The sequence below is a fragment of the Actinotignum sp. usb-actsch-rep-73 genome (assembly GCF_059082735.1).
Genome location: NZ_JBHNPV010000007.1, coordinates 1 through 50,247, shown reverse-complemented (window position 1 = coordinate 50,247; position 50,247 = coordinate 1). Strand labels below are relative to the sequence as shown.

Annotated in this window: 38 protein-coding genes; 7 read left to right on the top strand and 31 right to left on the bottom strand. The window is 55.9% G+C overall.

Going from position 1 to position 50,247, the window contains the following annotated elements; all coding sequences use genetic code 11:
- Positions 1–364: 364 nt before the first annotated feature.
- The 8 genes from tyrS to pheS form a co-directional block, all read right to left on the bottom strand.
- On the bottom strand, positions 365–1,630 hold the full coding sequence (gene tyrS, locus AC5RE1_RS00605; protein WP_179370409.1) for a tyrosine--tRNA ligase: 1,266 nt from the start codon (positions 1,628–1,630) through the stop codon (positions 365–367).
- A gap of 42 nt (positions 1,631–1,672) precedes the next feature.
- Positions 1,673–3,106, bottom strand: coding sequence for an argininosuccinate lyase (gene argH, locus AC5RE1_RS00600; RefSeq protein ID WP_179370410.1), 1,434 nt, complete (start codon positions 3,104–3,106; stop codon positions 1,673–1,675).
- Positions 3,103–4,488 carry an O-antigen ligase family protein gene (locus AC5RE1_RS00595; RefSeq protein ID WP_179370411.1) on the bottom strand — a complete coding sequence of 462 codons (1,386 nt, stop codon included), beginning with the start codon at positions 4,486–4,488 and terminating at the stop codon, positions 3,103–3,105. Before AC5RE1_RS00595 ends, argH begins: the two co-directional genes overlap by 4 nt.
- Before the next feature lie 140 nt (positions 4,489–4,628).
- Positions 4,629–5,852 (bottom strand): argininosuccinate synthase, encoded by a 1,224-nt coding sequence (locus AC5RE1_RS00590; protein ID WP_006681558.1) that lies wholly within the window; start codon positions 5,850–5,852, stop codon positions 4,629–4,631.
- A 57-nt stretch (positions 5,853–5,909) separates the two neighbouring features.
- Entirely contained in the window at positions 5,910–6,422 is a 513-nt protein-coding gene (locus tag AC5RE1_RS00585) for an arginine repressor (RefSeq protein ID WP_006681559.1), read from the bottom strand.
- 50 nt (positions 6,423–6,472) lie between these two features.
- Entirely contained in the window at positions 6,473–6,964 is a 492-nt protein-coding gene (locus tag AC5RE1_RS00580) for a flavodoxin domain-containing protein (RefSeq protein WP_179370412.1), read from the bottom strand.
- A 128-nt stretch (positions 6,965–7,092) separates the two neighbouring features.
- Positions 7,093–9,741 carry a phenylalanine--tRNA ligase subunit beta gene (gene pheT, locus AC5RE1_RS00575; protein WP_179370413.1) on the bottom strand — a complete coding sequence of 883 codons (2,649 nt, stop codon included), beginning with the start codon at positions 9,739–9,741 and terminating at the stop codon, positions 7,093–7,095.
- 1 nt (position 9,742) lies between these two features.
- Positions 9,743–10,828 carry a phenylalanine--tRNA ligase subunit alpha gene (gene pheS, locus AC5RE1_RS00570; protein ID WP_179370414.1) on the bottom strand — a complete coding sequence of 362 codons (1,086 nt, stop codon included), beginning with the start codon at positions 10,826–10,828 and terminating at the stop codon, positions 9,743–9,745.
- 205 nt (positions 10,829–11,033) lie between these two features.
- Between pheS and map the strand changes: the two genes are divergently transcribed.
- Positions 11,034–11,921 carry a type I methionyl aminopeptidase gene (gene map / locus AC5RE1_RS00565; protein ID WP_103633644.1) on the top strand — a complete coding sequence of 296 codons (888 nt, stop codon included), beginning with the start codon at positions 11,034–11,036 and terminating at the stop codon, positions 11,919–11,921.
- Between the two features lie 134 nt (positions 11,922–12,055).
- Positions 12,056–12,811 carry a polyphosphate--glucose phosphotransferase gene (ppgK, locus tag AC5RE1_RS00560; RefSeq protein WP_179370415.1) on the top strand — a complete coding sequence of 252 codons (756 nt, stop codon included), beginning with the start codon at positions 12,056–12,058 and terminating at the stop codon, positions 12,809–12,811.
- A gap of 79 nt (positions 12,812–12,890) precedes the next feature.
- On the opposite strand, the gene acnA is transcribed toward ppgK, so the two are convergent.
- The 6 genes from acnA to AC5RE1_RS00530 form a co-directional block, all read right to left on the bottom strand.
- Positions 12,891–15,581: an aconitate hydratase AcnA gene (acnA, locus tag AC5RE1_RS00555; protein WP_493938187.1), complete on the bottom strand. Its 2,691-nt coding sequence runs from the start codon at positions 15,579–15,581 to the stop codon at positions 12,891–12,893.
- 392 nt (positions 15,582–15,973) lie between these two features.
- A complete protein-coding gene (locus tag AC5RE1_RS00550) occupies positions 15,974–17,200 on the bottom strand; it encodes an MFS transporter (protein WP_493938186.1) in 1,227 nt (408 codons plus the stop codon).
- A 750-nt stretch (positions 17,201–17,950) separates the two neighbouring features.
- Positions 17,951–18,430: an ABC transporter permease gene (locus AC5RE1_RS00545; protein ID WP_101627215.1), complete on the bottom strand. Its 480-nt coding sequence runs from the start codon at positions 18,428–18,430 to the stop codon at positions 17,951–17,953.
- Between the two features lie 33 nt (positions 18,431–18,463).
- Positions 18,464–19,402, bottom strand: coding sequence for an alpha/beta hydrolase (locus tag AC5RE1_RS00540; RefSeq protein ID WP_493938185.1), 939 nt, complete (start codon positions 19,400–19,402; stop codon positions 18,464–18,466).
- A 158-nt stretch (positions 19,403–19,560) separates the two neighbouring features.
- A complete protein-coding gene (locus tag AC5RE1_RS00535) occupies positions 19,561–20,874 on the bottom strand; it encodes a class I SAM-dependent RNA methyltransferase (protein WP_493938184.1) in 1,314 nt (437 codons plus the stop codon).
- 69 nt (positions 20,875–20,943) lie between these two features.
- The gene (locus AC5RE1_RS00530; RefSeq protein ID WP_373273799.1) at positions 20,944–22,944 is read right to left on the bottom strand and encodes an amino acid permease; all 2,001 of its coding nucleotides are present in this window, start codon (positions 22,942–22,944) and stop codon (positions 20,944–20,946) included.
- Between the two features lie 199 nt (positions 22,945–23,143).
- Between AC5RE1_RS00530 and AC5RE1_RS00525 the strand changes: the two genes are divergently transcribed.
- Both AC5RE1_RS00525 and AC5RE1_RS00520 read left to right on the top strand, forming a co-directional pair.
- Positions 23,144–23,794 (top strand): potassium channel family protein, encoded by a 651-nt coding sequence (locus AC5RE1_RS00525; RefSeq protein WP_006681571.1) that lies wholly within the window; start codon positions 23,144–23,146, stop codon positions 23,792–23,794.
- A gap of 5 nt (positions 23,795–23,799) precedes the next feature.
- The gene (locus tag AC5RE1_RS00520; protein ID WP_179370421.1) at positions 23,800–24,504 is read left to right on the top strand and encodes a potassium channel family protein; all 705 of its coding nucleotides are present in this window, start codon (positions 23,800–23,802) and stop codon (positions 24,502–24,504) included.
- Between the two features lie 30 nt (positions 24,505–24,534).
- On the opposite strand, the gene AC5RE1_RS00515 is transcribed toward AC5RE1_RS00520, so the two are convergent.
- From AC5RE1_RS00515 to AC5RE1_RS00500, 4 genes are all read right to left on the bottom strand, one after another.
- A complete protein-coding gene (locus tag AC5RE1_RS00515; RefSeq protein ID WP_006681573.1) occupies positions 24,535–25,239 on the bottom strand; it encodes a DUF3159 domain-containing protein in 705 nt (234 codons plus the stop codon).
- Complete coding sequence (locus AC5RE1_RS00510) at positions 25,236–25,448, bottom strand: hypothetical protein (protein WP_493938183.1); 213 nt, start codon at positions 25,446–25,448, stop codon at positions 25,236–25,238. Before AC5RE1_RS00510 ends, AC5RE1_RS00515 begins: the two co-directional genes overlap by 4 nt.
- A 175-nt stretch (positions 25,449–25,623) precedes the next feature.
- Positions 25,624–26,265 carry a DUF3710 domain-containing protein gene (locus AC5RE1_RS00505; protein ID WP_179370423.1) on the bottom strand — a complete coding sequence of 214 codons (642 nt, stop codon included), beginning with the start codon at positions 26,263–26,265 and terminating at the stop codon, positions 25,624–25,626.
- 9 nt (positions 26,266–26,274) lie between these two features.
- Positions 26,275–26,577, bottom strand: a complete 303-nt coding sequence (locus AC5RE1_RS00500; protein WP_006681576.1) for a DUF4193 domain-containing protein — start codon at positions 26,575–26,577, stop codon at positions 26,275–26,277.
- A 173-nt stretch (positions 26,578–26,750) separates the two neighbouring features.
- Between AC5RE1_RS00500 and sepH the strand changes: the two genes are divergently transcribed.
- Positions 26,751–27,905 carry a septation protein SepH gene (sepH, locus tag AC5RE1_RS00495; RefSeq protein ID WP_006681577.1) on the top strand — a complete coding sequence of 385 codons (1,155 nt, stop codon included), beginning with the start codon at positions 26,751–26,753 and terminating at the stop codon, positions 27,903–27,905.
- Between the two features lie 70 nt (positions 27,906–27,975).
- Here sepH and AC5RE1_RS00490 read toward each other — a convergent pair whose 3' ends face one another.
- Together AC5RE1_RS00490 and AC5RE1_RS00485 are read right to left on the bottom strand one after the other, a co-directional pair.
- Positions 27,976–29,115, bottom strand: a complete 1,140-nt coding sequence (locus AC5RE1_RS00490) for an alkaline phosphatase family protein (RefSeq protein WP_179370424.1) — start codon at positions 29,113–29,115, stop codon at positions 27,976–27,978.
- Positions 29,116–29,120: 5 nt separating this feature from the next.
- Positions 29,121–29,654 (bottom strand): DUF5998 family protein, encoded by a 534-nt coding sequence (locus tag AC5RE1_RS00485; protein ID WP_179370425.1) that lies wholly within the window; start codon positions 29,652–29,654, stop codon positions 29,121–29,123.
- 68 nt (positions 29,655–29,722) lie between these two features.
- Here AC5RE1_RS00485 and AC5RE1_RS00480 point away from each other — a divergent pair, with 68 nt between their 5' ends.
- Positions 29,723–32,197 carry a DNA topoisomerase IV subunit A gene (locus AC5RE1_RS00480; protein ID WP_179370426.1) on the top strand — a complete coding sequence of 825 codons (2,475 nt, stop codon included), beginning with the start codon at positions 29,723–29,725 and terminating at the stop codon, positions 32,195–32,197.
- Between the two features lie 47 nt (positions 32,198–32,244).
- Here AC5RE1_RS00480 and AC5RE1_RS00475 read toward each other — a convergent pair whose 3' ends face one another.
- The 3 genes from AC5RE1_RS00475 to AC5RE1_RS00465 form a co-directional block, all read right to left on the bottom strand.
- Positions 32,245–33,285 (bottom strand): GNAT family N-acetyltransferase, encoded by a 1,041-nt coding sequence (locus AC5RE1_RS00475; protein WP_179370427.1) that lies wholly within the window; start codon positions 33,283–33,285, stop codon positions 32,245–32,247.
- A gap of 83 nt (positions 33,286–33,368) precedes the next feature.
- Complete coding sequence (locus AC5RE1_RS00470) at positions 33,369–34,307, bottom strand: GNAT family N-acetyltransferase (RefSeq protein ID WP_179370565.1); 939 nt, start codon at positions 34,305–34,307, stop codon at positions 33,369–33,371.
- Between the two features lie 217 nt (positions 34,308–34,524).
- The gene (locus tag AC5RE1_RS00465; RefSeq protein ID WP_006681583.1) at positions 34,525–36,627 is read right to left on the bottom strand and encodes a DNA gyrase/topoisomerase IV subunit B; all 2,103 of its coding nucleotides are present in this window, start codon (positions 36,625–36,627) and stop codon (positions 34,525–34,527) included.
- A 172-nt stretch (positions 36,628–36,799) separates the two neighbouring features.
- On the opposite strand from AC5RE1_RS00465, the gene AC5RE1_RS00460 reads away from it, so the two are divergent.
- Positions 36,800–37,021 (top strand): DUF7455 domain-containing protein, encoded by a 222-nt coding sequence (locus tag AC5RE1_RS00460; RefSeq protein ID WP_006681584.1) that lies wholly within the window; start codon positions 36,800–36,802, stop codon positions 37,019–37,021.
- Positions 37,022–37,165: 144 nt separating this feature from the next.
- Here AC5RE1_RS00460 and smc read toward each other — a convergent pair whose 3' ends face one another.
- The 8 genes from smc to AC5RE1_RS00420 form a co-directional block, all read right to left on the bottom strand.
- The gene (gene smc / locus AC5RE1_RS00455) at positions 37,166–40,681 is read right to left on the bottom strand and encodes a chromosome segregation protein SMC (RefSeq protein WP_179370428.1); all 3,516 of its coding nucleotides are present in this window, start codon (positions 40,679–40,681) and stop codon (positions 37,166–37,168) included.
- 123 nt (positions 40,682–40,804) lie between these two features.
- A complete protein-coding gene (gene ndk / locus AC5RE1_RS00450) occupies positions 40,805–41,257 on the bottom strand; it encodes a nucleoside-diphosphate kinase (RefSeq protein ID WP_006681586.1) in 453 nt (150 codons plus the stop codon).
- Between the two features lie 120 nt (positions 41,258–41,377).
- Positions 41,378–42,079, bottom strand: a complete 702-nt coding sequence (gene dhaM, locus AC5RE1_RS00445) for a dihydroxyacetone kinase phosphoryl donor subunit DhaM (RefSeq protein WP_285084473.1) — start codon at positions 42,077–42,079, stop codon at positions 41,378–41,380.
- Entirely contained in the window at positions 42,076–42,708 is a 633-nt protein-coding gene (dhaL, locus tag AC5RE1_RS00440; protein WP_103633609.1) for a dihydroxyacetone kinase subunit DhaL, read from the bottom strand. The genes dhaM and dhaL overlap by 4 nt, the downstream gene beginning before the upstream one ends.
- 8 nt (positions 42,709–42,716) lie before the next feature.
- A complete protein-coding gene (dhaK, locus tag AC5RE1_RS00435; RefSeq protein WP_179370431.1) occupies positions 42,717–43,709 on the bottom strand; it encodes a dihydroxyacetone kinase subunit DhaK in 993 nt (330 codons plus the stop codon).
- Between the two features lie 95 nt (positions 43,710–43,804).
- On the bottom strand, positions 43,805–45,472 hold the full coding sequence (locus tag AC5RE1_RS00430; protein WP_219585796.1) for a bifunctional folylpolyglutamate synthase/dihydrofolate synthase: 1,668 nt from the start codon (positions 45,470–45,472) through the stop codon (positions 43,805–43,807).
- 138 nt (positions 45,473–45,610) lie between these two features.
- Positions 45,611–48,889: an isoleucine--tRNA ligase gene (ileS, locus tag AC5RE1_RS00425; protein ID WP_493938182.1), complete on the bottom strand. Its 3,279-nt coding sequence runs from the start codon at positions 48,887–48,889 to the stop codon at positions 45,611–45,613.
- A gap of 346 nt (positions 48,890–49,235) precedes the next feature.
- Entirely contained in the window at positions 49,236–50,114 is an 879-nt protein-coding gene (locus tag AC5RE1_RS00420; RefSeq protein ID WP_493938181.1) for a DUF4349 domain-containing protein, read from the bottom strand.
- Positions 50,115–50,247: the final 133 nt, after the last annotated feature.

Here is a 50,247-nt window from a genome sequence, read left to right as displayed (position 1 = left end):
CAAGCTTCAATTCCTACCTCTTGCACACCAGCGGATTCGCAGTATTTCGCCGAAAAGTGGCTCTGAGCAGCAAGGAAACAGTAAAATTGTGATCTGTCAGCGTTTTGCAGACCACAAAACTAGACCGTGATTGCGACCCAGATCTCCGTAGCAAACGCCGACTGTTACACGGCGCCTACACGTCGCCACATACATGCGATTGCGTACGTACACGGCGACCAATACATCTAAGAACACCGCACAGCAAAGCACCAATATCGAGATGCAATGACCTGTTAGAAACGCACTGCGGGGCGGAAACGTAGTGTTTCCGCCCCGCAGGTGAGTCCAATCAGGAAATCACTGCGATTCCCATACGGACGCTTCAGTCGTCGAATTCGATGACAGCAAGGTTGCGACGCCCCTTACGGATCAGCAGTCGATGAGCAGCCAGAACGTCGTCAGCCGTGAACACAGCTTCCGCGTCCTCAAACTTGACGTTGTTCAGGTACGCACCACCGGAAGCAATCGTGCGACGTGCGGCGCCTCGCCCCTTTTCCAAACCGGTTTCAACCAACGCGTCAACCATCGTTGCCTCACCGAGCTTCACAGTTGCGCGAGGAAGATCCGACGTAGCAGAAGTCAAGGTATCCGCATCGATTGCGCGCAGATCTCCACCACCCCAAAGGGCGTTGGTTGCACCAAGAACACGCTCAAACTCTTCTTCACCGTGAACAAGCTTCGTCACCTCAGCCGCCAGGACCTTCTGGGCTGCGCGCGCATGAGGACGCTCTGCAACCTCAACCTCAAGCTCTTCTATGCGAGCACGGTCAAGGAAGGTGAAGATCTTCAGGAAGCGAACAACATCGGCGTCCTCAACCTGCAGCCAGAACTGGTAGAAGGCGTACGGGCTCATCATCGTCGGATCGAGCCAAATCGCACCGCCCTCGGACTTACCGAATTTCGTACCATCAGCCTTCGTAATAATCGGAGTCGTCAGCACGTGCGACACCTCGCCGTCAACCTTACGAATCAGATCAACGCCACCGATCATATTGCCCCACTGATCGTTACCGCCGGTCTCAAGAGTGGCACCGTAACGACGATGCAGTTCAAGGAAATCGTTCGCCTGCAGGATCTGATAGGAGAACTCCGTGTAGGAAATGCCCTCATCCGATGCCAGACGACGCGCAACAATGTCCTTACCGAGCATCGTGCCAACGCGGAAGTACTTACCGATACCGCGGAGCAGATCAATGGCGCTCAGTTCCTCAGTCCAGTCGAGGTTGTTCACCATCGTCGCCGCGGCCGGTCCTTCAAAATCGAGAAAACGCGAGATCTGGTTGCGCAGATTGTCTGCCCAACCGCGAACGACCTCGGTCGGCTGCAGCTGGCGCTCCCCCGATTGACGCGGATCGCCAATCTGACCGGTTGCCCCACCAACAAGTGCGAGTGGCTTATGACCAGCCAGCTGCAGGTGACGCATCAGAAGAATTTGAACAAGGTGTCCGTGGTGCAGAGAAGCTGCTGTCGGGTCGAAGCCACAATAAAAGGTGACCGGCCCGGCGTTCAGGTGCTCGCGAAGAGCATCAATGTCGGTGTGCTGGGCGATGAGACCCCTCCACTGGAGGTCATCCAGAATGTCGGTCACTTTAAATTCCTTCCATTTCGGCTCGAAGTAGCCGAGGCTATCTTAGCGGGTTGGGGTGGACGCCCACTCACGGCATCCAGCAATACGGACAGCAAGTGCTTGTCGTTGTTCCTCAACGCGAACAGGAGCAGTTCCCCCCTTCCCCAGTCGCGCGGATACAGATCCTGCGACGTTCAGGACTTCGCGGACATCCGGGGTCAGAAGCGACGAGGCCGAGGTCAATTCTTCATCGCTGAGATCAGCAAGCTCGACGCCACGTCGCTCTGCCATCTTGACGCAAGCTCCAGAGATTTCGTGCGCGCTACGGAAAGGTACTCCCCTACGCACAAGCCACTCTGCAATGTCCGTGGCAAGCGAGAATCCCTGAGGTGCGAGCTCCGCCATGCGCTCCAAGTGAAGGGTCATCGTTTCAACCATTCCCGAAACAGCAGGAAGCAAAACATCGAGCGTATCCAGCTGATCGAAGACAGGTTCTTTGTCTTCTTGAAGATCGCGATCGTATGCCAGCGGGATGCCCTTGAGCACCGTCAATAGGCTCATCAGATCACCGATCAGGCGACCGGCTTTACCGCGAGCGAGTTCAGCCACATCTGGATTCTTCTTCTGAGGCATGATCGATGATCCTGTTGAGAAGGAATCATCAAGAGTCACGTAGTCGAATTCCTTGGTGTTCCACATGATGATTTCTTCGCTGAGGCGAGAGATATCAACGCCGATCATCGCAAGGATAAAAGAGCACTCCGCAACGATGTCACGCGACGCGGTTCCATCGATCGAATTATCCACCGAATCATCAAAGCCGAGCTGACGAGCAACAGCCTGCGGATCCATGCCGAGAGTATTACCTGCCAGAGCGCCCGAACCATAGGGAGAAATCGCGGCACGCTTATCCCAATCGGCAAAACGTTCAACGTCGCGAATCAGAGGCCATGCGTGTGCCATCAGATGATGCGCCACCAAAACGGGTTGTGCGTGTTGCATATGAGTACGCCCCGGCATAACAGCGTCACCAGCACGTTCAGCCTGCGACAAAATCGCGTCCACAACATCCAGGACGCGGCTCGCAATATGGCGCGTCTCGTCACGCAGGTACATGCGAATCAGTGTTGCAATCTGATCATTACGCGAACGCCCCGCACGCAACTTTCCGCCAAGCTCACTCCCCGCGCGCTCAAGCAAACCACGCTCGAGTGCCGTATGGACATCCTCATCGTCCGGCGATGGAACAAACGCACCCGACGCAACATCGGCATCCAATTGCGCCAACGCGGCATGCATCGCATCGATTTCATCAGCGCTTAAGAGGCCAGCCTCGTACAGCGCGTCAGCGTGGGCATGAGAACCAGCAATGTCCACATGCGCCAGACGCCAATCGAAATGGGTAGAAACTGAAAGGGCTGCGAGCGCCTGCGCGGGACCACCGGAAAAACGGCCACCCCACAAAGCGGTCGGTGTTGTTGTCTCTTGCGAAGTCACGGGTTCATCATTCCTTGCCCTCGCGACAAACTCCAATTCGCGAGACGTTTAAACGGACCATATTTTGCAAACAGTGAAGCAAAAGGTTGTTTTTTCGCCACCCACGCTGCCAAGATGACAAAAAGAATCCAGTTGCCTTCAAACAAAAGACGGGATTCAACCGTCGACTGAATAATCAATGCTGAAGCAATCATTGCTGGCATTACAACCCTGCGGGATTCATCGATATGGCGCACAGCGTAAATGAACGTGCCGAAGAATACTGTCGCAACGGCGACGCTCAGAATTGAGACTCCGATAATGCCTGTCTGGAAAAGGGCCTCGATAAACGAGTTGTGAGCCTGAGTTGTCGGAGTTCCATCACCGCGACGAATGAAATTCGAAAAAACAGGCACATCACCTTGGTAGCCAATGGTGAAGCCCCATCCGAGAATCGGATGTTGGCTCCACATGGGGAGAAGCGCCTTCCAGATGTCACCACGACCTGAAAAATCCGGGGAACGACCAAGGAAATCAGTGATCGCCAAACGGTTAAACAGTGCGATCACCGCTCCTGTCAGAGTCAGCGAGGTGATCAAAGAAATCAGGGCGGGACGATGAGGACGCGTCACCGACTTCACCAAACCGAAGGACATTGCGATCGCCATACAGATGATGACCGCGACGGTGACCGTTCCTGAACGCGTCAGAGCAATTGTCACAATCGAAATGATCAGCCAGATAATCGTTGACGTCGTGTTTTTATACGTTGACATCCATTTGACAAGCAAACAGAGAATCAACAGCAACGCAATAAACGCAAGCGGATTCCGATTACCGGGGAAGCCTTGAATAGGGCCACCATTAAAAAGATCTCCATAAACCCAATAGGACATATCGGGCACGGATTCCCCAGCGCGGATCATTGGAATCGGAGCCAAGCGCTGTTTCCAGATAAGAGCGGTGAACAGCTCAAGAGCGTAGGAAACAATCAGAATGACCTTGAACGAAACGATGAGAAGATTCGCTGTTTCCGTAAACGTGTAACAGGCAGAAATCGCCAAACCTGTAAGAGTCACGCCGATTGTCACGACGGCAAACATCGCAGAATAATGCGGATATTGCGACCATGCGAACGATAAAGCGCACCACATGACGAACAGCAGTGTGGCAAGTGGATACGCAACCTGTGTGAAACGAATCTGATTGAGATGCATCAGATACGCCAAAGCAACAAATAATGCCACCATGACAACCGAAGACCCGTAGAAGCCAACGATATTACGTACGCCTTGGCCTGCGAAGCCTAGAAAGAAGATTGCAATGGTGACGATATCTAAGGCTCGACGCTCAGGCGTCGTCTTCGCCCCATACCTGCGTAGAAACTCAACCGATTCTTTCATCGTGACCACTCTAGCGAAAGAACGTGCCACGCCCCGGTGTCCATTGGGCACACTTAGATAAAAGAAAACACGTGTGCCCAAGGAAATCGGCCTTGGGCACACGTGCATATCAGTGTTTGTTTGACCAAACGAACATCTGCTCAGTATCCCTGCGAGTTACCCAGACGGACGTCACGAGCAGCCGCAAGCTTCGACTGCAGACCGTAGATATCAATGAATCCACGCGACGAGGACTGATCGAAGCTATCGCCAGTCTCGTAGGTTGCCAGGTTGAAGTCATACAGTGAAGCCTCGGAACTCCGTCCATTCACAGTTGCACGGCCACCGTGCAGGACCATACGAATATCACCGGTCACATACTGCTGAGTATCTTCAATGAACGCATCCATGGACTTCTTCAACGGTGAGTACCACTGGGCTTCATAGACCAATTCACCCCACATCTGCTCAAGACCACGCTTGTAGCGGCGCTGCATGCGTTCGAGGGTGATGGATTCCAGCCCCTGGTGTGCTTCGATCAAAGCGAGAGCACCGGGAGCCTCGTAAATCTCACGTGACTTGATGCCAACCAGACGATCTTCGACCATGTCAATACGACCGATGCCTTGAGCGCCTGCACGGCGGTTCAGCTCTTGGATTGCTTCAAGCGGGGTAACTGCGCGACCGTCAATGGCTACCGGGATGCCCTTTTCGAAGGAAATGACGACCTCATCCGGAAGCGGCGGGTAAGTCGGATCATCGGTGTAAACGTAGACGTCCTTGGTCGGCGCGTTCCACAGGTCTTCAAGGAAGCCAGTTTCGATTGCTCGACCCCACACGTTCTGGTCGATCGAGAACGGGTTATGCTTCGTCGTTTCGATCGGCAGGTGGTGCTTCTCGGCGTATTCGATAGCAACGTCACGCGTCAGCGCAAGGTCACGAACCGGCGAGATGCAGTCCATGTCGGGGGCCATCGACGTAATCGAAACCTCGAAACGTACCTGGTCGTTCCCCTTGCCGGTACAACCGTGAGCAACAGTGTGTGCGCCAAATTCGCGCGCAGCTTTCACCAGGTGCTTGGCGATCACGGGACGGGACAGAGCTGAAACCAGCGGGTACTTACCTTCATAGAGGGCATTCGCTTTCAGTGCCGGCATGCAGTATTCGTTGGCGAACTCGTCGCGAGCATCTGCAACGTAGGCTTCCACCGCACCGCAGTCGAGCGCGCGCTGGCGGATGACCTCGAGGTCTTCGCCGCCCTGCCCCACGTCAACTGCAACCGCAACGACCTCGCGACCGGTCTGTTCGCCGATCCAACCAATAGCAACGGAGGTGTCCAAACCACCCGAATATGCGAGGACAACGCGGTCCTTGTGCTCTGCCATGTTGTATTCCTTCTCCGATGAAAGTGTGAGAGTGGAGTGAATAAGAAAAGTGTGGGCTCAGTGAGCGGAAGATCCAGGCTCAGCAAGATCCATCAGATACGATTGGGTCTGCTGCGCATCTTCAGAAGATCGACAAATCACAAGGATTGTGTCATCGCCCGCGATTGTTCCCGCAACCGCATCAAGACGAACAGCATCGATAGCTGAGGCCAAGAGATTGGCTGCTCCAACCGTTGTCCTGAGCACCAGCTGATGGTCAACAAGGATTGAGGTAACGAGGATCGACTGGCACCATTTCTGCAAGCGTTCGTGTCCAGCTTCGCCTTCGTGGGTTGCTCCCCCGTCAATATCGGGAACGGAGTAAATGCGAGTGCCGTCAGCCACACGAATCTTTGTCGCACGCATATCGACAAGGTCACGCGACAGAGTTGCCTGAGTAACGTCAATACCTTGCTCACGCAACAGATCGCGAAGATCCTTTTGCGAACCGATTGATCCGCTAGCAAGAATTGAACGAATTGCTTCACGTCGCGCAGCGGGCGTTTGTGTGCTTCGATCTCCCATATGCATGATTATACATAACTATGTATAAATTGCACAATGGCGTGAGGCGCCCACAATCAGCGCTGTTCGAGATCCTTCAGAATCGAATCAGTCCACTCGTTGACCTCATTCCAGTCGCGGAAATCGCCTTCCACAACACCGGCAAGACGTGCAACTGAGCGTTCACGCAACGAAAGCAACGATGGGGTGTAGCGACCAGCAAAAGAATGAAGATCAATAGCACTGACGCGAGTCAGAAGCGGACCGATACGAGTCGGATCCTGAGGGGCATGCTTCGGAACACCATTCATACCAACCGAGAATGCCCACACGGGCTTGTTTTCAAGCTGGGCGCTAAAACGATCCATGAAATCGTGCGCTCCATCCATCCACTGCAGGATATAAACAGCCGAACCGCAAATCACAGCGTCATAAGCGTCAACAGAAGTAACATCTTCCGGCGCGATGCGATCAGCCGTGTGACCGGCATCTTCGAGTCGCCTCGCAATCGCGTCGGCAACTTCGTTCGTTGAACCATGCTTTGAAGAGGCAGTGACAAGGATATGCATAGCTATAAGTGTGACAGAAAGCCGGGCTGGAGTCGCGCTGACATCTCGTACTGAGTCAAGATACACAAGGCGCGGACTCCAGCCCGGCTGTTCTATCGGTCATCGTGCCCCGTCAGGAGCCTCGTTAACTAAGAGCGCAACTGTGCTCCCAGCACCTTGCCCGCCTTCGCGACGACACTTTCGCGAACCTCACGAACCTCGTCGGCACTCAGCGTGCGATCCGGCGCACGCAACTTCAGAGCGAACGCCAGCGAGCGAACGTCAGCACCAAGTGTTTCGGATTCGAAAATGTCGAACAGCGTTACTTCTTCAAGCAACGCTCCCCCGCCCTGGCGAACAACCTGCTCGACGCGAGCAACAGGGATCGACTTCGACACAACAAGAGCGATGTCTTCCTTCGCAATCGGGTAAGTCGAGACGGGCTTCACCTGCGTCGGCTCACCGCTCATCGCCTCAATCAGAGCAGACAGATCAATCTCTGCGGCGCACGAACGAGCCGGCAAGCCAAACGACTTGCACACGCCGGGGTGAAGTTCGCCAGCCATCGCGATATCAATCAAATCGCGACCACGGCGGACGAATACGCGAGCAACACGACCCGGATGCCACGGAGCAACATCAGCCGGATCCGATGCAGGTTCAGGCATCAGCGGACCGGGCACCTTCTTGTAGTCGGCATCCCACGCGCGAGTGACTTCAATGCGAACACCCAGAAGAGACGCAATATTCTCAACCGTCTCAAGAGCATCCGACCATGCAAACATGCGAGCAGGCTCGACAACCGGCGAAGCCGAGGCACGACCGGCAAGGACAACACCCACATGCCACGGCTGAGCAGGAGTGCCAGCACGCAGTCCAGCAAGTTCCTCATCAGTCGGGCGCTGTTCAGCGCTCAGAAGATCGGCAGGAACCGTGCCTGCAGGGCGAACAACAAGTCCGGTTTCAAACAGCGCCACACGGTCAGCACCACGCGCCACGTTGCGTCCGGCAGCGTCAAGCAAGGTATCAATGATCGAGGTGCGCAACAGGGGTGCATCATCAGCAAGCGGGTTACGAAGCTTCAGAGCCTGACGACGTTCATCGCCCTGAGCGAGACGCTGACGATCGAAGGAATCCGAAACGAACGGATAGCTGAGAACCTCAACCAAACCAGAAGCTGCAAGCGACGCAGAAACGTGACGACGTGCCTGCTGAGCATCAGTCAAACCACCACCGGCAGGAGCCGACGGCAGAATCGACGGAATATTATCGAAACCGTCAAGACGTGCAATTTCCTCAACCAGGTGGGCAGAACCAGTCAGGTCGGGACGCCACGTCGGAACGGTCACGTTGAAGATTCCGTCTTCGATTTCGTCGAGCGTGCAACCAATTTCAGTGAGAAGCTCCTCAACGCGTTCCTTCGAGTAATCGACGCCGATCAAGCGGGCGGCATCGGTGTACGGGAAACGAATTGACGAGGCCGGCGCAACTTCGTTGAAGTCGGACACTGCTGCATCTGCCGTTCCCCCGCCGTACTCAACCAGCAGGTCAACAGCTCGTTGAGCTGCGACAGGAGCAAGCTGGGGATCAGTGCCACGTTCGAAGCGCTTCGACGCTTCAGACGGCAGGTGGTGACGACGTGCGGTACGAGCGACCGACACCGCATCAAAGTGAGCGGCTTCGAGGAGGATATCCGTCGTGGAATGCTCGACCTCTGAATACTGACCACCCATAACACCGGCCATGCCGATGATGCGTGATCCTTCACCGTTCGGAGAATCTGTGATCAGCAGGTCTTGCGGATCCAGTTGCCGATCGACCTCATCCAGCGTTGTCAGACGCTCACCGGCGCGTGCGCGACGGACAACGATCGGAGCTTCAAGAGCATTCAGGTCGTAGGCGTGCATCGGCTGACCAAGGTCGAGCATCACGTAGTTGGTGATGTCAACGGCCAAGGAAACGCTGCGCATTCCTGCTGCTTCGAGACGCTCAACCATCCAATGCGGGCTGGGAGCCGAAGGGTTCACGCCACGAACAATGCGGGTGACAAAACGGTCCGCACCGGGCTTACCGTGAATCGGCGTCTCGTCTGCGATACGCACCTCGAATCCGTCAGCGGTTGCCTCGGGCACCGAAGCAACAAGGTTTCCAACCAGACCGGGATCCGTGAACTTCGCACCCGTCGAGTGCGCGAATTCGCGTGCGACACCGCGCATTGAGAAGCAGTAACCGCGGTCCGGGGTCACGTTGATCTCAAGAGTCTCTTCGCCCAAGCCGAGGAAACCGAGCAGATCAGAACCCGGAGCAGGGATTTCACGGTCCGGGAAGTACGTCGGCAGCACGATGATGCCATCGTGATCGTTACCCAGTCCCAGTTCGCGGGCAGAGCAAATCATGCCATCGGAAATGTGGCCGTAGGTTTTACGCGCCGCAATCGCGAAATCGCCGGGAAGAACTGCACCGGGCAGGGAAACAACAACGAGGTCGCCCTCAACGAAGTTGTGAGCACCACAGATGATGCCGCGGCTTGGCAGATCCGAAGGCTCCTTACCGGTACCCGGCTCGTCGTTGTACTGACCAACGTCGACGCGACAGTAATTGACAGTCTTGCCGTTGGAGGCAGTTTCCTTCACCAGGGTCACAACCTTGCCAACAACCAGCGGACCGGTGACCTTTGCGGGGTGGATTGCTTCTTCTTCCAGACCAACCTTCACCAGCGCTGCTGCGAGTTGCGCGGCATCAAGATCAGCAGGGACCTCGACGTGATCGGCAAGCCAAGAAATCGGAACCATTGGCATGTCAGTGTCCCTTTCCAATCAAACCGAACTGCTGGCTGAAACGAACGTCACCTTCAACGATGTCGTGCATGTCAGCAATTCCGTGGCGGAGCATGAGGGTGCGTTCAATACCCATACCGAATGCGAAACCGGTGTAGACCTCCGGATCGATTCCGTTTGCTCTGAGAACGTTGGGGTTCACCATGCCGCAACCACCGACTTCAATCCAGCCGGCGCCGCCCTTCTTCTGTGGGAACCAAATATCAAGTTCGGCGCTGGGCTCAGTGAAAGGAAAAAACGACGGGCGCAGGCGCGCCTTCGCTTCAGGACCAAACATTGCCTGAGCAAAGTGATTGAGCACGCCCTTCAGGTGCGCCATGGTCAGGCCCTTATCAACGGCCAAACCTTCGACCTGGTGAAAAACCGGGGTGTGCGTCGCGTCGAGAGCGTCAGAACGGAACACCTTGCCCGGGCATGCGACGTACAGAGGGACACCGCGGTCAAGCATGGCACGCGACTGCACCGGCGACGTGTGAGTACGCATCACGAGGTGCCCATCATCGGCGTTCTGGCCACCAGCAGAAGTGCCGTCAACGTAGAACGTGTCCTGCATCTGACGAGCCGGGTGGTCGATGTCGAAGTTCAGGGAGTCGAAGTTAAACCATTCGTGTTCAACTTCGGGGCCTTCAGCGATAGCCCAGCCCATGGATGTAAACACATCTTCGATCTCTTCAATCAGAGTCTCGATCGGGTGACGCGCACCCGTCACCGTGCGATGCCCACCGGCAGTCACATCGACGGATTCTTCGCGAAGAACACGTGCCTCGTTCTCAGCTTCAAGCACCTCTTGACGGACGGCGAGAGCCTTCGAAATCTGGCCGCGAGCACCACCGAGATTCTTACCTGCAGTGCCACGATCTGCAGGTTTGAGGGAACCGATGATGCGGTTGGCTGCGACCAGCGGGGCGTTGTCGCCAAGGATCGCTTGCTTTGTGGCCTTGAGTTCTTCGAGCGAAGATGCGGCTTCAATATCTGAAAGTGCAGCTGCGACGAGGGCGTCGACGGCTACGCTATCCAGTGGATTGAGGTCAGGGGCTTCCTGGGCCATGTCCTGTTTCCTCCAATTAGGTCTCGTTTTGAACGCACTATATGCCCTGCCATGATAGTCCGAGCCCGCAAGATACTGCGTTGTCGTCCACATGGGGTCACTCACGCTGGGTTCATATCTTCGTTGTCTGCACCGTCAGCGTCATAAAGGAGCCTCGTCGCCTGGCCATCTGCCCGAGGTGCGCGAAAGGACTAGTCTTAAAGGTATGACTCATATATCTGATTTAGCCAAGCGTGCGCCACTTGGAACCTTGAAACCGGGAACTATCTCCCCTGTTCGTTTAGTCCCGTCTCATATTGATCGTCCTGAATACATGTTCCATGAGGGTCCGGAGCGCGTGACTGCGTCGGATATTAAGGACGTGTCGACGATCGAGCGTATTCGTCACGCGGGCCGTATTGCTGCTCAGGCTCTGGAGGCTGTGGGCAAGAGCGTCGCACCGGGTGTGACGACCGACGAACTCGACCGTATTGGCCACGAGTTCCTCATTGACAACAATGCCTACCCGTCATGCTTGGGGTACATGGGTTTCCCGAAGTCTCTGTGCACGTCGATCAACGAGGTCATCTGCCACGGCATTCCCGACGATCGCCCGTTGGAAGAAGGCGACATCGTGAACGTTGATATCACCGCCTATGTTGATGGTGTTCACGGCGATACCTGCGCGATGTTCGAGGTTGGCAAGGTCGACGAGGAATCGCACCTTCTGATTGAACGCACGCATGAAGCGATGATGCGTGGCATTAAGGCTGTTGGTCCGGGTCGTGAAATCAACGTGATCGGTCGTGTCATTGAACGCTATGCGAAGCGTTTCGACTACGGCGTGATCCGCGATTACACGGGGCACGGTGTGGGCGAGGCCTTCCACTCCGGTCTGATTGTTCCTCACTACGATGCTGCACCCGCGTATTCGACGATGATGGAGCCCGGTATGGTCTTCACGATCGAGCCGATGTTGACCCTTGGTGGCATTGATTGGGAGCAGTGGGACGATGACTGGACCGTTGTGACCGCTGACCGTTCACGTACTGCTCAGTTTGAGCACACCATCGTTGTCACCGAAGACGGTGCGGAGATTTTGACTCTTCCGTGAATCTGAGGCTGGCACATTTTTACTGATCGACGAGGTCGCGCGGACGTAACTGTTCGCGTGACCTTGTTGCTCGGCGCTACGATACGATATCAACTGAGTCGAACAATGACGTTTCGGAAGGGATCATTCGCACAATGACGACCGTTGGATGTGGAATCGATATTGGTGGATCTGGCGTGAAAGCAGCGCTGGTCGACCTGGAGACTGGTGAGTTCATCGGCGAACGTATTCGCATTGAAACGCCCAAGCCTGCAACCCCTGATGCAGTTGCTGATGTTTGTCGTCAGCTTCTTGAAGGTCTTGAGGTTGCCTCCGATATTCCTGTCGGAATTACCTTCCCAGCTCCAGTGATTCACGGCGTTATTCCTTTTATGGCGAATCTGGATGATTCGTGGGTTGGTGTGAATGTCATTGACCTGATGGAAAAGCACCTTGGTCGCAAGGTTGTTCCACTCAACGACGCTGATGCTGCCGGTCTGGCAGAGGTCGTTTACGGTGCTGCGAAGGATGTCCCGGGTCTGGTCATTGTCACGACGCTCGGTACAGGAATCGGTTCGGCTCTGATCATGGACGGCACGCTCGTCCCCAACTCTGAGCTCGGCCACCTTGAGATCGACGGCCACGACGCCGAGACCCGCGCCTCGTCCGGTCAGAAGACACTTCAGGATCTGTCGTGGAAGAAGTGGGCGAAGCGCCTTCAGAAGTACTACAGCCACGTTGAAATGTTGTTCAGCCCCGACCTGTTCGTGGTCGGCGGTGGCGTGTCGAAGAACCACGCGAAGTTCATGCCGTTGCTTGATCTGAAGACGAAGATGGTCCCGGCTGAGCTTCGTAATACCGCCGGCATCGTCGGTGCAGCGTGGTACGCGGCATCCGGGCCTCGTGAATAATTCACTCGCAAAATCTTGAAGGCGACTACCAACTTGGTAGCGCACCGTGCCTCCCCACTCGTCTTACCGCGCGCGTTTTTTAGTCACGCTGAGCGAGGCCCCGCAAAACGTACTGCAGGATGCCACCGTGTCGATAGTAGTCAGCCTCACCGGGCGTATCGATACGCAGGCGCGCATCGAAGGTAACGGAGGTACCGTCTTCGCGTAGGGCCTCGACCGTCAGAGCCTGCGGGGTTATGCCCTCATTCAAAGCGGTGACACCGTGGATTGAGAAGACCTCATCACCGGTCAATCCCAGCGAGTCACGCGTCTGCCCTTCGGGGAACTGCAAGGGCAAGACACCCATGCCGATCAGGTTCGAGCGATGAATGCGTTCAAAGGATTCAGCGATCACGGCCTTCACGCCGAGCAAGGAGGTTCCCTTTGCTGCCCAGTCACGAGACGAACCGGAACCGTATTCCTTGCCACCGAGGACAACGAGGGGGGTGCCCTGGGCGAGATAGTCGACGCTGGCGTCATACACGGTTGAAACCGGTGCACCCGGGTGAGCAAAGTTCTTCGTGAAACCGCCTTCAACACCGGGAAGCATCTCGTTACGAATACGGATATTCGCGAACGTACCGCGGATCATGACCTCATGGTTGCCTCGGCGAGAACCGTAGGAGTTGAAGTCCTTGCGCTCGACTCCGTGGCTCATCAGGTACTGCCCCGCGGGGGTTTCCGGCTTGAAAGCGCCAGCCGGCGAAATGTGGTCGGTTGTCACCGAGTCGCCGAGCTTCAGCAGAACGCGAGCACCTTCGATATCCGAGACTGGAGCAGGCTCCAAGCCCATGCCCTCGAAATACGGGGGCTTACGCACGTAGGTGGATTCTCCGTTCCATGCGAATACATGGCCTTCGGGGGTGTTCAGAGAGCGCCAGCGTTCATCGCCAGCGAAGACATCCGCGTAGTCGTTTTCGAACATGGAGCGGTCGATCGACGCGTCGATTGTCTTCTGTACTTCGTCGGCGTCCGGCCAGATATCACGCAGATACACTTCAGAACCATCTGCGGGGTCGATTCCCAGCGGATCATTCTCGAAGTCGAAGTCCATCGTGCCAGCCAACGCGTAGGCGATGACAAGTGGGGGGGACGCCAGGTAATTCATCTTCACGTCGGGGTTGATGCGACCTTCGAAGTTACGGTTGCCCGACAGAACCGACACGACAGCGAGGTCGTTGTCGTTCACCGCTGCAGAAACCTCGGGAGTCAGCGGGCCAGAATTACCGATACAGGTGGCGCACCCATAGCCAACCAGGTTGAAGCCCAGAGCATTGAGGTCGTCCCAGAGACCTGCCTTCTCATAGTAGTCGGTGACAACCTTGGAACCGGGTGCCAGGGAAGTCTTCACCCACGGCTTCGACGTCAGACCACGCTTCACAGCGTTACGTGCGAGCAGACCGGCCGCCAACATGACCGATGGGTTCGACGTATTCGTGCACGAAGTGATCGACGCGATCACCACATCACCGTGGTTCAGGCGAGTCTTCGTCCCATCGGCCAGAATCAACTCAACATCCTCACGCGGACCGTCCGGCGCATAGGTGCCGATCGTCTTCTCGAACATATCTTTCGAGTTCGACAGCTCGATACGGTCCTGCGGGCGCTTCGGGCCTGCAATCGACGGAACAACCGTCGACAGATCGAGTTCAAGGTATTCGGAATAGCGGGCTTCGCGTGAAGGATCGTGCCAGAGACCCTGCTTCTTCGCGTATGCCTCAACGAGGGCAATCGATTCTTCGCTCCGACCCGTTAAACGCAGGTAGTCAAGCGTGACCTCGTCGATTGGGAAGATGGCGGCGGTGGAGCCGAACTCCGGCGACATGTTGCCGATCGTTGCGCGGTTCGCGAGCGGAACTGCGCCCACGCCACTGCCGTAGAACTCAACGAACTTGCCGACGACTCCGTGTGCGCGCAGCATCTGCGTAATCGTGAGCACGACGTCGGTGGCGGTTGCGCCAGCGGGGATTTTACCCTTCAGCTTGAAGCCAACAACGCGCGGGATCAGCATCGAAACGGGCTGGCCAAGCATGGCAGCTTCGGCTTCAATACCACCGACGCCCCAGCCGAGCACACCGAGACCGTTGACCATCGTGGTGTGCGAGTCAGTGCCGACGCAAGTGTCGGGGTAGGCCATCTTCGAACCGTCGGCTTCATCCTTGACGAAAACCGTGCGGGCGAGGTGCTCAATGTTGACCTGGTGAACGATGCCGGTTGACGGAGGAACAACACGGAAGTTGTCAAATGCCCCTTGACCCCAGCGGAGGAACTGGTAGCGCTCCTGGTTGCGTTCGTATTCACGTTCAACATTGCGTTCGAATGCGATCGAAGTGCCGGCAACGTCAATCTGGACGGAGTGGTCGATGACCATTTCAGCGGGGGCCAGTGGGTTAATCAGAGTCGGGTCGCCACCGAGGTCAGCTACTGCTTCGCGCATTGTTGCGAGGTCCACGATGCAGGGAACGCCGGTGAAGTCCTGCATGATGACGCGCGCAGGGGTGAATTGGATTTCGGTGTCAGGCTCGCCATCCGGATCCCACGATGCAAGCGCTTTGATGTGCTCGGCGGTGATGTTTACGCCGTCTTCGGTGCGCAACAGGTTTTCCGCAAGAACCTTCAGTGAGTACGGAAGCTTGTCGAGACCGTCGACCGCTTCAAGCGAGTAAATCGTGTAGTCCTGAGAATCAACGCTCAGGGTGGTTTGTGCTCCGAATGAGTTCACGGATGCCATGACCCCTCCTCCACTGTTGCGCACACACTTAATTATCTTGATATCAAGATTACTTGCTGACATGGCGTCCGCAAGTAGAAATGGGACAGATTCGTTGAATTCAGACTTTTCGGCACATTATCGGCTTCCGTCAAGTGACGCACGAGGCCCCGCACACAACACTCACCTCAGAAATCAACAACATCGGTGTACTAAAAACCCGCGGACGTTGGTTCTCAGTGAACAAAAAGACACAAAAGATGCCAGCAATTCATGCGAGCCAATCATTCTTTCCATCCACGCCATGTCTACCTCCGGTCAGATGTGAAACCGCATTGATGAAAGGTTGAGATGAGCGCATAGCCCATGCGCTCATAGAAACGAAACGATGACTCGCCCAGATGAGGATCGCGCTAGGCAGTATCCTCGTCCGCATGCGTAGCGCTGATCCACAATAGCAGGCGGTGGCTAGCGGCCATCGCGAACAGCAAAAGCATGAGGTAGTACGGGAATAACGCGACAGAAAAACGGTTCGCAATCAACCCAAAAAACGGTGGCATGGCGAGGGTGCCCGCATAGGCGGTTGCCATCTGGACGCCGATAATCGCCTGCGATTTGTCCGCTCCGAAGCGCGCAGGTGTTGCGTGGATGATGCTCGGATACACCGGAGCACACCCCAAGCCAATCACCACAAGCCCCATCAACGCGATGATGTTATGGCCTGGGATCACCGTGGTGGCGATACCGATGACAATCAAGGCTTCACCACCAATAATCATCTGATCGTCGCTGAATCGAATGGTCAGGAAACCACTGAGTGCCCACCCCACCGTAAGACCAACGAAGAATGCCGCTGCGTACGAAGCAGCGTCTTCAGCAGATACTCCACGGTGAAGGTTCAGGTAGCTGGCAGCCCAGAGTCCAGCTGTAGCTTCGATCGCGCAGTAGCAGAAGAATGTGAGCATAACTGCTTTTGCACCACGGATGCGAAGAATCTGCGCCAGGGTCAAAGGGGTACGAGGCCGCGCTTGACGATCATCAGCATCCGCCTGATGTGTGGGCGCGGAGTTGGCGTCACTCACACCGGTATTGACAGGTGTTTTCTTCCATAGGGGAAGACTGATAAAGAGCAACGTCGCCAATCCGATTTGCATCAGGCCAATGATTCGATAGCCACCAGCCCAACCAGCATGCCCGGTGAGCGCGTACCCCATGATGTACGGGCCAAGGCTGGCGCCTACGCCCCACATGCAGTGCAACCAGCTCATATGTCGCGACTTGTAATGAAGAGCGACGAAGTTGTTCAGCGATGCGTCAACGCTACCCGCACCCAAACCGTAAGGAATCGCCCAAAGACAAAGCTCAAGGAATGACGTTGAGAAGGAGAAGCCGAGAAGGGCAACAGCGGTCATCGCGACGCTCGTTGCTGTCACCTTGCCGGTACCAAAACGCAGGGTCAGGCGATCGGAGTTCAGGGAGGAGACGATGGTACCCGCTGCAATCAGCATTGAAATGATGCCTGCGTAGGAAACAGGGACATCGATCTGCGGATAGATCGACGGCCACGCCGCACCTAACAGTGAGTCTGGCAGGCCCAAGCTGACAAAGGAGACGTAAATGACGGCAAGCAAGAGTTGCATGAAGCTCCATATATCGATTGACAGGTGCGTGAAGCTCTAGTGTATGCATCCGACGCCTGGACGAGTGACTGGTCGCAGTGCAAAAAACTGGGGTCTGTGTTCGGCACACAGAAGATGATTCGTCATCCAACGAGCCCTAAAAATGAGTTCCATCTGCTCGACATTTCCACGCCTACTTCTCCCCCATTCCCCCACCGCTACAGTGGCGCCAAAATGCAAAGTGAGCAGATTCAGCTACCAGAAGAGACAAAACCAACCCGCGACGACGATCAGCGAAACGATGCCAGTACCTAAGATACGAAGGTCAATCTGGAGGAAGAACCGACAGCGTCAATTCACGCGTTGAAGCAAAGCAACTGTCTCTAGGTGTATCAAAACTACCCTGATGATAACCCTGCATCAAGAACTTAGTCTTAACACTCGTTGCAGAGTGGAAGCTGGCAAAAGGAATGTTGTAGATGGCGCAAGTCAAAGGTCGTTGCAAACAGAATCTTTTATCATTTAAGTGACTTTAAATACTCTTTTAGCTTGGCGTAATGCGCTTGCTTTCCCGGGCTTTCTAGTTCGTCGTTATCTTTCTAATAATCCAACAATCAAAACCTGAATTACCTTTGGATAAGAATCAAAAAAATATCTCGGATTTATAAACGCCAAAGCAGCCGCCGCCCCGTTAAAGATTACAGCTATTGCAGTTCCGCCCATAGTGGCTCGCACGATATCCCCATAAATCACCCTCACAATGGCTGTTGGTCAAAATAGAGTCAGTAAATATCCGTCAAGCACCGCAACAAAAAAATACAGAACCAGCGCTCTTAAAAAAGCTTCAATGTGCTTTTTAGGATTTTGGTAGAGTTCCTTTTGCGGTATTTTTGATAGCCTTATCCGTTTTATATTTCTCCACCATAATAGATCAATAACAATAAGGTCAAAAACATTTAACGTTTCACCTAAAATCAGCAAACGAATAAAGTTATGTATAAAGTTTGCCTGACGAATGATGATTCCTAACAATAAAAATAAGATAGTAAATAGTAAAAAATTTGCGATCCATGCGGCAAATCTGCCTGTTTCCTTATATTTCCCCTGATACTCTTCAATCTCTTTGATTTTCTTCTGAACTTCATCAGGATAGGACACGTAATTTCTTAAATTTTTCTCGTCCGTGCCAGTACCCAAAAAACAGAGCGCAAAAAATACAGAGCATAAAATGACGGCTTCAATTAAAAGCATGGATTTTCAAATCCCTTCTTCTCCGTCTTTAGATTAAGATTTCAATAATTCAATAATTTGTTCCTGCGCCTCTCTGCCTTCTCTAAAAAACCTTGCCATAGGATAACAGTGACACATTCCTTTACCTACAATGATTTCATACGGGACACGGTATTTTTCCATTGCTTTTTTAAACTCTCCCGCAAAGGCATAGAGGCATTCATTTTCGCCGTAATAAAAATATGTTTTCGGAAAGTCGGTAAAATCTCCTACCGTTCCGTCTAACATATATTCCGGCAAATCTTCATCTCCATTTAAAATTTCTCTTGCAGTTTTAATATATGTAGGTTCAATCATTATATCTTTATGGTTAAGTTCATTTAATCTCTCCCATATTCCCTTATTTTTGTCAAGACTTAAATCGGGAATCCCGCCCGGAGAAACTGAAATAATTTTACCAGGCATTTTAAGGGGTCTGCCTAAAGCATTATTATAGAGAAATATTCCAATAGATAGGCAGGCACCTGATGAAAATCCAAGCACGCTAATATTTTCCGCCTTATAAGTTTCTGTCATTAACCTATAGGTTTCAAAACAAACTTCATAGGTTTTATCCACCTTTATATCCTCTGAACAAAGAGGATAAAATAAAAACCAAACATCTTTACCGGTTTTTTTCATTATTCTTTCAGACAAAGTAAAATCCAATTTGTTTGGTTGTGTAATCATTCCTCCGCCGAATAGATAGAGAACCGCCCCGTGAGAAAGACTCTTATTTTTTTGATATGAAATCAGACTGTATCCCATAACATCTCTGGCGTAAAGATAATAATTTTTTCTCTTTGCCCTCTTCATTGCCTTATCTAAATCAAATACTTCTTTTGCATTTTCCCCCTTTGCATACTCAAGCATCTCGCCTTTATTCTTTAAAAACATTTTTTTGACATTTAATAGTCTCACTATTCCTGATGCAATTTTATAATTTAAACTCATTTTATTTACTCCTTTAAGTATGAAGAATTTACAGTTTCGCTAAACGCAGACGCAAGATCATTGTTTTCCACCGATCGACATTCTTCATTGAAAGTCGGCTGATGAAGTTCTGGAGCAGTTCTTCGAAATCCCTTGATTTCAAGCCTTTTCTATACTGTTTAGTCCTTAATCCTTGACATCAAACAGATAGTCTCAACGTGATGCGTATGCGGAAATAAATCCCACGCATGGAGGCTGGCCAATTCATACCCCGCTTCGGTGAGCAAGCGCATGTCACGAGCACCGGCAGCAGGATCACATGACACTAGGACAATCTTCGATGCACCACACTGAGCAATAGCCTCGGTCACCTCACGACCTGCACCCGCGCGCGGAGGATCAAGAACAATGACGTCCGGGCGCCCTTCTAACCCCTCTACAAGTTCACTCACACCTTCAGCGTCAACATTCCCAACATAGGGTTCAACCCAGCCAAAGGGCGCACAGTTCTCGCCTGCGTCCTCAACCGCGCCCTGAGAACCTTCCAAGGTGACAATGCGACCGCGTGCACCAACAGCCTTTGCCATCGGAACACTGAACAGGCCAGCACCCGAATACAGCTCCATCACCCGGTCACCTTCAGACAGAGAGGCAACGTCCATGACTGCCTGTGCAAGAACTTCAGCACCCATGACATGCGTCTGCCAGAAGCCTCCAACGCGGACGCGGTATTCCAGTGGCTCACCGTTCACCCAGAGGCGCCAAGGCAATCGCGTTTCCTTGATCTTTTCACCCAGTGAGTTGAATGTTCCGCGAGGAGTCACGACGACTGGAGAGTCACCGTCAGGCGCGACAACGCGCACACGATCAGCAGGCTTGAAGAAAGGAGCCCATTGCGAATTCGCACCCCACAGGCCCAATCGTTCAATCGATTCTGAAGCCAATGGCATCGAATCTAGAGCAATGACATCTTTGCCACGATAGGTGTGCATACCGGCCAAGCCAGCGCGATCAATGACGACCTCGATGCGCGTTCGACGGTGCAATAAAGTCTGGTCGGTCTCGTCCCCGGGAGCTGGACGCACTGTAACACCGCCAAGATTTTCAACGCGGGCAGACAGAGCCTCGCCACCAACGCGACGAAGCTGACCACGCAGAACCGTCTCTTTCCACGCGCGCTGAGCCGCGGGCGCCACATGAGCGAGCTCGCCACCGCCGACGCCACCAGGGCCAGCCTGTGGCCACACGGACGGCACACGATCGGCAGATGCCTCAAGAATCTCTACAGCGTCAGCCCACGCAAGGTTCTTCTGCACCGCCGTCACGCGTGCCTTCACCTTTTCGCCGGGCAATGTGTGACGGACAAACACCACGCGCCCGGAAACGTCGCGGGCAACACACGCGCCACCGTGAGCCGGCTCGCCAACACGCAACTCAATAATCTCTTCGTTGCGTGGAGTGGCAGTGCGGTGATGATAACGGCGCTTGTTCATATGAAGCCTTTGATAATCCCCGATGGCGATAAAGCCTCACGGGAGCGAGTTGGATGTGAAGAAACGATTCTATTTCGTCGTCAACGAAGGCGGTCGCCTATTTTCGTGGGCACTCGAATGGTGCTCATCGGACTTGAAGGGGTCGTTAATCAACTGACGACCTTCCACTTCGTCATCTTCGCCTAGCTTCCACGGCACGGTCGTAATCACTACACCGGGAACGGACAGGAGGGCACGACGAAGACGCAATGCAGTCTGATTATGCATTGCATTTTCCCACCAATGACGAACAAGGAACTGGGGCATATACACGACCAGCATTTCCTCCGGAGCGCGACGGCGACGCCCGCGCACATACTGCAACACAACCTGGTTGAGGTCGCGGTACGGGCTCGACAGGAGGGTCAACGGGATCGGTAGACCAGATTCTTTCCATTCCTTGCGGATGTGGGCTTCCTCGTCATCGTCGGCAACGACGCTCACCAGTTCCAGAGCGGAGGGTTGCGAGGCGCGGGCCGCAGCAATAGCTCGCATAGACGGGCGAGAAAGGTTAGAGACCAGTACCAGGGCACGAACGCGGGTCGGAAGCGCACGCTTCGCCGACCAATCGTCGACACGCAGCTGAGAGCGAATCTGCGTGTAGTGATGCTGAATGCCGAGTTGGACGCAGAAGACGACCGCAATCATGATCAGCGTAATCCACGCACCGTGCGTGAACTTCGTGGCCAAAACGATCAGCAGAACCAAGCCGGTCATCATAAAACCGATGATGTTCACCGCACGCGAGCGCAATACGGCGCCTCGTTCTGAGCCGGTCTGGCGCATACGCAGAGCGCGGTTCCAGTGACGAATCATGCCCAGCTGCGAAAGTGTGAAGGAGATAAACACACCGAGCACGTACAGCTGGATCAGGCGCGTCGTCTGGGCTTTGAATCCAACGATCAAGATGATCGCTGCAAGAGCCAGAACAACGATGCCGTTCGAGTATGAAAGGCGATCGCCACGCTTGTAGAGCTGTCGCGGAAGGAAGGAATCACGGGAGAGAACCGACGCAAGAGTCGGGAAACCGTTAAACGCAGTGTTTGCTGCCAAAACCAGAATCAAACCGGTCACGGTCGTCACCAAGAGGAACAGGATTGATCCATGGCCGAAAACAGCCGAAGCAATCTGACCAATTGCGGGAGACACAACCGTCTCTTCACCCACGGGCTGGCCGTTAAGTGTCAGCTGTTCGACGGCGTCATCGACAATCTTCACACCGGTTGCACGCGCCAAGATCAGGATCGACAGCATCATTGTTGCGGCAATCAAGCCGAGCAGTGCAAGCGTCGAAGCAGCATTCTTCGACTTGGGACGCTTAAACATGGGCACGCCGTTCGAGATTGCTTCAACGCCCGTCAAAGCGGCGCAACCGGAAGAGAACGCGCGCATCAGCAGGAACGCTCCCGCAAGGCCCGCCAGACCAGAGGAGAATTGATCGGAAGCAACCAGTTCGTATTGCGCTGTCGGTGCGCTCCCCAGGTGTCCTGTCGCCATCTGCACAAAGCCGACGATCACCATCAGCGCGATCGCACCCATGTAAATGTATGTCGGGATCGCAAATGCGCCACCTGCTTCTTTCGTGCCACGCAGGTTCAACAGGGACAAGATGATGACAAGCAGAACTGCGATCAGAACCTCGTGCCCCGCAAGCGACGGCAAAGCAGTCGTGATGTAGGCAGCACCCGACGAAATCGATACGGCGACCGTCAGGATGTAGTCGACCAGCAGAGCTGATGCGACAACCAGACCCCACGTGCGACCAAGGTTCGTTGTGACAACCTCGTAGTCACCGCCACCCGACGGGTAAGCATGCACGGTCTGGCGGTATGACAACACGACAACTGCAAGAACCGCAGCGACGACGACACCAACCCAAATCGACTGCAGGGCAGCCAAACCGCCCGCCAACGCTAAGGTCAGCAGGATTTCATCGGGGGCATAGGCGACCGACGACAGCGCGTCTGAGGCGAAGATCGGTAGCGCAATGCGCTTAGGCAGAAGCTGGTGTCCCATCGCGTCCGAACGCATCGGACGACCGATCAGAACACGTTTTGCTCTGGCGAAAACGTTATACAGCACGGGCTAAAGCGTAGCCCTATTAGCGTCAAAACAGCACTCCTTGGGGCAACTCTTTAAGTGATACCGAGAACATGTGCTCTAGGCCAGCCCTTCAGACGTGACGAAAGCACGCTGATGCGGGTAGTTTAGGAGCGTGCATTTCGTCATTATGGGATGCGGTCGCGTTGGTTCTTTCCTCGCCACCGCTTTGGATGCTGATGGGCATTCAGTTGCAGTCATCGACGTTGATCCGAAAGCTTTCTCGCGTCTGCCGTCAGATTTTTCCGGCAAGCGCGTCACCGGCTTGGGTATGGATCGCGAGGCCCTGAAGAAAGCTGACATTAAAGACGCCTATGCGTTCGCAGCTGTCTCCAGCGGTGATAACTCGAACATTATTTCGACGCGTATCGCCCAAGAGACCTTCCACGTGCCACACGTTGTCGCACGAATTTATGATCCTGAACGCGCCTACGTGTACGAGCGTCTCGGCATCCCAACGGTTGCGACCGTGAAGCGCACGGCAGAATCAGTTCTGCGCCGTATGCTTCCCCCGGATGCGGCGGTCACATGGACGCACCCCACGGGCGAGGTTTCCTTGGTTACGGCGACGCCCGAGACATCGTGGTACGGCGTTTCTTTCCCGACAGTTGAAGAACTTACCGGCGAGCGTATTGCCTTCGTATCCCGTTTGGGGACTATCGTTCCAGCGCGCCAAGACTTCGTGGTGCAAGAACACGACCAGCTGTACTTTGCGATCGGTGGAGCAGAGTCGACGCGCTTGCGTTCTATTCTGACGGCCACCCCGAACTTTGAGGACTGATACGCATGAAGATCGTTATCGCAGGTGCAGGCTCGGTTGGTCGCTCCGTCGCCCTTGAACTTCTCGAACACGGTCACGAGTGCACTCTGATCGATAAGCAGCCCGATAAGTTACGCGTTGCATCGGTTGCTGACGCGGACTGGGTTCTCGCTGACGCCTGTTCTCCCGACGCTTTGCGTGAAGCAGGTCTTGCGGAAGCTGACGTGATGGTTGCCGCGACGGGCGATGACAAGGCTAATCTGGTTATTTCTTTGCTAGCGAAGACCGAGTTCGCGGTGCCGCGAGTGGTTGCTCGTCTGAACAATCCTCACAATGAGTGGCTGTTCAATGGCTCGTGGGGCGTTGATGTTTCGGTGTCGACCCCGCGCATTATGACGGCTCTCGTGGAAGAAGCCGTGTCCGAGGGTATTCCGGTTCGTTTGTTCTCGTTCAACTCTGCTGAGGTATCGATGTACGCGATCGTTTTGCCCGAGGGCTCCCCGATCGTTGGCAAGCGCATTTCTGACACGGCTCTGCCTCCGCGCACCGTATTGACGTCGTTGCTCCGTGATGGTCGCCCGCTCACGCCATCGGATGATGATCTTTTTGAGTCCGGTGACGAGTTATTGCTGTTGATTTCCGATACGGAGAAGAATGCTCTGTCGACTCTCCAAGCGTTGGTGGAAGTTCCGCCAGCGGCCGACGAAGAGGAAGCCGAGTCGGAAGAATAATTCCGCCTTCACCCGATCCGCGATTCGTCGCTACGAGGCCTGGGCTGGATGCTCATCCGCCTTTGTTGGAGAGAACGGTTTTAATCCCATCCAGGTGAGCCATGTGACGAGGGCAAAGAGTGGCAGTCCTAGGACAAGCTTCGCGATACCTAATGGGCCAACCATGTGAGCAAGCCATAGGGGAAGCTCAATGCCAAGACGTAGTGCGAAGAGCCCTGTCCAAAGCCACGTAAGAAGAAGGCCTCGACGCTTAAGGCCGGCCCACTCTTCTTTGCGATACCAGTCAGCTTCCAGTTCCCAGAACATCCCAGCGCCCCGGGAGACAAGTGGCTTTCTTACGACGATCGACGCAAGGAAGCCAACAAGGAAAGCTGCCGAGGTGATCAGGCCCCACGTGTAGAAGTTTTCTCCCCTGCCCGAAGCAAGAGCCCAGACCACGCCGATTCCTACACCGATGACGCCTGAAAGCGATTGCGTCAGTGGCTGACGCTGAACAAGACGGATGCCAACGGCGAGTAGCGCAACGACACCCGCGACGACCGATGCGCCGACGACCGAGTGGAAAATGATGAAAACGACAACGAAGAGAAGGGCTGGCACTACGGATTCAGTGAGTCCGCGCCAGCCTCCGACCGCCTGGGTAAAAGAAAACGATTCTTCGTTGAGTTGACGCGTCCAGGTCGGACCAGACTCGGTCACGCCAGTGGATTCATCGTGTTCATCTAAGGCGCTCACATACTCTCCGAAGCGATGATGCGGTAGAGCGGATTGATGATTGTCAGCACGTCTCCTTGCATTCCTGCTGTGCCTTCAACCTCAATGTGTTCGCCGACTTTCAGCCCCGGAATTGACATGCGTCCCGGCCATCTCAGTTCAATGGAGGCCGTCCCGTCATACAGGGTTCCAACCAGCATGAAATGTGATCCTTCAGGCGGGTAGGTCATTGACATGAGCGTGCCAAAAAGCGTGACGTGTTGACGATTGTGAACGTCACGAATTGGAGTGGTTCCACGGCGCGCTCGCCTCCGTTCCTCATCCAGAGCCTCGTCTTTTTGACGACTGTCCGTCGAGAAATGTTGTGCGAGTGCGCTCCAGAAGCCTGACGTACGCGAACTGTGTTTAGACACGAGGAATCTCAACTTCTTCGTTCGGAAGGTGAAGAGGAAGCAACCCAAGGCGAGGGCGTGGCTGATCGTCGCGAACGACAACGATTCGGTCAATGATCGACTCGAAGTTTTTGCCTGCCTCATCGCTCAGAGCCGCAGGGCCAAGAATGTCAATGCGCGCAAACCAACGGTCGCCTTCACGTCCGATGATCCTCATCCGCGAGGTCCCCTGCCGGCCATCCGGAAGGGAGACTGGAATATCAGCTTGGAGCTCAGTCCCGTAACGCGTATCGCGATCAATGACTGTTGCAGAATCCTTCAGCAATCCGGCACGGATCTCTTCGCGGATTTCATCCCACACGCCACCGCTTCGAGGTGCTGCAACAACAGAAATCTGCAGACCGGAGTCTCCGATAACAATTAAAACCTTGAGAACGGAGTGACCGTCATCGCCAACCTGGGTACGCAACTGGGCACCGGGGACGGCTGGAAGAAGCAAGGAGCCCATATCGATGTAGCCGTTGGACGTATCGCACTCGCCAACCGAGCGAGGGCCCGGCAAATCAAGCGGGTCAACGGTTTCTTCAGGTGCTGCCTGCGCTCCAAGCTCGGGAATATCGGTTGCTTCAGCCTTTTTCTTTCGAGAGAAAAACAAGATAGCGCCTCAGCCCGCGCACTCGGTGCACACCGGCAGACCAGCGTCGTCAACGTAGGCGAGCTGAGAAGCGTGGTGGACGAGGAAGCAGGACGAGCAGGTGAATTCGTCATCCTGACGGGGAATAACGTGAACGGTCAGTTCTTCCTTCGACAGGTCAGCACCGGGGAGCTCAAAGTTCTCAGCTGCTTCGGTCTCGTCTTCTTCGATTTCAGCGGAACCAGCGTCACCTCGACGCGACTTCAGTTCCTCGATTGAATCTTCGGCAACATCATCGTCATTCTTACGAGGTGCGTCGTAATCGGTAGCCATGAGTTTCGTCCTTCGGGCGGGTTATTTCATGATCTGATCATGAACTGTATCGGCGGAGGGAATATAACACTGTTAAGAGACGAATGCCACCACTTAGGACTTTGCGGCGCGTTCAATCACGATTAGTGCCTACAGTTTGAGAACATTTCGCTGATGAACTGTAGGAGGTGCTCATGATCGAGCTCGATTTGCTCGGTATCGGCGCAGACGGCGAAACGCTGGTCTTTACCGATCCAAACGGGGAACGCTACCAAGTCTCTATTACTGACGAGCTTCGCGGATCAATCCGTCGTCATCGTATGCACCTCGAGCCAGCACCCAGCCCAGCGCGTCAGCAGATCTCTCCCCGCGAGATTCAGAGCCTGCTCCGTGCCGGCGCTACTCCCGAAGAAATCGCCACATCCCACGCATGCGATATCGAGATGGTGCGTTCCTTCGAAAGCCCCATCCAGGCTGAAAAAGAATACGCACTCCAGCGCGCGCAGAATATGCGCATTGGCTCGGTAGCGGACGGCCCGAAGATGGGTGAGCTTGTCATTGATCGATTGGCCGCACGCGGTGTTGATCCGTCAACTTTGGAATGGAATGCAAGTCGCGAAGGTGCTGGCCCCTGGCAGATTTGCTTGACGTTCATCCAGTCGGCGTCAGAACACGCCGCCAATTGGCTGTTGCCGAAGACCGGTCCTCTTGAAGCTATTGATCAGGAAGCCCAGTGGCTGACTGAAACCCAGTCGTCGACTCCTGCGGCTTCAATCTTCACTCCCCTGCAGCCGAACGCACCCGATGCGTTGGATCCTGCAGACCTCGAAGAAGTTCGCGCACGTGAAGCGATCATTGATCAGTTGAATGCGAGCCGCGGAAAGCCTCAGGACATCGAGTATGACCTTGATGACGAGGATTTTGACCCCGAAGAGTTCGAACAGGCCACGCTGACCGATTCTTCAATTTCGGCTCGCATCTATTCCTTGGCACATGCTCGCACGAAGGAAGAGGAAGAGGTCCCTTCGCAGAACTCCGAGTTCCCTGTTCTCGATGCACTGTCCGCATCGACGCCGATCCCGAGCGCGTCTACTTCTTCACCAAAGGACAAGGAAGCTCCCAACTCGAAGACCCAGGACACGAAGGTTCCTTCTGCAAAGAAGACTGCGCCCGCGAAAAAAGCGTCCACCGATTCGGATGCTGATTACGATGACCAGTCGTTGCCAGGTCTTGAAAACCTTGTTGAAGAGCCTCATTCTTCAGCGCCAGCTAGCGCGAAGAAGTCGAAGTCTCGTCGTCGTTCTGTTCCCAGTTGGGACGAGATCGTCTTCGGTTCAAAGTCGAAGTAGTCGTTTTCAAACGAGAAACCCACGACACATGATGCTCGTGAGTTTTTCGTTTTTTGCTGACGGCTCGGGTTCAGGAAAGCCGGATCAGCGGAATTCGCATTTCAGCTTCGGTCAGGGAACCGTGGACTCCAGGCATCGCGATCATTTCCGGCTTTTGTGATCTGGAATCAACGAGGCCTGCGCGTCCATTAAAGAACGCGATACCCGCGCCAATTTCGCGATTACCTGGGCCTTCACCCAAGAGGCTCGCAGATTCATCGCAACCGAGTACCCACGCGACGTCGTTCAGTTCATGCTTCCAACGGTCAATCACTTCGGATTCACGGCCAGCTTCGGTATGAATGTGAACAGCGCGTGTTTCTCCGGCAAGGATCCGTACACCGTCGGCAAGATCTGGACGATCCGCAAGATCAATCAACGCACCATGGTCAATATCGATCATGCCGTGGTCAGCAGTCAGCACCGTACGCACGTTGCGGGGCAGGCTAAGAAGCAGGCGCCCCAATCCAGCGTCGAAGGCTTCAAGAGCATCGGACCATTCCCAAGAGCTCACTGCATGCCCATGGCCCGTATGGTCGATTTCTGACCAGTAGAGGTAGACGACCTGCGTGCCTTTCTTGAGCTCTCGCAGAGCCGCACTGGCGCGCTCATCCCAGGTTTTGCCAGCCACGTGGCGCGCGCCCCTTAAGGCAGCCTTCGTCAAGCCCGAACCAGCGAACGTCGGCGGAGAAATAACTGCGGACTTCACCCCCTGCTGACTGAGGCGCTCAAAGTAAGTCGGACATTCTTGCCATGCCAGAGGATCTGGACCATTCTCAAACGCCAGAAGATTCATCACCGAATCCCCCCGGGCAACCGCATAGCCCACCATCCGCGTCTTCCCAGGCTTTTCCCCCGTTCCAAAAGAGGTAATCGCAGCGACTGTCGTCGACGGCGCGATCGTGTGAAGGTTCCCAATGTCATCGCGCACCGACCGCAAAGTCGACGCGTGCCCAAGGTGAGACATCAAAGGAACATAGCCCAAGCCATCGACCAAGATGATCAGGAGCTGCCCTTCTTCACGGTCAAGCGACAAACGAGCCCGAGCGGCCTCGTTCCCCAGAGGCAGACCGGCACATGCCAAAGCTGCACCAAAAACATCAGCCAAACACGGGTCAGCCTGCGAAGGCACATCTGCCCATGCGGGAACCGAAACGGGTGAAGTGGCCATGGCGATCAGTGGTGAGCTCGAGTAGCAGATGAAAGCAGATCCACGAACTGCCTGGCTTCAGTCATTGCATCCACGCCATCAGCGTCGACGCTGATACGGAAATTCAAATCATCGGGGAAAGATGCGACCGTGTAACCGTGTTCCGCTGTGCACGAGGGATCGCCACATTGAGCGGGCTCAACTTCGCTACGACGCATTGCCCCCAGATCAACCGAGATGGTCAGCTCCGCAGGAAACATCGATGTCATCGCCTCACGGTAGACCTCAATCGACGACACCGTCCCCAAACGCGAAAGAGGGAAGATCCCCGTGCCAACGGAGGCTCCGCCATCTTCGAGTTCATCAACATGCATATGAATCAGCACGCTGTCAGTCAGAGTCGCCAATGACAGGTGGCGGAAAACCGACCCCTGATCAAAAGCAGCATCCACCTGGCAAAGAGTGGCGCGTGGCGTCTGACCACCCAACGCGCGCTTCAAAGATGCGGTAACAAGCTGGGGGAAAAAGCCCGTTCGATTGATTCGATCCCATGTGTTCACCCTCTAATTGTGCCCGCGTTCGGCGTGGGAGTCGAACAGAGTTTCTTTCGCCCGTGATAATCGCGAATATGGCTAAGAAGGACCTCGTAGAACCACTGCCCGTTGCGGACGAAGACATCAGTGAAATCAATGTCTCCGAAGAGATGCGAACCTCCTTCTTGGAATACGCCGTCTCTGTCATCTACGCTCGCGCACTCCCAGACGCACGCGATGGCCTCAAGCCCGTGCAACGACGCATCCTGTTCCAGATGGATCAGATGGGACTTCGCCCCGACAAGGGCCACGTGAAATCCCAGCGTGTTGTCGGCGAGGTTATGGGTAAGCTTCACCCGCACGGTGACTCGGCAATTTACGAGGCTCTTGTGCGCCTCGCTCAGCCGTTCAACCTGCGTCTTCCCCTAGTCGACGGACACGGCAACTTTGGCTCTCTTGATGACGGCCCCGCAGCCGCGCGTTACACCGAAGCCCGTATGGCTCCCTCCGCGTTGGATCTTGTCACCGGTTTGGATGAAGACACGGTTGAATTCGTGCCGAACTACGACAACCAGTTCATGCAACCCGAGGTACTCCCAGCGGCATTCCCCCAGCTTCTGGTCAACGGCGCTTCCGGTATTGCTGTTGGTATGGCAACGAATATTGCCCCGCACAATCTTGCTGAAACAATCGCAGCGTCCATTCATCTGATTGAGCATCCGGATGCCACCGTCGCCGACCTGATGCGTTTCGTGCCCGGGCCTGACCTGCCTGAAGGTGGCGTCATCGTCGGACTCGATGGAATCAAAGACGCCTACGAAACTGGTCGCGGTGCTTTCAAGACTCGCGCAAAGGTCGGAGTCGAACGCGTCAGCGCACGCAAGATGGGGTTGATCGTCACCGAACTGCCCTACATGGTCGGCCCCGAAAAGGTCATCGAAAAGATCAAGGAAAACGTTAACGCCGGGCGGCTGAAGGGTATTTCGTCGGTTCAGAACCTGACCGACCGTATCCACGGCCTGCGTTTGGTCATCGAAATCAAGAACGGTTTCAACCCCGAAGCGGTCCTGCAACAGCTGTACAAGCGCACACCTCTTGAAGATTCCTTCTCGATCAACGCCGTTGCCCTCGTCAATGGTCAGCCTCGTACCCTCGGTTTGAAAGACATGCTGAGCGTATTCGTCAACCACCGTCTTGACGTGACAACGCGACGCACGAAGTTCCGTCTGGGTAAGGCTCAGGATCGCCTTCACCTGGTTGAAGGTTTGTTGATCGCAGTCCTCGATATTGATGACGTCATTGCGATTATTCGTTCGTCTTTCGACGTGGAAACCGCTCGCGAACGACTGAAGATTGCCTTCGACCTGACCGATATTCAGGCGAACTACATTCTGGAGCTCCGCCTGCGTCGCTTGACCAAGTTCTCGCGCATCGAGCTAGAGAACGAACGCGATGAACTCCAAGCAACGATCGCACACCTTGAAGAGATTCTTTCCGATCCGGTGATGTTGCGAGGCCTGGTCATCTCTGAGTTGCGCGATGTTGCTCAGCGTCTGGCTACTCCCCGGCGGACTCTGCTGCTGTCGTCTGCCGGAGCCGAATCGGGGAACGAGGCGACGAGTGGCGCCGCCTTGGCTGCTACGTTGCCGGCCACATCGAAGTCCGGCAAGGGAATGGACCTGCAGATCCCTGATGACCCGTGCGTCGTTGTGCTGTCATCGAACGGTGGTCTGGCTCGAATTGAAGGCGGAGACCCGCTAGAACCGGGGCCTCGTGCCAGCCACGACGGGTGGATAGCACAATTGTCGTCGACCGCACGTTCTCAGATCGCGGTTGTTACAGCAGACGGTGTTGCTCACCGCATAGAGGTCGTGGACCTACCCGCGCTCCCCCGCTTCGATACAGGATTGTCGCTGGCCGCAGCCACGCCCGCATCTCTGCTCTTGCACACGAATTCTCCCGCGATCGGTTTGCTTGATCCCGCATCAGACCAGGTGTATGCGATGGGTACTGCCCACGGCACCGTGAAGCGCTTGAAGCCGGATGTACTTGCCCGTGACGAATGGGAAGTCATCACACTGGATGACGGTGATCGTCTAGTTGGTTTCGGACCGTGTGCCGACGACTACGATCTTGTCTTTGTTTCAACCGACGCGCAGCTTCTTCGTACGCCGGCATCGAAGGTACGACCGCAGGGTCGCACCGCCGCTGGTATGGCTGGTATGAAGCTTAACGATGGTGCCCAAGCACTCGGATTCTGGGCTCTGTCAGTATCATCAGACTCCTTCGTCGTCACCGTCGCAGCAGCTGAAGGAGCACTGCCGGGAACGGGTCAGACGACCGCTAAGGTAACTCCGCTGGAGCTCTACCCGGTCAAGGGTCGCGGTGGTCAAGGCGTCCGCGCCCAGCGTTTCCTGCGCGGTGAGGATCGCATTGACTTGGCGTGGGTGGGTGACCGTCGACCTCGAGGCGCCTCAGCTGATGGCTCCCCCGTTGACTTGCCCGACGTTGACGAACGTCGCGATGGGTCAGGTACTCCCGTGGTTCTTCCAATCACCCTCATCGGCTAAGGCGCTACAACGGTTCGCGCCGGCGCGAAAGTGCCGGCGTGGCCTCGTCACACATCGATCGCGTACAAGCGCGTCTGACCCACCGTCGCAAAACCCAAATAATCGTAGACGGCAAGCGCTCTGGAATGATTCGCGCTTCCGAGCCCAGCGCCGATACGATCCATCCCATCGGCTGCCATCGCGCGCATCGACGACGTAATCAGGGCATCGACGGCGCGATCCGAACGCGCCTCTTCCAAGACACCCATCTGGTCGATATAGCCTTCGCGCCAACCAAGAGCAGCCCAGTCCTGGACGTACTTCGAGGCAAGAAGGAAACCAACCACGCACGGACGGTCACCCCTGCGGTCCACGGCAACGAACGACCACTGCGGGACGAAAGAAGTACGTCCCATCAGCCACTGTTCACGAGTGAGGGCAGGACTACCCCACTCAATCTCGGAGAGCCGATTCGCGGCGTGACGCGCCGGTTCATCCCACTCATCCGACCAAGGTTCAATCGTCAAATAACGGCCAAGATCCGGAGTCGGAGGAATCTGGGACAGATCCGCGCGAAGTTCATAGTACGAACGGGTCCAGTGGAAGCCACGCAACTGAAGCTGCTCTTCCAGCTCATTTTCACCCGCCTCGACAAGCATGGTGATCTGAGCCGGCGCATCCGTATCCGCTGTAGCAAGCATCTGACGCGAAACTGCTTCCTGCCATTCAACCAGCGAACTGCCCAAGCCAATGCGACGGAACGACGGGTCAACGCCTCCGTCGCACAGGCACTCCACACGACCACTCTGGCGCATTGCAACGCGACCGTAAGCGACCATGCGTCCCTTCGCGATACCACGAGTCGTCATACCGGCCAGCCCACGCCAGCCTTCAGCCGACAGCATCTCTTCGACTTCGTCGACACTGGTGCGATATGGAGGATTATCCTGCGCTTCCATGCGCGCAATCAGCGTCGCCAATTCATGCAGGCGATTCATGCTGAGCTCTTCCCAGACAATCCCATGATGGGACGGCGGGAATGGCACGTCGTCGGATGCGCCTGTACGACGAGCCAGCGGGATTTCACCCGTCAACGCATTGTCAGCCATGCGCGTCCTTTCTTGTCAACACCAGATTGTGAGATATTCACGTCCCCGTATTCGCCCACGGGCACGCTAACCCGCAGGACACCTTATTGGTCAATCGAATAGAAAACCTGCGCGGGCCCGTCAAGGAAACCGAGGTGCTCGTAGATGGCATGGGCATTCGACGTATTCTTCGTATCCACATCCAATCCGATCCTGGACATTCCCGATTCAGCGGCCGCCGCCACCGCTGCACCAATCAACGCGGTTGAAAGCCCGTGCCCACGATGCGATTGATCAACGGCCAGAAGTTCCGCGTATGCCTCTGTCTTACCGGTCGCGGCCCACCGTTCAACGGGGCGTCCCACGACGAAACAGCCAGCCAGCTCACCCTGCTCAGATACTGCTCCGAACGACCAGCGAGGATCCAAATGCGAGGTAGATTCTTCCCACCAGGCCTCGTGCAAGTAGGGCAGGGTGTGCTCAGCGAAAGAACGCAAGTACAGTGCTTTCGCGCTCCCCATATCAACATCGGACCACGGAATGATCGAATAGCCGTGGCGAGGCTTCCGAGCCTTTTCAGCCCCTAGAAGCTCGCGGTACATCACTTGGAACGTAGCCTTCGCGTAGAAGCCCGCCGCAATATACAAACGACGACGATCCGTCATGTGGGCATCAACGACGTTGAAAATTGATGCGGGGACCTTCGAGTCCGCTCCGAATGTTTCGACCAGCATTTGACGGGCACGGCCATCTTGCCAGTAGAGGAGAGCTCGGCCCAATCCACGTCCACGCCAATGCGGATGAATGTAGGCGTTGACCTCGGCGGCAGCATGATCTGAGAGCGAAGTGAGGACTCGAACGGCTGCGACTGCGCAAATACGATTGTCTGAATCGATACCGACAAGCGCATCGATCCAGAAATCTTGCGTGCGACCTTCCACCATGTCGGCGATGTCGGATGCACTCATACGATGATGCATCTCATCAGCAGCCTCAACCTGACGAATCACGTCATAAACACCCGGAGCGTCGGAGGCGATCATCGAACGCCACCTCAATCCGATGTGGGTGCCCGGATACGAAACTGAGGCTGGTGGCTTCAAACGTTGCGCAAGTCCAGTCATAGATCCTAGTGTACGTGCGCATCGGGTCTTTGGTCACATACGTGGGAAGGTTCTGCGCTAGGTCTCAGCGGCCAGGTGTTCAATACACACGGTGCGAAAAGACGAGGCCCAACACGGATGGGGCGACAGGGAGTTTTCAGGCGTCGATGCGCATGCGGTCGATGCCAGAGGATCCTTCGACAATGAAATCCTTACGCGGTCCCACCGTGGAACCCATCAACAGTTCGAACACATCTTCTGCTTCGCGCAAAGCGTCTTCATCATCAAGGGTGATGCGTCGCAAGGAACGATGCGCGCGATCCATGGTGGTTTCAGCCAACTGGTCCGCGTCCATCTCACCCAGGCCCTTGTAGCGCTGGATCGGTTCTTTCCATGTCCGCCCCGCCTTACGCAGTTGAGCAAGCTTCTTGTGGAGTTCATCTTCGGAATACGTGTAAATCAGTTCGCGAGGCTTGCGTCCCTTAGCGCTCACTTCAATGCGGTGCAACGGTGGAACAGCAGCGTAAATTCGGCCAGCTTCGACCATGGGGCGCATATAGCGGAAGAACAGGGTGAGCAACAACGTGCGAATATGCGCGCCATCGACGTCAGCATCGGTCATCAAAATAACCTTGCCGTAGCGGGCGGAATCAAGATCGAAAGTTCGACCTGATCCTGCACCAATGACCTGGATAATGTTCGCGCATTCCGCGTTCGCCAGCATATCCGCTGTCGATGCCTTTTGGACGTTCAGGATCTTGCCTCGAATCGGGAAGAGCGCCTGATACTGGCTGTTGCGTGCCGCCTTTGCCGTGCCCAGTGCCGAGTCACCCTCGACGATGAACAGCTCGGTTTCTAAGACATCTTCCATTCGGCAGTCTGCGAGCTTCGCGGGCAGAGAGGATGTTTCAAGCGCATTCTTCTTACGCGAAATTTCCTTGTGAATACGCGCTGAAACACGCGCTTTCATTTCGCCGACAACCTTTTCCATCAACGAAGACGTCTGCTGTTTGTCGTCGCGCTTTGAGGAATTAAACTTCGCATTCAGCCAGTCGGTGACAACGCGAGACACGACCGTACGGACTTGTGGTGTACCCAGGATTTCCTTGGTCTGCCCCTCAAACTGCGGTTCGGGGAAACGGACGGTGACAACGGCAGTCAGACCCGCTTGGACATCATCCTTTTCGGGACGCCCATCTTTGGTACCCACCTTCAACTTGCGCGCGTTCTTATCAATCTGCGCGCGCAACACCTTCAAGACAGCCTGCTCGAAACCGGCAACGTGTGTGCCACCCTTCGGGGTCGCAATAATGTTGACGAATGACTGCAGTGAAGTATCGTAGCCAATCCCCCATCGCAAGGCGCAATCCACCTGGCACGTGCGTTCCACTTCGGTCGCAGCGAGGTGACCCGTTGACGGATCGAGTGCCTGAACGGTTTCGGTGAAGGTTCCTTCACCTTGAATATGCCACGTGTCAGTCACAGGACCATCGCTGGCCAGCCAGTTCGTAAAGTCAACGACGCCACCGTCGTAGCGGAATGACTCGTGAAGCTCTTCTTCTGCGCGCTCATCCCAGCAGTTGATGGTCAGGCCGGGAACAAGGAACGCGGTCTGGCGTGCACGCGCACACAAAGCTTCCCATGAGAATCCTTCGGTTGACGGGAAGATCTGAAAGTCAGCCCAGAAACGCACGCGTGTACCGGTGACATTCTTCTTTACCTTGCCAACGGTTTTCAGCTGTGAAGATTCTTCAAACGGAGTGAACGGTGAATTCGGGGTGCGTTGCTTCGAATCGTCGAATTCGCCGGGCTCACCGCGACGGAAACACATTTCCCATGTCTTTGAGCCGCGGTCAACCTGCACGTCAAGACGCGCGGACAGCGCGTTCACAACGGACGCACCCACGCCGTGCAGACCACCCGATGACGCATAGGAACCGCCACCGAACTTACCGCCAGCGTGAAGCTTCGTGTACACGACCTCGACGCCTGACAAACCGACACCGGGGACCTCGTCAACCGGAATACCTCGACCGTTGTCAGCCACCGACGCAGAATAGTCAGGGTGCAGGCGCACATTGATCGTGTCGCAGTGACCTTCAAGAGCCTCGTCAACGGCATTGTCGATAATTTCCCAGAGACAGTGCATCAAACCGCGGTGGTCCGTGGAACCGATGTACATGCCGGGGCGCTTACGAACAGCTTCCAGTCCTTCAAGGACGCTGAGGTGCCGTGCCGAATAGTCAGATGAAGAAGTCACCCGCTTATCTTAAAGAATCATTGAATGAGCGCCATTTCACCTCGCCGTATTCTTCCAGATGACGCGTGTTCCACTTGCTCGCATGATGAGCACACTCGCGTACGGATTGCGCCGAGGGTGAACAATCGCTTTTGAACGCGACATTACCGACTCTTTAGTGTGTGATTGAAACATGACAACGCTTTCACTTCAGCCAGAAACCTCAACGGCCCCGGTTCTCAACGCCGCCGACCGTTGCGACAAGTGTGGCGCGAAGGCGTGGCTGCGTGCCACGATGCCATCCGGCTTCCAACTGTTCTTCTGCGCTCACCACGCGACGCAAAACCTTGACGCCCTTATGCTGTCGGGCGCCTCGATCCTCGACGAACGTCACTTCCTGAACAAGGACAACTGATCATCTGCTGTCTCGGTTCTCTTTGACCACGCCACAACTACTGAATAGACAATGGGTACGCCATCTGGCGTACCCATTGTCTTTGTTATCGCGCGGGCAGAAAACATAAAGATGCGGACACGGGTTTCTCACACTAACACGGCATTATGAGCGCGCAAGACGCTGGGAAACAACTCCTGTCACACCATCACGCATCGAGACGCCATAGAGAGCATCGGCGATCTCCATAGTGCGTTTCTGGTGTGTGATCACGATCAGCTGAGATTCTTCACGTAGTTCTTTAAAGATTGCCAGAAGACGCGACAAGTTCACGTCGTCGAGTGCGGCTTCAACTTCGTCCATCACGTAGAACGGAGATGGACGAGCTTTAAAGATCGCGACGAGGAAAGCAATAGCTGCGAGTGAGCGTTCACCACCCGACAGCAAACTCATTCGCTTGACCTTCTTGCCGGCGGGGCGAGCTTCAATTTCAATGCCCGTGGTCAAAGGCGAATCTGGGTCGGTCAAAATCAGATCACCTGTACCGCCGGGGAACAAAACGTCAAAGGTGTGCGCGAACTGTTTCTTCGTGTCTTCAAATGCGGAAACGAATGCTTCTTCAACCAGTCGATCCACATCGGTAATGATGCTCATCAGATCGGCTTTTGATTCTTTGAGGTCTTTTACCTGTTCCATCAAGAATGCATGACGAGCAGCCAGAGCATCGTGTTCTTCCAAAGCCAGGGGGTTCACGCGCCCCAGGCGCACCAGCTCGTTTGAAGCTTTCTCAAAAGCCTTTTCTTGTTCGCTTCGAACAAAAGGCTGGCCTTCTTCGCTGACTTCTTCATCCGGGTCCGATGGGAAAACGGGTACCAGGGTATGGGGTCCGTATTCTTCAATCAAAGTGTCAGCATCGAGCGCAAGCTCTTCCATTGCTCGACGCTCAACATCACTCGCTTGCAATTCCAGTTGAGTGCGCGCAATTTCGTCACGTTGAACCTCGCCAGTAACGTCGGCTAGGCGCTTCATTTCTTCATCCACGGCCAAGCGCAGGGCACCAACGCGCTCATTTTCCTGCCGAGTTTCTTCAGCAACCGCCGTCTGGCGGGCCGAGGCGATAGCAAGCAGCTGGGCAGCCTCGTTCACTGCCTGACGCGCGTCGGCCTCAATCTCCGTTGCAGCACGCAACGCAACCTGGCGTTGAGCTTCGCGCTTCGCATAACGGCCACGCTCTTCGCGCTCTTTTGCGGCTGCCTGGCGAAGGTTTCGGGCACGCGCGCCAGCCTGCCTGGATTGTTCTTCTAATGCTCGCAATGCCAGGCGCGCTGAGGTTTCCGCTTCACGGGCTTCTTTCGCCGTTCTGGCAGCACCCTCAGCTTTATCGCGCGCTGCGTCGACGTCTTCAGAGGGACTCTCCGACAGTGTTTCGACTTTCGATCGCGCTTCTTCAAGGCGTTCTTTAGCCCATTCGACATGATCCTCGGCACGTTTGAGCGCTTCTCGTCCACGGCCTACCTCAGCTTCACTGGCTGCGAGCGCGGACTGGAGTCGCGCAGTCTTTTGAGCGCGTTCAGCCTGCAGGGCGTCGTGGGCACGCAGAGCTTTCAGGGCTTCGTTCGCTCCGCGTATTGCCAGGTCCAGCGCAGTATTCGCTGCCGTGAGTTCATCAGAGAGGGCGTCGCACGTGTGTTGTGCTGCCTCGGCCTTCGTAGCGGCTGCTTCGTGTTGGGCTTTGATGGCAAGTAATGAGTCGGCTGTCTGTCCGGCTGCTATAACACCTGAACGAGTCACCATTGTTCCGCTCAATGTAACGGCAACGTCCACTGTGTCGATCGCAATGCCACGTTGGGCAGCATCAAGATCGTCGGCAACTACTGCGCCACAAAGCAAGGCTGAAACGCTCGCTGCGACTTTCGGGTCTGGTGTCACGCACTCTCGCGCCCACGTCAGGCCCTCGGGTAGTTTCTGCTTGGCAGGCGCGACCTCGTCCCCATTCGCGATCATCATCCGTAACTGGCCACTATTGGACTCCTGGGCGTCGCGCGCTTGAGTGAGCGCAGAATCCAGGGAATCCATGACGACGGCGTCCGCAAATGGGCCAAGTAGCGTCGCGATCGCGTTCTCGGTTCCTTGGCGGGCGTTCACGAAATCCTGGACGGCACCCAGCACGTGGTCACGATCGAGCAGGTGAGCCGTGTCATCGTCACGCGCAAGAAGCTGGGTCAGGGCATCACGACGCGCTTCCCAGTGAGCACGATCGGCGCGAGCTTCGCGTTCAGCGGCAAGGAGGGCATCAACTTTTGCTCGTGCCTGATCACGATGGATGCCCGCCTGCGCATGCGCGCGACTCACATCGAAATCGCCACCCGATTCTTCGGGCGCGTCCTCAACGGCTTTCTTCGCTTCTTCAGCTCGCGCGAGTGCAGCTTCGAGCGCGCTACGAGCACGACCGGCTTCCGCTTCACCGGCTTCCAATCGGGCGTGAGCACTCCCAACATCACCCGTCAGGCGCGCCACTTTCTCACGATGGTCAGCGACGAGTGCGTTGACCCTGGCGAGTTCTTTGGCTGCGCGTTGATCTTCGTCTTCCGCTTGTTCCTTGGCGCGTACGAGGCTACTTAATTCACGTTGGGCTTGCTGAACACGCTGGAGAAGGTCCCCGTCCTCATTCGAAGCAGCTAATGCCCTCTGGTCCAAGACATCCGGGTCTTCACCCGTCGGTGTAGCTTCGGGGCGCGAATACTGTTTGACGCGCTCGGCAGAGATTGCGAGCGTCGTCTTCGCACGCTCATGGACGCTGGTCGCTTCCTGCCAGACTCGCGTCACGTCATTCGCATTGCGAGCGCGAGCTTCTTGATTGCGTTCGCTTTCCTCAATTGATGCCCGCAGATCCGCAATCTTGGTTTCATGCGCACGCTTCAGCTCTTCGAGACGGGTATCAATATGCGACTGACGTTCAAGCTTCTCGCGCACGTTCACAAGATCGTCGGCGAGCAAGCGAGCTTTCGCGTCTCGCACTCGTGCTTGGATCAACGAGGCCTTGCGCGCCTGCTTCGCTTGGCGCGCAAGAGGACCCAGCTGGCGTCGGATCTCTTCAGTCAGGTCCAGAACACGCACGAGATTCTGATCCATGTCAGCGAGCTTCTTCAGCGCACGCTCTTTACGCCGGCGATGCTTCAGCACACCGGCAGCCTCTTCAATGAACCCGCGACGATCTTCCGGGGTTGCTTGAAGGATCGAGTCGAGGCGCCCCTGCCCCACGATGACGTGCATCTGACGTCCCATGCCCGTATCGGACAGCAATTCTTGAATATCAAGCAGTCGAGCAGGTGAACCGTTAATTGCGTATTCGGAGCCCCCACCGCGGAACAGTGTCCTGGTGATCGTTACTTCCGTGTATTCGATGGGAAGAGCGCCATCTGAGTTATCGATTGTCAGATCAATCTGCGCACGTCCTAAAGCCGGACGTCCCGATGTGCCGGCGAAAATAACGTCCGACATGTTAGAGCCACGCAGGCTCTTCGCGCCCTGCTCGCCCATCACCCAGGCAAGTGCATCCACAACGTTCGACTTACCCGAACCGTTCGGACCCACGACACAGGTGATCCCGGGTTCAAGCTTCAACGTCGTCGTAGATGCGAAAGACTTAAACCCGCGTAGCGTCAGGTTCTTTAAGTGCACGGGTCAAGGATACGTGGAAACTGTGGGAAGAATAAGAAAAAGTGGCGCCTGCAGATGCAAACACCACTTTTTCATAATGTCATGCGTGCTCCTCGGACAGGTTCACGCTCATACACGATAGTCTCAGCAACACAGTTCAGGGAACCACAGTGCGATCTCACGCTCAGCAGAAGTCGGGGAATCTGAACCGTGAACAACGTTCTCCACGTGGTTCGAACCCCAGTCGCGTCCAAGATCGCCGCGAATAGTTCCAGGAGCAGCCAAGGTCGGGTTTGTTGTGCCCATGAGAATACGCATACCCTCAATCACGCGGTCACCTTCAACCACGACGGCAACGAGCGGGCCCGAGCTCATGAAATCAACCATTCCGTTAAAAAAGTGTTGCTCACGGTGCTCCGCGTAGTGCTCTTCAAGGAGTTCCCTAGAGGCCTTCTTAATCTTCAGGCCCTTCAGGACATAGCCCTTCGCTTCGATGCGACGCAGAACCTCTCCGGTCAGACCGCGAGCAAACCCATCGGGCTTGACCAGGATCAGAGTGTGTTCCTTATTCGGGTCGAGCAGATCAGGAGTTGGCATTCGCCCTCCTTTCATTACACGTTGTTCAAGGAATCAATATCGTAACCGATGATCGCATCATCGTTCACACGACGTGGCTGTGGCGGTACTCGGATGAATATCCACCACAGCCACACCGCATCACGAAGCGTTTTCGATCATCTCTTTGAGAGCAACAATGCTCTCAGCTGCCTGCGGACCAGTAGCCCGCAGTTCAACCGTTTCGCCCTGCTTCACACCGAGAGCCATGATTTCAAGAACGGAAGCGGCATCTGTTCCATTCACAAGAATCTCGGCATCAAATGTGGCTGCAAGACGAGCCAGAAGAGCTGCCGGACGAGCATGCAGACCAACCGGATCAGCAACAACTGCCGTGTCCGTGACACCATCGGTTGGAGCTGAAGAAGTCTGGCGATCCTGATGCATAGAGTGAAGCTCGATCATTGGTCCGATCGCATTACGCGCAGCATCGGCAACGTCATTCAGGCAATCACCCAATTGAGCGCGCACCGCAGCCGCGACAGCACCCTCAACAAGCGGAGCTTCAATGAACTTCAGATGATCGGGATCGTCGGCAAAATCCAGAACCGATTCAACCGTCATCGTGGCTGAACCAAGATCTGTCAGGATCAAGACACCTGCACCATCGCCATCGCCAACCTCATCGAGGCAGGCGCTGACAGCAGCGTCAATCTTGTCGAAGGACGTACCGATCCCGCCCTCATCAGTACCACCCGCGGCTTGGAAGAAAACCTCGGGAGCCATCTGCTGGGCAAGTTCGACTACGCCACGAGCCAGAAGATCCGAATGGCTTGCGATGACAAATGCAACGCGCGCCATCATTCCTCCTCAGCTGCTTCAAGCGCCTTCGCAAGGATGATCGCGGACGACATAGCACCCGGATCAAGATGTCCCTTGGAACGCTCTCCCAGGTAGGAAGCACGACCCTTGGTTGCCTGAAGAGGTTCAGTGGCAAGAGCACCCTTATGAGCGGCCTCGGAAGCAACCGCCAGAACCTGTTCAGGTGTGGCGCCAGATTCTGCAGCAGCCTTAGCTGCGTCATACGCCGGACCCCAGGCATCGACCATGGTCTTCTCGCCACGCTCTGCCTTGCCACGAGCCTGAATGCCAGCGAGAGCACCGCCGATCAGGGCAGCAACAGCTTCAGCGGTCAGAGGTTCGTCGACAGCAACCTTTGCTGCGCGCAGGAAAGCTGTTCCGTACAGAGGACCAGCAGCCCCACCGACCGTCGACATCAGAGTCTTCGCAACGATCTTCAGGCAGTCCTGAACGCTAGTCGGAGGCGTTGCTTCGAAGGCTTCCATGACTTTGCCGAACCCACGATCGAGGTTCTCACCATGATCACCGTCGCCGATCTGGCGGTCCAGATCGATCAAGTATTCACGCTGAGCACCAATCTCTACGCGAGTAAGCGCAATCCAGCGCATTGCCCATGCAGTATCTAGCGCCATCTAGTCCCTCACTTCCATGCCGGTGTTGCCACCGGCGCATCGAACAGTTCAAGCATTTCGTCATCCACACGGAGCAGGGAGACAGAAACGCCAGGCATTTCAAGGCTGGTCACGTAGTTGCCCACCATTGTGCGAGCAATCTTAATGCCGTCTGCTTCCAGCAGCTGAGCCAGTCGACGATGGCAAATGTAGAGCTCGGACGAAGGTGTGCCACCCATTCCGTTGACCAGGGTGATCACACGCTGGCCCTTTTCAAGCTTCAGGTCATCACGAACCTTGATATAGAGCTCTTCCACCAGTGCGTCAGCGGTTTCCATCTTGCCTCGACGGTAACCGGGTTCACCGTGGATACCGATACCGAGCTCGATCTCGTCTTCGCCAAGATCGAAGGAGGGGGTGCCTGCGTGAGGAACCGTGCACGGGCCAAGTGCGAGGCCCATGGAACGCATCTCGTCGTTCACACGCTGAGCGATTTCGGTGACCTTGTCAAGGTCGTCGCCACGTTCTGCAGCTGCACCGGCAAGCTTCTCAACAAAGACGGTGCCGGCAACACCACGACGGCCTGCAGTGTACAGCGAGTCTTCGACCGCGACGTCATCATTGACGACAACGGAACGGACCTCGATGTCTTCCATTTCAGCCATTTCGGCGGCGGTCTCGAAGTTGAGGACGTCGCCGGTGTAGTTCTTCACGATGTGCAGGACGCCTGCACCGTGATCGGCAGCCTTTGTGGCTTCGAGGATCGGATCCGGGGTCGGGGACGTGAAAACGGCGCCAGGAACGGCAGCATCCAGCATGCCCAGGCCGACAAAGCCTGCGTGCAACGGTTCGTGACCAGAGCCACCACCGGAAACCAGACCGACCTTGCCGTTAGCCTTCGGGGTTGCGCGGGTAACGAAATCGGGATCGAGGTGAACCTCCACCATATCCGCATGCGCCAGAGCAAATCCTTCGAGGGTTTCCTTGACGACGTTGTGGACGTCATTGACCAGCTTCTTCATCGTGCCTCCTTGCATCAAAACAGAGCGGTCATGCTCTGGGACTATGGTGCCACGACTTTTGCTACTCGACTAGCAAAAAGACGGCTCGCTGCCCCCTATGGACGAATGCCAGCAAGATCAAGCATGTGGCCTGCAAGAACGACCGAGCCAAAGACGACCACGCCGCATTTGTCTGCGGGGTCAGTGGTGGCTTCAGCAAGTGTCGCCGCACGATCGACCGCTTCGCCAAGATTGTCGCGTACTTCCACCCTGTCTTCACCAAAGACATCGATTGCAATTTCGCGCAATTGCTGGATATTCGCAGCACGTTCGCCGGGCATTTCGGTGATGACAATCGAATCCAGATGCGGTTCCATTTCGGCCAGAACGGACTCGATGTCCTTGTCTCCCATCGCCGAATAGACGCCGACAACGTGAGCGAATGCGAAGGAATCGTCAAGCGCATCGGCAAGGACGCGAGCACCTGCGGGATTATGTGCAGCGTCGACAAGAATTGTCGGGGATGTGCGCACAACCTGCAGGCGTCCCGGCGAAGTCGCCGTCATCATGCCATTTTCGACGATCTTCGCATCCAAGGCGCGACCGCCCATGAACGCTTCGACACCAACCAGAGCTGCCGCGGCGTTGTGAGCCTGATGTTCGCCAAAGAGCGGAACGAAAACGTCAGTATAGGTGGCGGAAGGAGTGCGGACAGTAACCAGCTGACCGCCAACACCCATCTGGCGATCAAGGAGCTCGAAGTCTCGGCCTTCAAGGCGGACGATCGCATCGACTTCGCGGGCGCGGTCCAATAGGACCTCTAGTGCTTCTTCGGGTTGCTCGGCGATCACGACAATCTGACCGGGCTTGATAATCCCGGCCTTTTCTTCTGCGATTTCACGGATCGTGGAGCCCAGCCACTTCGTATGATCCAGATCGATCGGCATGATCACAGAAACGCCGGCCTCAATGAGGTTCGTGGCATCCCACGTTCCACCCATGCCGACCTCGATAACGCCAGCATCGACCGGGTGATCCGCAAACGCTGCCAACGCTAGAGCAGTAAAGACCTCAAAAAACGACAGGCGTACTCCTCCGTCAGCAACCGACTTCGTGTCGACCATCTCGACGTAGGGCGCGATATCGTTCCAGGCTGCGATAAAGGCTTCGCGGGAAATTGGTGCGCCTTCGATACTTATTCGCTCACGCACATCAATCAAATGCGGAGACGTAAATCGTCCGACGCGCACGCCGAACGCAGTCAGCACCGCATCGATCATGCGTGCGGTCGATGTCTTGCCGTTCGTACCCGTAATGTGCACGGTCGGGAATGTATTCTGCGGATCGCCCAGGATATCGAGCAGCATCCGGATGCGATCCAAGCTCGGCTCAATGTCGTGTTCGGGTGCGCGCTCGACGATTGATTCGTAGATCTTAGCCACCGCAGCATCCAGCTCAACCGAATCTGCAGCCTTCGCGAGAGCTTCTTCGTGTTCTGCGCGCGCTGCCTCGGCGTCGTCGGCGAAGTCTTCGTCGATATCGCCTTCCAGCTCGGCGAGAATCGAAGGATCGGGGCCAAGTAGCAAGGAGGATTCGACGAGGTTCCGCAGAGCAGTTTGCAGTTCAGCCTCTTCGGCATCTTGCCCGTGATCCGTTCCGTCAGTCAATGCCACCTCATCGGGCTCGTCAGCCGCTTCAAGGTAGGGAATCAGATCCGCAGGGATTGAGCCTGCAACCGCTTCTTCCTCGCTATCGCCAAAGAATGCGGAGTGATCGTTCGACATGAGGGCCTCCAGAGCACATGTTGCCCGGCGCATCGAAAGTGCGCGCAGTTAAAAAGCGACCCGCCTATTTTATACGGTTCGGGGCTGGGAGCACTTCGTAGTGATGTGATCCCAGCCCCGAGTCACGCGATCAAATGATCAGTGCTTTGCGACGCTCACCGTGAGCTTCTCGCCGGCTTCCACGTTCACCTGAAGGGCGAGCGTTTCGTGGGCGATCATTTCAGTGTGCGCGTTCACGGCGTCCACGCGATCAGTAGGAACAACGAGGTTCAGCGTGATGCGGTCAGCAATATGCAGGCCGGCGTTCTTACGCTCATCCTGCACGGCGCGGATCACGTCACGTGCGTAGCCTTCAGCTTCCAGCTCCGCGGTCAGCTCTGTATCAAGCAGGACCACCGTGCCATTGCTCATGACGTCCGCCGCCTGGCCTTCTTCAGCGTCCACGGTGGTGGCCACTAAGAACTGCTCGCCGGTCAGAACAACCGGCTGGCCATTAAGCTGGACGGTCGCAAAAACACAGCTACCGTCTTCGTTCACGGTCCACTCGCCCGACTTCTGCGCCTTGAACAGCAAAGACGTCAGCTTACGGAGCTCGGGAGCAAAGGCGCGCGGGTTCAGCGACAGTTCGATGTTCGCACGCAAACCGGATTCTTCCGGCGTTCGGAAGCGAACGTCCTTGACGTTGACCTCGGATGCAACAAGGTCAGCGAACTGGCCGAGCGCACCCGCCTGCTCAGAGACGATCGTCATGCCGGCAAGTGGCTGACGAACGCGCAGGTGATGGTTCTTACGCAGGGCGTGTGCCGTCGACACAACGTCGCGGACCTCGTCCATTGCGGACACCAGTGCGTCGTCAGCAACCAGATCCGAGATCACCGGGAAGTCAACCAGGTGGACAGACTCACCACCGGTCAGACCGCGCCAGATTTCCTCGCTGAGCAACGGGAGTAACGGAGCTGCAATCTCAGACAGACGGACAAGAGCGGTGTACAGCGTGTTGAACGCAGCCGAATCCTCCTCCCAGAAACGCTGGCGCTGAGTACGCACGTACCAGTTCGTCAGAACATCCAGGTAATCGCGGACGTGCTCGCATGCCTTCGCGATGTCATACCAATCCAAGTCAGCCTTGACATCGGCTGCGAGCGAGCGCGTGCGTGCCAGCAGGTAGCGGTCCATCTTCGACAAGCTGGAAACCACCGCTTTGTCGTTGAGGTCCCAGGCCGTGGCCTCGTACCCCTTGCCCCCATTCGCTGCCCCCGCGTACAGAGTGAAGAAGTAGTAGGTATTCCAGATCGGCAGTAGCACCTGGCGAACCGTGTCACGGATACCCGTGTCGGTCACTATGAGGTTGCCACCGCGGACGACAGGCGAGCTCATGAGGAACCAACGCATCGCATCCGAACCGTAGGTGTCGAACACGCCGTTGACGTCCGGATAGTTGCGCAGGGACTTGCTCATCTTGCGGCCGTCATCACCCAGAACGATGCCATGCGAGACAACGTTCGTGAACGCCGGGCGGTCGAACAGAGCGGTCGCCAGGACGTGCAGGGTGTAAAACCAGCCACGCGTCTGGCCGATGTACTCGACGATGAAGTCGCCCGGGTAGTGCGACTCGAACCATTCCTGGTTCTCGAACGGGTAGTGAACCTGCGCGTACGGCATAGAACCAGACTCGAACCAGCAGTCGAGAACGTCCGGGATACGGCGCATCATCGACTTGCCCGTCGGATCATCCGGGTTCGGGCGAACCAGCTGATCGATGAACGGGCGGTGCAGGTTATCCACCTTCACGCCGAAGTCGCGCTCAAGTTCCTTAAAAGAACCGTAGACGTCTTCACGCGGGTAGTTCGGGTCATCTGAACGCCAGACCGGGATCGGCGCACCCCAGAAGCGGTTACGCGAGATCGACCAGTCGCGAGCGCCGGCAAGCCAGTTTCCGAAGATGCCGTCTTTGGTGTGCTCAGGAACCCAGGTGATCTCTTGGTTGAGTTCGACCATGCGATCACGGATAGCGCTGACGCGCACGAACCACGAGGACACAGCCTTGTAGATCAGCGGCTTACGGCAACGCCAGCAGTGCGGGTAGGAGTGAACATACGACTTCTGCTGAACCAGAACGGCACGCTTTTCTTCGGGAACGCGGGCCAGCGGACCAGTACCATCGCGCAGGTCAACGGTGATCGGCTTATTCGCATCGAACACCTGCATGCCCTGGTAGTCGGGAACTTCAGACGTGAAGCAACCGCCTTCATCCACCGGGATGACCGGTAGGATTCCGCGTTCCTGGCAGACGAACATGTCGTCTTCACCGAATGCGGGTGCGATGTGGACCAGGCCGGTGCCGTCTTCCGTCGACACGTAATCGCCGGGGATGATCGTCCAGCCGTCCGGGCCGGGAGCCGCACCCTTGGCGCGGTGATCGGCGTTGTCGAAATAGTCGAAGATCGGGAAGTAATGCTTGCCCGCAAGCTCGCTCCCCTTGAAGGTCTTCACGATCTGCGGTTCTTCGCCCAGTTCCTTCGCGTATGCGCCAAGACGCCCCTGAGCGACAACGACATCCTGGCCGGCAACCGGGGACTCGAGGTCAGCCGGAACGCGCACGACCACGTAGTCGATGGTCGGGCCAACGGCGACAGCTTCGTTCGACGGCAAGGTCCACGGGGTCGTAGTCCAGATCAGGACCAGTTCACCCTTGTCAGAGCCCTCAACAAGAGGCTCTTCGAGGCGCATACCAACGGTGACCGTGTTGTCTTGACGATCCTGGTAGACATCGTCATCCATCTTGAGCTCATGGTTGGACAGCGGGGTACGGTCGTGCCAGCAGTACGGCAGAACGCGGTGGCCCTGGTAGGCAAGATCCTTGTCATAGAGAGTCTTGAATGCCCAGATGACCGACTCCATGTAGTTCGGGTCGAGCGTCTTGTAGTCGTCGGAGAAGTCAACCCAGCGAGCCTGGCGGGTGACATAGTCTTCCCACTCGTTCGTGTAACGAAGAACAGACGAACGGCAGGCCTCGTTGAACTTCTCGATGCCGAGGCCACCTTCGCGGGTGATCTCAGTGACATCTTCGATGCCGAGGATACGCTGCGCCTCGAGTTCAGCGGGCAGACCGTGCGTGTCCCAGCCGAAACGGCGTTCAACGCGGTGGCCGAGCATCGTCTGGTAGCGACCAACAATGTCCTTGACGTAGCCGGTCAGAAGGTGACCGTAGTGCGGAAGCCCGTTGGCAAAGGGTGGGCCGTCGTAGAACACGAACTCGTTCTGACCGCCTTCGCCAGCAGGGCGCGCCTCAATGGACTTACGGAAGGTATCGTTATCGGCCCAAAAGGCCAGGGTTTCGCCTTCCATCTGCGGGAAGGACGGGCTTGCGTCCACCTCGTTGTCGCGGTGACGCGGGTAAAAGCCGTGCTTCGTCATTGTTGTCCTCGTCTGTTCGATTCACAGGGACGAGGACCAGCTTCACTGGGACCCGCGGTACCACCCCGCTTGCTCTACCACCCCGATGCGTGCGCGCCGCAGGAGCAAAGCCGCTTCTTTTATTCGCTGTAACGGGCTCACCCGTTCGGTTCTACTGTGGGCGCACTGCGAGCGCGCCCGGTTCTTCCGAAAACTCCCCGGTGATACCCCGCGCCGTGTGGCGCAGGCCGGATCAACGTTGGTGTTTATCGTAGCTGAAATTACGACTGAGAGCCGAGCCAGCCCACGTGGCTTGTCCCTCACATCCCTCCGGCGAGGGATCAACGTCAGCGGTTAGTCTTCCCGGTCACATGTTGCGTGCGACCAGCGTATTCGTTGCCTGAGCAACGGGATCACCCTGAGCCTCGGGCTCAGTTTCCGTAGACATGGTAGGCGTTGCCTCCCCTCGCGCGCGCCGGCGAGCCCTTCTACGGCGATGTAGCCACACGAAAAATAGCGTGATCGGAATAATCACGATAAGCCACGGGACAAACATGATCAGTCCATACACAAATCCTGCGATTCCCTGAGAGAACGCCTGCCAGGATTCTTCCCATGCCGAGCTTGAGGGAACCGGAGTGATCGCTGTCGAACGGAAAGAAACCTCAAGAGTTGAATACGACACTTGGTCGGAATACCAGGCGCGCTGCGCTTTCAGACTGTCGAGTTCTTCCTGACGACTTGTGAGTTCGCGTTCTGCTTCCAAGAGATCCGATGTAGTCTCTGCCTGATCGATCAAAGTGGTAAGGCGGGCGATGGATGCTTTCAACGCTGTGATGCGAGCGTCAAGGTCAGCGACTTCAGCCCCCGCATCGGCAGTATCAGTCGATTGATCAGTGACCTTCCCCAATTCTGCAAGCTTCTGACGAGTTTCTTCGAAGCTATTTGCTGGGATCTTGAATGTTGCGTTGCCCCACGGTGAATCCGATTCTCCCTTCAGGGAAGAATGAGCAACTGAGCCACCCGCTTCAGTGACGATAGTGGAGGCATGAGCTAACGCTTCAGCGGGATCAGCAACATCGAGGCTCATATTACCGGTGACGATCACTTGAGCTTCAACCGTTGTTCCTTGCGATTCTCTGTTCGAGTCATACGAAGAGTCAGAGTCTGAGTTACTCGCCTCGCTCGAAGAGGTGCCATACTCGTAATTCTGACCCACGGGCGCCCCACTGGAGTCAGAACTCATCGTTGAGCTTGCGCAACCGGCTAAAAGCAGACTTGTTATCGCTACAAGGGCGGTGGCGACTAATGGCTTTCGCGTTGTCTGCGAGGATCGGACAAAACGGGGGGGGCATGACTCCTCCTTAGCGTCGTGTGGT

Coding starts and splice junctions, on each gene's coding strand:
- AC5RE1_RS00490 (WP_179370424.1), bottom strand. CDS start 29,115: ATGGCCACTTCACCCGTTTCGGTTCCCGCATGGGCAGATGTGCCTTCG.
- AC5RE1_RS00430 (WP_219585796.1), bottom strand. CDS start 45,472: ATGTCGAACGATCACTCCGCATTCTTTGGCGATAGCGAGGAAGAAGCG.
- dhaM (WP_285084473.1), bottom strand. CDS start 42,079: ATGATGGCGCGCGTTGCATTTGTCATCGCAAGCCATTCGGATCTTCTG.
- AC5RE1_RS00590 (WP_006681558.1), bottom strand. CDS start 5,852: ATGGCAGAGCACAAGGACCGCGTTGTCCTCGCATATTCGGGTGGTTTG.
- AC5RE1_RS00460 (WP_006681584.1), top strand. CDS start 36,800: ATGACAACGCTTTCACTTCAGCCAGAAACCTCAACGGCCCCGGTTCTC.
- dhaL (WP_103633609.1), bottom strand. CDS start 42,708: ATGGCGCTAGATACTGCATGGGCAATGCGCTGGATTGCGCTTACTCGC.
- dhaK (WP_179370431.1), bottom strand. CDS start 43,709: ATGAAGAAGCTGGTCAATGACGTCCACAACGTCGTCAAGGAAACCCTC.
- AC5RE1_RS00420 (WP_493938181.1), bottom strand. CDS start 50,114: ATGAGTTCTGACTCCAGTGGGGCGCCCGTGGGTCAGAATTACGAGTAT.
- AC5RE1_RS00540 (WP_493938185.1), bottom strand. CDS start 19,402: ATGAGTTTAAATTATAAAATTGCATCAGGAATAGTGAGACTATTAAAT.
- map (WP_103633644.1), top strand. CDS start 11,034: ATGACTCATATATCTGATTTAGCCAAGCGTGCGCCACTTGGAACCTTG.
- AC5RE1_RS00525 (WP_006681571.1), top strand. CDS start 23,144: ATGGGATGCGGTCGCGTTGGTTCTTTCCTCGCCACCGCTTTGGATGCT.
- sepH (WP_006681577.1), top strand. CDS start 26,751: ATGATCGAGCTCGATTTGCTCGGTATCGGCGCAGACGGCGAAACGCTG.
- AC5RE1_RS00535 (WP_493938184.1), bottom strand. CDS start 20,874: ATGAACAAGCGCCGTTATCATCACCGCACTGCCACTCCACGCAACGAA.
- pheS (WP_179370414.1), bottom strand. CDS start 10,828: ATGGCCCAGGAAGCCCCTGACCTCAATCCACTGGATAGCGTAGCCGTC.
- ileS (WP_493938182.1), bottom strand. CDS start 48,889: ATGACGAAGCACGGCTTTTACCCGCGTCACCGCGACAACGAGGTGGAC.
- AC5RE1_RS00500 (WP_006681576.1), bottom strand. CDS start 26,577: ATGGCTACCGATTACGACGCACCTCGTAAGAATGACGATGATGTTGCC.
- AC5RE1_RS00475 (WP_179370427.1), bottom strand. CDS start 33,285: ATGGCTGACAATGCGTTGACGGGTGAAATCCCGCTGGCTCGTCGTACA.
- AC5RE1_RS00580 (WP_179370412.1), bottom strand. CDS start 6,964: ATGCATATCCTTGTCACTGCCTCTTCAAAGCATGGTTCAACGAACGAA.
- ndk (WP_006681586.1), bottom strand. CDS start 41,257: ATGCCAACTCCTGATCTGCTCGACCCGAATAAGGAACACACTCTGATC.
- acnA (WP_493938187.1), bottom strand. CDS start 15,581: ATGGCATCCGTGAACTCATTCGGAGCACAAACCACCCTGAGCGTTGAT.
- AC5RE1_RS00510 (WP_493938183.1), bottom strand. CDS start 25,448: ATGACCTACCCGCCTGAAGGATCACATTTCATGCTGGTTGGAACCCTG.
- AC5RE1_RS00480 (WP_179370426.1), top strand. CDS start 29,723: ATGGCTAAGAAGGACCTCGTAGAACCACTGCCCGTTGCGGACGAAGAC.
- AC5RE1_RS00530 (WP_373273799.1), bottom strand. CDS start 22,944: ATGCGTTCGGACGCGATGGGACACCAGCTTCTGCCTAAGCGCATTGCG.
- AC5RE1_RS00520 (WP_179370421.1), top strand. CDS start 23,800: ATGAAGATCGTTATCGCAGGTGCAGGCTCGGTTGGTCGCTCCGTCGCC.
- AC5RE1_RS00585 (WP_006681559.1), bottom strand. CDS start 6,422: ATGCATATGGGAGATCGAAGCACACAAACGCCCGCTGCGCGACGTGAA.
- AC5RE1_RS00550 (WP_493938186.1), bottom strand. CDS start 17,200: ATGCAACTCTTGCTTGCCGTCATTTACGTCTCCTTTGTCAGCTTGGGC.
- AC5RE1_RS00545 (WP_101627215.1), bottom strand. CDS start 18,430: ATGCTTTTAATTGAAGCCGTCATTTTATGCTCTGTATTTTTTGCGCTC.
- AC5RE1_RS00470 (WP_179370565.1), bottom strand. CDS start 34,307: ATGATCGCCTCCGACGCTCCGGGTGTTTATGACGTGATTCGTCAGGTT.
- ppgK (WP_179370415.1), top strand. CDS start 12,056: ATGACGACCGTTGGATGTGGAATCGATATTGGTGGATCTGGCGTGAAA.
- pheT (WP_179370413.1), bottom strand. CDS start 9,741: ATGCCAATGGTTCCGATTTCTTGGCTTGCCGATCACGTCGAGGTCCCT.
- AC5RE1_RS00595 (WP_179370411.1), bottom strand. CDS start 4,488: ATGAAAGAATCGGTTGAGTTTCTACGCAGGTATGGGGCGAAGACGACG.